53 protein-coding genes (2 of these 53 only partly in view) are annotated in these 56,669 nt (G+C 60.8%); 32 read left to right on the forward strand and 21 right to left on the reverse strand.

The window, feature by feature from the left end:
• On the reverse strand, positions 1 to 1,594 hold the 5' portion of the coding sequence (locus RG836_RS17670) for a RecQ family ATP-dependent DNA helicase (protein ID WP_310847930.1). Its footprint begins 341 nt before the window's first position; 1,594 of the gene's 1,935 nt are visible here — the first part of the coding sequence; the start codon lies at positions 1,592 to 1,594; its stop codon lies beyond the left edge, outside the window.
• A 283-nt stretch (positions 1,595 to 1,877) separates the two neighbouring features.
• On the opposite strand from RG836_RS17670, the gene RG836_RS17675 reads away from it, so the two are divergent.
• Positions 1,878 to 3,008: a hypothetical protein gene (locus RG836_RS17675; RefSeq protein WP_310847931.1), complete on the forward strand. Its 1,131-nt coding sequence runs from the start codon at positions 1,878 to 1,880 to the stop codon at positions 3,006 to 3,008.
• 666 nt (positions 3,009 to 3,674) lie between these two features.
• Positions 3,675 to 3,971, forward strand: coding sequence for a hypothetical protein (locus RG836_RS17680; protein ID WP_310847933.1), 297 nt, complete (start codon positions 3,675 to 3,677; stop codon positions 3,969 to 3,971).
• 52 nt (positions 3,972 to 4,023) lie between these two features.
• On the opposite strand, the gene RG836_RS17685 is transcribed toward RG836_RS17680, so the two are convergent.
• Entirely contained in the window at positions 4,024 to 4,275 is a 252-nt protein-coding gene (locus RG836_RS17685; RefSeq protein ID WP_310847935.1) for a hypothetical protein, read from the reverse strand.
• Between the two features lie 198 nt (positions 4,276 to 4,473).
• Between RG836_RS17685 and RG836_RS17690 the strand changes: the two genes are divergently transcribed.
• From RG836_RS17690 to RG836_RS17700, 3 genes are all read left to right on the forward strand, one after another.
• On the forward strand, positions 4,474 to 4,845 hold the full coding sequence (locus tag RG836_RS17690; protein WP_310847937.1) for a DUF1493 family protein: 372 nt from the start codon (positions 4,474 to 4,476) through the stop codon (positions 4,843 to 4,845).
• 159 nt (positions 4,846 to 5,004) lie between these two features.
• Positions 5,005 to 5,490, forward strand: coding sequence for a helix-turn-helix domain-containing protein (locus RG836_RS17695; RefSeq protein ID WP_310847939.1), 486 nt, complete (start codon positions 5,005 to 5,007; stop codon positions 5,488 to 5,490).
• A gap of 3 nt (positions 5,491 to 5,493) precedes the next feature.
• Positions 5,494 to 6,765 carry a type II toxin-antitoxin system HipA family toxin gene (locus RG836_RS17700; RefSeq protein ID WP_310847941.1) on the forward strand — a complete coding sequence of 424 codons (1,272 nt, stop codon included), beginning with the start codon at positions 5,494 to 5,496 and terminating at the stop codon, positions 6,763 to 6,765.
• A 63-nt stretch (positions 6,766 to 6,828) separates the two neighbouring features.
• On the opposite strand, the gene RG836_RS17705 is transcribed toward RG836_RS17700, so the two are convergent.
• A complete protein-coding gene (locus RG836_RS17705) occupies positions 6,829 to 8,370 on the reverse strand; it encodes a phosphoenolpyruvate carboxykinase (protein WP_310847942.1) in 1,542 nt (513 codons plus the stop codon).
• Between the two features lie 182 nt (positions 8,371 to 8,552).
• Positions 8,553 to 9,455 carry an Hsp33 family molecular chaperone HslO gene (hslO, locus tag RG836_RS17710; protein WP_310847943.1) on the reverse strand — a complete coding sequence of 301 codons (903 nt, stop codon included), beginning with the start codon at positions 9,453 to 9,455 and terminating at the stop codon, positions 8,553 to 8,555.
• 103 nt (positions 9,456 to 9,558) lie between these two features.
• Here hslO and RG836_RS17715 point away from each other — a divergent pair, with 103 nt between their 5' ends.
• The gene (locus tag RG836_RS17715; RefSeq protein WP_310847945.1) at positions 9,559 to 10,359 is read left to right on the forward strand and encodes a phosphatase PAP2 family protein; all 801 of its coding nucleotides are present in this window, start codon (positions 9,559 to 9,561) and stop codon (positions 10,357 to 10,359) included.
• A gap of 48 nt (positions 10,360 to 10,407) precedes the next feature.
• On the opposite strand, the gene RG836_RS17720 is transcribed toward RG836_RS17715, so the two are convergent.
• Positions 10,408 to 10,815: an RNA-binding S4 domain-containing protein gene (locus tag RG836_RS17720; protein WP_310847948.1), complete on the reverse strand. Its 408-nt coding sequence runs from the start codon at positions 10,813 to 10,815 to the stop codon at positions 10,408 to 10,410.
• 117 nt (positions 10,816 to 10,932) lie between these two features.
• Between RG836_RS17720 and rimA the strand changes: the two genes are divergently transcribed.
• From rimA to rimK, 3 genes are read left to right on the forward strand one after another with little or no spacing between them, the layout of a single operon-like run.
• Positions 10,933 to 11,712 (forward strand): S6 modification regulatory phosphodiesterase RimA, encoded by a 780-nt coding sequence (gene rimA / locus RG836_RS17725; RefSeq protein WP_310847950.1) that lies wholly within the window; start codon positions 10,933 to 10,935, stop codon positions 11,710 to 11,712.
• 17 nt (positions 11,713 to 11,729) lie between these two features.
• On the forward strand, positions 11,730 to 12,209 hold the full coding sequence (rimB, locus tag RG836_RS17730) for a retropepsin-like aspartic endopeptidase RimB (protein WP_463401496.1): 480 nt from the start codon (positions 11,730 to 11,732) through the stop codon (positions 12,207 to 12,209).
• A complete protein-coding gene (rimK, locus tag RG836_RS17735) occupies positions 12,206 to 13,111 on the forward strand; it encodes a 30S ribosomal protein S6--L-glutamate ligase (protein ID WP_090327866.1) in 906 nt (301 codons plus the stop codon). The genes rimB and rimK overlap by 4 nt, the downstream gene beginning before the upstream one ends.
• Before the next feature lie 125 nt (positions 13,112 to 13,236).
• Here rimK and RG836_RS17740 read toward each other — a convergent pair whose 3' ends face one another.
• A complete protein-coding gene (locus tag RG836_RS17740; RefSeq protein WP_310847956.1) occupies positions 13,237 to 14,550 on the reverse strand; it encodes an ATP-binding protein in 1,314 nt (437 codons plus the stop codon).
• A 116-nt stretch (positions 14,551 to 14,666) separates the two neighbouring features.
• On the reverse strand, positions 14,667 to 15,407 hold the full coding sequence (ompR, locus tag RG836_RS17745) for an osmolarity response regulator transcription factor OmpR (protein WP_310847958.1): 741 nt from the start codon (positions 15,405 to 15,407) through the stop codon (positions 14,667 to 14,669).
• Positions 15,408 to 15,768: 361 nt separating this feature from the next.
• Here ompR and RG836_RS17750 point away from each other — a divergent pair, with 361 nt between their 5' ends.
• The 7 genes from RG836_RS17750 (at position 15,769) to tauD (ending at position 24,109) form a co-directional block, all read left to right on the forward strand.
• Entirely contained in the window at positions 15,769 to 18,093 is a 2,325-nt protein-coding gene (locus RG836_RS17750) for a Tex family protein (protein WP_310847959.1), read from the forward strand.
• Positions 18,093 to 18,476 carry a PaaI family thioesterase gene (locus tag RG836_RS17755; RefSeq protein ID WP_310847960.1) on the forward strand — a complete coding sequence of 128 codons (384 nt, stop codon included), beginning with the start codon at positions 18,093 to 18,095 and terminating at the stop codon, positions 18,474 to 18,476. Before RG836_RS17750 ends, RG836_RS17755 begins: the two co-directional genes overlap by 1 nt.
• A 269-nt stretch (positions 18,477 to 18,745) precedes the next feature.
• Positions 18,746 to 20,329 carry a glutamate--cysteine ligase gene (gene gshA / locus RG836_RS17760; RefSeq protein WP_310847962.1) on the forward strand — a complete coding sequence of 528 codons (1,584 nt, stop codon included), beginning with the start codon at positions 18,746 to 18,748 and terminating at the stop codon, positions 20,327 to 20,329.
• 186 nt (positions 20,330 to 20,515) lie between these two features.
• Positions 20,516 to 21,493 (forward strand): taurine ABC transporter substrate-binding protein, encoded by a 978-nt coding sequence (gene tauA, locus RG836_RS17765; protein ID WP_310847963.1) that lies wholly within the window; start codon positions 20,516 to 20,518, stop codon positions 21,491 to 21,493.
• A 16-nt stretch (positions 21,494 to 21,509) separates the two neighbouring features.
• Complete coding sequence (gene tauB, locus RG836_RS17770; RefSeq protein ID WP_310847965.1) at positions 21,510 to 22,304, forward strand: taurine ABC transporter ATP-binding subunit; 795 nt, start codon at positions 21,510 to 21,512, stop codon at positions 22,302 to 22,304.
• Positions 22,301 to 23,134: a taurine ABC transporter permease TauC gene (tauC, locus tag RG836_RS17775; RefSeq protein WP_310847966.1), complete on the forward strand. Its 834-nt coding sequence runs from the start codon at positions 22,301 to 22,303 to the stop codon at positions 23,132 to 23,134. The genes tauB and tauC overlap by 4 nt, the downstream gene beginning before the upstream one ends.
• Before the next feature lie 132 nt (positions 23,135 to 23,266).
• Entirely contained in the window at positions 23,267 to 24,109 is an 843-nt protein-coding gene (gene tauD, locus RG836_RS17780; protein ID WP_310847968.1) for a taurine dioxygenase, read from the forward strand.
• A gap of 134 nt (positions 24,110 to 24,243) precedes the next feature.
• On the opposite strand, the gene mgrA is transcribed toward tauD, so the two are convergent.
• The 4 genes from mgrA to RG836_RS17800 all read right to left on the reverse strand — a co-directional run bounded on the left by mgrA (position 24,244) and on the right by RG836_RS17800 (position 27,134).
• Positions 24,244 to 25,281, reverse strand: coding sequence for an L-glyceraldehyde 3-phosphate reductase (gene mgrA, locus RG836_RS17785; protein WP_310847969.1), 1,038 nt, complete (start codon positions 25,279 to 25,281; stop codon positions 24,244 to 24,246).
• Between the two features lie 196 nt (positions 25,282 to 25,477).
• Positions 25,478 to 25,879 carry a type II toxin-antitoxin system HicB family antitoxin gene (locus RG836_RS17790; RefSeq protein ID WP_310847971.1) on the reverse strand — a complete coding sequence of 134 codons (402 nt, stop codon included), beginning with the start codon at positions 25,877 to 25,879 and terminating at the stop codon, positions 25,478 to 25,480.
• Between the two features lie 53 nt (positions 25,880 to 25,932).
• The gene (locus RG836_RS17795; protein WP_310847973.1) at positions 25,933 to 26,115 is read right to left on the reverse strand and encodes a type II toxin-antitoxin system HicA family toxin; all 183 of its coding nucleotides are present in this window, start codon (positions 26,113 to 26,115) and stop codon (positions 25,933 to 25,935) included.
• Positions 26,116 to 26,243: 128 nt separating this feature from the next.
• Positions 26,244 to 27,134: a LysR family transcriptional regulator gene (locus RG836_RS17800; protein ID WP_310847975.1), complete on the reverse strand. Its 891-nt coding sequence runs from the start codon at positions 27,132 to 27,134 to the stop codon at positions 26,244 to 26,246.
• Between the two features lie 126 nt (positions 27,135 to 27,260).
• Between RG836_RS17800 and RG836_RS17805 the strand changes: the two genes are divergently transcribed.
• The 3 genes from RG836_RS17805 to RG836_RS17815 are packed head-to-tail and all read left to right on the forward strand — an operon-like array spanning position 27,261 to position 28,791.
• On the forward strand, positions 27,261 to 28,001 hold the full coding sequence (locus tag RG836_RS17805; RefSeq protein ID WP_310847976.1) for an SDR family oxidoreductase: 741 nt from the start codon (positions 27,261 to 27,263) through the stop codon (positions 27,999 to 28,001).
• A gap of 34 nt (positions 28,002 to 28,035) precedes the next feature.
• Positions 28,036 to 28,509 (forward strand): DoxX family protein, encoded by a 474-nt coding sequence (locus RG836_RS17810; RefSeq protein ID WP_310847977.1) that lies wholly within the window; start codon positions 28,036 to 28,038, stop codon positions 28,507 to 28,509.
• Positions 28,510 to 28,530: 21 nt separating this feature from the next.
• Positions 28,531 to 28,791 carry a hypothetical protein gene (locus RG836_RS17815; RefSeq protein WP_310847979.1) on the forward strand — a complete coding sequence of 87 codons (261 nt, stop codon included), beginning with the start codon at positions 28,531 to 28,533 and terminating at the stop codon, positions 28,789 to 28,791.
• 3 nt (positions 28,792 to 28,794) lie between these two features.
• Here RG836_RS17815 and betT read toward each other — a convergent pair whose 3' ends face one another.
• Both betT and epsC read right to left on the reverse strand, forming a co-directional pair.
• Positions 28,795 to 30,750, reverse strand: coding sequence for a choline transporter BetT (gene betT / locus RG836_RS17820; RefSeq protein WP_310848062.1), 1,956 nt, complete (start codon positions 30,748 to 30,750; stop codon positions 28,795 to 28,797).
• 425 nt (positions 30,751 to 31,175) lie between these two features.
• Entirely contained in the window at positions 31,176 to 32,102 is a 927-nt protein-coding gene (gene epsC / locus RG836_RS17825) for a serine O-acetyltransferase EpsC (protein ID WP_310847981.1), read from the reverse strand.
• A 189-nt stretch (positions 32,103 to 32,291) separates the two neighbouring features.
• On the opposite strand from epsC, the gene RG836_RS17830 reads away from it, so the two are divergent.
• The 12 genes from RG836_RS17830 to RG836_RS17885 all read left to right on the forward strand — a co-directional run bounded on the left by RG836_RS17830 (position 32,292) and on the right by RG836_RS17885 (position 44,633).
• Positions 32,292 to 33,284, forward strand: a complete 993-nt coding sequence (locus tag RG836_RS17830) for a D-cysteine desulfhydrase (RefSeq protein WP_310847982.1) — start codon at positions 32,292 to 32,294, stop codon at positions 33,282 to 33,284.
• Positions 33,285 to 33,611: 327 nt separating this feature from the next.
• Entirely contained in the window at positions 33,612 to 34,409 is a 798-nt protein-coding gene (gene tcyJ, locus RG836_RS17835; RefSeq protein WP_310847983.1) for a cystine ABC transporter substrate-binding protein, read from the forward strand.
• Positions 34,409 to 35,074, forward strand: coding sequence for a cystine ABC transporter permease (tcyL, locus tag RG836_RS17840; RefSeq protein WP_310847984.1), 666 nt, complete (start codon positions 34,409 to 34,411; stop codon positions 35,072 to 35,074). Before tcyJ ends, tcyL begins: the two co-directional genes overlap by 1 nt.
• Before the next feature lie 4 nt (positions 35,075 to 35,078).
• The gene (tcyN, locus tag RG836_RS17845) at positions 35,079 to 35,840 is read left to right on the forward strand and encodes an L-cystine ABC transporter ATP-binding protein TcyN (RefSeq protein WP_310847986.1); all 762 of its coding nucleotides are present in this window, start codon (positions 35,079 to 35,081) and stop codon (positions 35,838 to 35,840) included.
• A 489-nt stretch (positions 35,841 to 36,329) separates the two neighbouring features.
• The gene (locus RG836_RS17850) at positions 36,330 to 37,094 is read left to right on the forward strand and encodes a hypothetical protein (protein ID WP_310847988.1); all 765 of its coding nucleotides are present in this window, start codon (positions 36,330 to 36,332) and stop codon (positions 37,092 to 37,094) included.
• 244 nt (positions 37,095 to 37,338) lie between these two features.
• Entirely contained in the window at positions 37,339 to 38,583 is a 1,245-nt protein-coding gene (locus RG836_RS17855) for an SfnB family sulfur acquisition oxidoreductase (RefSeq protein WP_310847990.1), read from the forward strand.
• Between the two features lie 37 nt (positions 38,584 to 38,620).
• Entirely contained in the window at positions 38,621 to 39,814 is a 1,194-nt protein-coding gene (locus RG836_RS17860; protein WP_310847992.1) for an SfnB family sulfur acquisition oxidoreductase, read from the forward strand.
• Entirely contained in the window at positions 39,814 to 41,181 is a 1,368-nt protein-coding gene (locus RG836_RS17865) for an LLM class flavin-dependent oxidoreductase (protein WP_310847994.1), read from the forward strand. Before RG836_RS17860 ends, RG836_RS17865 begins: the two co-directional genes overlap by 1 nt.
• A 126-nt stretch (positions 41,182 to 41,307) precedes the next feature.
• Positions 41,308 to 42,117, forward strand: coding sequence for a MetQ/NlpA family ABC transporter substrate-binding protein (locus tag RG836_RS17870; RefSeq protein ID WP_310847996.1), 810 nt, complete (start codon positions 41,308 to 41,310; stop codon positions 42,115 to 42,117).
• Positions 42,118 to 42,119: 2 nt separating this feature from the next.
• A complete protein-coding gene (locus tag RG836_RS17875; RefSeq protein ID WP_310847998.1) occupies positions 42,120 to 43,241 on the forward strand; it encodes a methionine ABC transporter ATP-binding protein in 1,122 nt (373 codons plus the stop codon).
• A complete protein-coding gene (locus RG836_RS17880) occupies positions 43,231 to 43,875 on the forward strand; it encodes a methionine ABC transporter permease (RefSeq protein WP_310848000.1) in 645 nt (214 codons plus the stop codon). Before RG836_RS17875 ends, RG836_RS17880 begins: the two co-directional genes overlap by 11 nt.
• 128 nt (positions 43,876 to 44,003) lie before the next feature.
• Positions 44,004 to 44,633 carry a class I SAM-dependent methyltransferase gene (locus RG836_RS17885; RefSeq protein WP_310848001.1) on the forward strand — a complete coding sequence of 210 codons (630 nt, stop codon included), beginning with the start codon at positions 44,004 to 44,006 and terminating at the stop codon, positions 44,631 to 44,633.
• A gap of 11 nt (positions 44,634 to 44,644) precedes the next feature.
• Here the strand turns inward: RG836_RS17885 and RG836_RS17890 are convergent, their stop codons facing one another.
• The 4 genes from RG836_RS17890 to RG836_RS17905 form a co-directional block, all read right to left on the reverse strand.
• Positions 44,645 to 46,891 (reverse strand): glycoside hydrolase, encoded by a 2,247-nt coding sequence (locus RG836_RS17890; RefSeq protein WP_310848003.1) that lies wholly within the window; start codon positions 46,889 to 46,891, stop codon positions 44,645 to 44,647.
• A 196-nt stretch (positions 46,892 to 47,087) separates the two neighbouring features.
• A complete protein-coding gene (locus tag RG836_RS17895) occupies positions 47,088 to 50,141 on the reverse strand; it encodes an efflux RND transporter permease subunit (RefSeq protein ID WP_310848005.1) in 3,054 nt (1,017 codons plus the stop codon).
• Complete coding sequence (locus RG836_RS17900; RefSeq protein WP_310848007.1) at positions 50,138 to 51,205, reverse strand: efflux RND transporter periplasmic adaptor subunit; 1,068 nt, start codon at positions 51,203 to 51,205, stop codon at positions 50,138 to 50,140. The genes RG836_RS17895 and RG836_RS17900 overlap by 4 nt, the downstream gene beginning before the upstream one ends.
• Positions 51,202 to 52,305, reverse strand: coding sequence for an efflux RND transporter periplasmic adaptor subunit (locus tag RG836_RS17905; protein ID WP_310848008.1), 1,104 nt, complete (start codon positions 52,303 to 52,305; stop codon positions 51,202 to 51,204). The genes RG836_RS17900 and RG836_RS17905 overlap by 4 nt, the downstream gene beginning before the upstream one ends.
• Positions 52,306 to 52,442: 137 nt before the next feature.
• Here RG836_RS17905 and RG836_RS17910 point away from each other — a divergent pair, with 137 nt between their 5' ends.
• A complete protein-coding gene (locus RG836_RS17910; RefSeq protein ID WP_310848010.1) occupies positions 52,443 to 53,603 on the forward strand; it encodes an AAA family ATPase in 1,161 nt (386 codons plus the stop codon).
• 129 nt (positions 53,604 to 53,732) lie between these two features.
• Here RG836_RS17910 and RG836_RS17915 read toward each other — a convergent pair whose 3' ends face one another.
• The 4 genes in view from RG836_RS17915 to RG836_RS17930 are tightly spaced (each overlapping or abutting the next) and all read right to left on the reverse strand, a layout consistent with a single transcriptional unit that may run on beyond the window.
• Positions 53,733 to 54,614 carry a transporter substrate-binding domain-containing protein gene (locus RG836_RS17915; protein WP_310848012.1) on the reverse strand — a complete coding sequence of 294 codons (882 nt, stop codon included), beginning with the start codon at positions 54,612 to 54,614 and terminating at the stop codon, positions 53,733 to 53,735.
• Positions 54,611 to 55,393, reverse strand: a complete 783-nt coding sequence (locus RG836_RS17920) for an amino acid ABC transporter ATP-binding protein (RefSeq protein ID WP_310848014.1) — start codon at positions 55,391 to 55,393, stop codon at positions 54,611 to 54,613. The genes RG836_RS17915 and RG836_RS17920 overlap by 4 nt, the downstream gene beginning before the upstream one ends.
• On the reverse strand, positions 55,390 to 56,049 hold the full coding sequence (locus RG836_RS17925) for an amino acid ABC transporter permease (RefSeq protein WP_310848016.1): 660 nt from the start codon (positions 56,047 to 56,049) through the stop codon (positions 55,390 to 55,392). Before RG836_RS17925 ends, RG836_RS17920 begins: the two co-directional genes overlap by 4 nt.
• Positions 56,030 to 56,669, reverse strand: partial view of an amino acid ABC transporter permease gene (locus RG836_RS17930; protein WP_310848017.1) — the 3' portion only. 26 nt of this gene lie beyond the right edge of the window; only the last 640 of its 666 coding nucleotides appear in the window; the start codon falls outside the window, past its right edge — the gene reads right to left on this strand; its stop codon occupies positions 56,030 to 56,032. Before RG836_RS17930 ends, RG836_RS17925 begins: the two co-directional genes overlap by 20 nt.

Raw genomic sequence — 56,669 nt, forward strand, 5'->3', positions numbered from 1 at the left:
GGCATCGGTCGGTGGCAAACAGGTCGAGCATCGCGTGGATGCGCGCCACTTCGCCGCGTTCATGCGCCGTGAAGCCAGCGTGCAACTCCGCAGCCAGAGCGCCGCTATCGAAGTTACCGTCCAGCACCGTGTAAACCTCGGTCATCTGTTTGCTCTCGAGTTCTATCCAGCCTTTTTCCTGAAAGTAATCCAGCGCCTTCACCACCCGACTGCGCTCGGCGTGATGCTGTTGATAAAGCGCGTCGAAATTCACCGTGGCCCAGGCACGGGCGCGAGTCGAGGTGCGGATGATCGCCGCGACAAAGTCCTGTCGCTCGCCCTCAAACTGCGCCAGCAGGGCATCCGGCTCCAGCAAGTACTTGAAGCGGTACTCGGCGTAATACGCGTAACGCGGGGCGATCAATCGCCGCAGTTCCAGTTGCACCAGCAACGTCTTGAGCGGCAACTGGCGGATATTGCTCTGGTCGGCCAAGGGCCCTAGCAGAAATTCCCACTGCCCTTGCGGCGCAGACGCTTGCAGTTCGTCGAGCACACAGCGGATGCCATCGAGTTCCGGGGTATCGCCGTAGACGAAGTTCTCGAGCACGTTGAGGCTGTCGCGGTTGGCCAGCACCAGGCAGTCGGACGGCTGCCCATCACGCCCGGCACGACCAATCTCCTGGCTGTAATTTTCGATGGATTTGGGCAGGTCGAAATGCACCACGTTGCGGATGTCGCTTTTGTCGATGCCCATGCCGAAGGCAATGGTTGCAACGATGCAATTGGCCTGGCCGGCCATGAACCGCTTCTGGATCGATTCGCGTTGCTCGTGAGGCAGCCCGGCGTGATAGGCCTCGGCCGGCAAGCCGTTCTGGCTCAAGTGCTGGGCGATCTGCTCGGCGGTTTTCTGCAAGGTCACGTAGACGATGCTGGGCTGCCCCGCGCGCGCGCCCATCCACTCCACCAAACGGCGGCGTTTATCGTGACCGCGCACGGGTTCGACCAGCAAGTTCAGGTTCGGCCGATAGAAACCGGTGGTCACCACGTCATCGGCGGCGATGGCGAATTTGGCCTGCATGTCGGCAATCACTTTCGGCGTCGCGGTGGCCGTCAGCAGCAACGCCTGGGGGATGTTGAACTGCCGTTGGTAGTCCGGCAGCTTGAGGTAATCCGGGCGGAAGTTATGGCCCCATTCAGATATACAGTGCGCCTCGTCCACCACCAGCAGCGAGATCGGTACTTGCTGGAGGAAGTGGCGGAAGCGTTCGTTCTTCAAGCGCTCAACCGAGATCATCAAGATCTTCAATTCACCACGGCGAGCCCGCGCCATGACTGCATTGGCGTCGTCACGGCTTTGCGCCGAATCGATGCTGCCGGCAGCGATGCCATGGCGCTCGAGGAAGGCCAATTGGTCTTGCATCAGCGCCAGCAGCGGCGAGACCACCAGCGTCAGGTGCGGCAACAACACCGCTGACAATTGGTAGCACAGCGACTTGCCGGAACCAGTGGGAAAAATCGCCGCCGCCGAACGCCCGGCGAGCACGGCGCTGACCGCTGCCTCCTGGCCGGGCCGAAACTGTGGATAACCAAAAACCTGTTCCAGGGTGTTGTGCATAAGCGGTCACTCCTTTGACGCATGCTGTGCCCCAAGCCTAGCGGGACAACGCGGCGCGTCGAGAAAAGGTCCTTAGGAAAACGATACCGGATGATACAGCTATTGACGCCGGCATATTGCGAAAGCCGGTTTTCGCGAATAATAAATTCAGTCTGCCACAAGTAAAAAACAGCGAACAAATTTACAATCACTCATTCAAAAAGCAAGTAACACTTGCCAACTTTTCCAGCCTGAGAAATAACACTACCGTACAAACTCTTTTCCATTATTAGAGTTTATTCACATGACGGTATTAACGGTATTTTTCTGCGGCACCGGTGCGACAAAGTTTGATAACAGCAATCCCAACTATTGGAATGGTGAACTGGTGTCTACGTTGGCGTCCCATCACGCCGGTCGTGAGTTTGCCGAGTGGATCGTGGTCGATGGCCCTGGCACCGGCAACCTGCAAGCCGACGAACTATTCACCAAATCCGAGGACTACGGCCTCAGCGGAACCTTGTTCGGCAAGGGTTGGCAGGAAAATGTCCGGCACGCGATCAATATCGCCAAGGGCCAGTGCGACTGGCAGCGCGAGAAACTGACCGAAGCGGAATACAACCGCCTGAAAGCGGCGGGCATTCCTATTGAGGACGTGATCGTTGAAGGCTCGTGGTTCTGGCGCAAGTACAACTACGGCGATCGCACGGTCACTCAACAAAAGTTACAAGAGCAAATTATCAAAACTTTCCGCAAGGACGGTGTTATTCCCACGCAGATCAATTTGGTGGGCTGGAGCCGAGGCGGAATCAGTTGCCATATGCTGGCCAATGAACTCAACAACGATATTCAACTTCGGCATATCCCCGTTAATATTTTCGCGATTGACCCGGTGCCGGGCATTTCTAACTTTCAAAACGATAAAGTCAAACTCAATAGAAACGTCAAAGAGTATGTGGCGTTTTATGCCAAAGACGAACGTTCGAAAGGTTTCTGCTGCGTGATCCCGGAAACAGCCGCCAACACCAAGACCCACGTCTACCCGATGCCCGGGCGCCACGGCACCCTGGTCGGCAACGCGTCGGCGAACGGTGTCAGCGGCCCGAAAGTCCTGGCCGAACCGGGTGTGATCGTTCGTCACTTTGCCGAAGTGTGCCTGCGGCGATGGGGCGTCCCGCTGAACAAAACCCTCAACTTGAGCAACGCTGACCTGCAGAACCTGCACGCCGCCATGGCCCGCGCCCAGGGAAGCTACGAGGCGATGCACCGGTGTTCCTACACTTACTTTACTGAGCTCGACCAAGGCGAGCGCTCGGTGTCGCTAGGCAACAAGGGCATGCCGTTCAGCGCCGTGAAAAACGCGCCGTTCGTGCCTGCGGCCGGGCTGGCGGCGAAAGTCGCGTTCGACAACGGGGCGTATCGCGAGATCCGATGACCAACGCCGCTCCCACGCTTATTGGGCGCGAAAGAATATCTCACCGCACACGGTGGGAGCGGCTTGACCGCGAATCCGATCGTCGGGTCGACATTCGACCTACAGAAATGCCCTACGCATTCCGGCGCAATCCTGCCCTAGGAGTCGACTCCATCCGCCGTCGAGCGCGTAGGAAATCAGCACTTGGAAACTTGCCGAAACGCATTTTCCAAACAGCGTAGGCCGTGTCCTCCAACGGGCAAAAATGCCCTACAAAACCCGTCCATTTGGGCTGTATTGCGGCGGCACAACCCGAAGGTCATAGTCCTCGAGAGCAAAAAACGTGGGATGCGGTCCAGTGCGCAACGGCCTATCAAACCTTCATCCCGTTCCTACAACCGCAGACGCTTTATCGGCTATCGCAACCTGACCGCTCACACCTATAGTCCTGACCATCGCTGCAAATTCAGCGATTCGGGCTTGGTCACCTGAAAATGAGAGAGAACTTATGCACACCCTTGTATGCTTTGCCGCCTTCTTATGTGCGGCATGCTCTATGGCGGCTGTGTTTGGGACGCCTCGGCGTGCCAGGGTGATCTCTTCCCAGGTTGACCAACCCAAATACAGTCCGCCTCCATCGCTTGGTCACGGTGGCAGTGGTCCTCAAATATAAGAGAGCAAACTTCAATGACTACTTTCAAACCGATCCACTCGCGCTACCGCCCACTGCAAACCGTACTCACCGAATCCCATCCGCTGCTCATCGACACCCAAGCCGACCCGCAAGACATCCTCGAAGCCGCGGTCCAACGCATCCGCGCCTCCAGCAACCTGCTGCAAACCCTGTATTGCCAATGCTTCAAACACGGCGACGTGCAAGACATCCCCCACATCACCCACGCTCTGTACCTGCTGACGCAAGACGGCTGCGACCTGATGCAGGTCGCGCAGCAGCAAATGCTGGATTGGAAAGCTCCGGCCTGACTCTCTTTCGTTAGTCCGATCGCTCCCATCCGTGGGAATGATCGGACACTCCTCACTCAGAGGACGTTAGATAAAAATCCAATCCTTGCGGAAAAAACATCACGGCCAAACGCCCAATTTCAGCTACCTGCTTCTCCGTCAGCCGAAAATCCGCACCGACATGCGCATGCTCGTCCGTCCATTGCATTACTGTACCCAACTCCCTTACGGACAGACTTATGTGCTTTTCGAATGCCAATTCATCCTTACCTGGATGAAAACCCATCACCGTAAAAATCATGGTTCCGCCCTTGCTCCTGCTCATGCGTCTCTCTCGGTCGCCAATCCAACGCTCGGCACAAGCCGAGAATGGACATTACCGAGGGTTCGCGGACTCGCTTGTAGGTTTAATCTGAAGCTGCCGTGTGATCCTTCTTCATTTCCGATGACAGCCGATTCGGCTTTAAACTTTCCGCAAAATCAGACTCTGCCGCCTGGGCATGACTCTTATGGAAGAAGCACCATGAACCTCGCCCCCAACTTCCCCGACGACCACGCCATGCACCTGCTCATGCAGTTGCTGCACGAAGAACTTGGTCTGCCTGAGCGCAAAACCATCAGCCTCGACACCTCGATCAATGTTGACCTGGGGTGCGACGGCTCGGACGCGCGGCACTTGATGGAGTCGCTGGAGGAACAATTCGGCATCGACTTCGTGGATTACGACGCCTATCGATATTTCCAGCCCGAAGGGTTTGATGTGTTTCAGAAACGTAGAGCCAAGGGACGTGGGGATAAAGTGCCGTTGACGATTGGCATGCTGTATCGAGCGGTGAAGGCACAGCGCTGGGATACGCGGGAGTTAGAGGGGTTGAGAGCAACGCTCTTTCCATAAGTAGCGTTATTCTGGCAGTTTGAGCAGTTTTCGACTGGAATAATGGGACTTATATTTTTACCGCCTGTTGAACGCCTCCATCCTTTTCGCATAAGCAGGCTTATGGATAAGTGCTATTATTCTGGCAGTAAAACGCCAGAAATGAAGGAATAATGGTACATGGCCAAGAAAACTGCGCCTCTTCTACCCACCACCTCCAGGTTGCTGTTTGATTTGGGGGAGCGCCTCAAACTGGCAAGATTGCGCCGCAAGCTCACGGCAAAGCAGGTGGCAGAGCGGGCCGGTATGTCGCTGACCACGTTACGATCTATAGAGTCAGGTGGATCAGGCGTCACCGTGGGTGCTTACGTATCTGTGATGCAGGTACTGGGGCTCGAGAAAGACTTGACCCAACTGGCGGCCGTCGATGAATTGGGACGGCAACTGCAAGATGCGCAGCTCACAGGGAAAAACGCGCCGCCAAAGCGCCAGCGCACACGCAACAGATCCTCGGCAAAAGTCACGCCCGCCACCGGAGCCCGGCAACCCAGCGTGCTGGAGCTATCTGATGCAAATCCGGCCCTGCCGTCGGATTACCCTATCAACACCGAGTCGCTTTCAAATCTGCTGATCAAAACCAAACGCATGAAATCTACGGACGGATGAACAATGACACTGATTGCCGTGTATGCCGACTGGGAGTCTCTAAAGGGTCCCAGACGTCTCGGTTTCCTGCATGTCAGAACGACAAGGGCTGCAAACGTTTTTGAGTTTGAGTACGACCCGGCGGCGCTGGCTGATCCGGAACTGAACTTCACTACACTCGACCCGCGCATCGGGCTTTTCGAAGGCCGGCAGTTCCCGGGTAACCATCAGAATCGGTTTGGCGTCTTTGCCGACTCCAGCCCTGATCGCTGGGGCCAATTGCTGATGAAGCGGCGACTCGAGCGAGACATCCGAGAGGGTTTCGCACCCGCTGGCGCCCGCTTGTACGAGTTCGACTTCCTCTTGGGCGTTCATGACGCTTACCGGGTCGGGGCCATCCGCTACAAGCTCAATGACGAAGGAAATTTCCTGGATGATCGCGACGGAATGGCAGCGCCACCCTTCGTTGAATTACGAGCGTTGGAAGCGGCCAGCCGAGCCCTGGAGCAAGATCCAGACAACACCGCTCCCGACGGGCGCGAGTGGCTGAGAATGCTGATCGCACCCGGCGGCTCACTGGGCGGTGCTCGTCCCAAGGCCAGTGTGGCGGACGAGCACGGGCATTTGTGGATCGCAAAGTTTCCCAGCACCCGCGATGAATACGACGTTGGCGGTTGGGAAATGCTGGTGAATGCGTTAGCAAAGAATTGCGAACTGCGGGTGGCTACTGGCCTCGCTCGTCGTTTTTCCAGTGATCATCACTGTTTCATGGTCAAGCGTTTCGACCGCACTTCCACCGGCGGCCGGCTGCATTTTGCTTCCGCCATGACCATGACGGACCGAGTGGACGGCGACGATGCGTCGGTCGGTGCCAGTTACCTTGAGCTTGCTCAAGTGCTGACCAGGCACGGATCTGAACCCAACGCAGACCTGCGCGAGCTATGGTCGCGAATCGTGTTCAACATTCTGATCTCGAACACGGATGACCACCTGCGCAACCACGGCTTTATCCTCGATCCCGGCCGCGGCTGGCGCTTGTCGGCTGCATACGATATGAATCCCGTGGCGCACGCCGATGGCTTGAAGCTGAACATCACCGATGCTGACAATGCGTTGGATCTTGAGCTTGCTCGTGAGGTCGCGGAATATTTTCGTGTCAGTCGTGAAGACACGGAGGAGATCATCGAACGCTTTCAAATCGCTGTCAGCCAATGGCCGACCCTGGCAGGAGCGCTGGGATTGTCGAGGCGAGAGCAGGAGAGGATGGCGCCTGCATTCCAACTGTCGAGTCGTTGATGGCCAGACACCCACAAAAAAGCCGCCCTACAAGGGCGGCTTTCTCATGACCTCAGACCACTGTTACAACTTCGGCCCTGCAGCCTTGATCGCGTCGCTCACGTCGAACTTTTTGAAGTTCTCAACGAACAACCCAGCCAGTGCTTTCGCCGCTTCGTCGTAGGCGGCTTTGTCGGCCCAGGTGTTACGTGGGTTCAACAGGCCGGTTTCAACGCCCGGTACGGCCAGTGGCACGTCGAGGTTGATGGTGTCGAGGTGTTCGGTTTCTGCACCGATCAACGCGCCGCTCTGGATCGCTGCGATCACGCCGCGAGTGGTCGGGATGTTGAAGCGTTTGCCGACGCCGTAGCTGCCGCCGGTCCAGCCGGTGTTGACCAGGTAAACCTTGGAGCCGAAGCCTCGGATGCGTTTGATCAGCAGTTCAGCGTATTCGCCGGCCGGACGCGGGAAGAACGGTGCGCCGAAGCAGGTGGAGAAGGTCGACTTGATGCCGCCGCCGGAGCCCATTTCGGTCGAGCCCACGAGTGCGGTGTAGCCGGACAGGAAGTGGTAGGCCGCTTGTTCTTCGCTGAGGATCGACACCGGTGGCAGCACCCCGGTCAGGTCGCAGGTCAGGAAGATCACCGCGTTGGGCTCGCCACCGAGGTTTTTCTCGGAGCGCTTGGCCACGTGTTCCAGCGGGTAGGCTGCGCGGCTGTTCTGGGTCAGGCTGACATCGGCGTAGTCGGCGTGCTTGGCGTCGTCGATGACCACGTTTTCCAGTACGGCGCCATGCTTGATGGCTTTCCAGATGACCGGCTCGTTCTTCTCGGACAAGTCGATGCATTTGGCGTAGCAACCGCCTTCGATGTTGAACACCACGCCCTCGCCCCAGCCGTGCTCGTCGTCACCGATCAGGTAACGGCTTTCATCAGCGGACAGGGTGGTTTTGCCGGTGCCGGACAGACCGAAGAACAGGGTCACGTCGCCCGCTTCGCCGATGTTGGCAGCGCAGTGCATTGGCAGTACGTCGGCGGCTGGCAGCAGGAAGTTCTGCACCGAGAACATCGCTTTCTTCATTTCACCGGCGTAACGCATGCCGGCGATCAGCACTTTCTTCTGGGCGAAGTTGAGGATCACGCAACCATCGGAGTTGGTGCCGTCACGCTCAGGTACACATTCGAAGTTGGCAACGTTGAGCACTTGCCATTCTTCACGGCCAGCCGGGTTGTACTGGGCCGGGTTGATGAACAGGCAACGACCGAACAGATTCTGCCAGGCAGTCTGGGTGGTCATTTTCACGGCGAGGTAGTGGTCAGCGGACGCACCTACATGGACGTGGGATACGAAATGCTCTTGGGCGTTGTTGAACGCTTCAACACGGTCCCACAGGGCGTCGAACTTGTCGGCTGGGAACTTGCGGTTGATCGGACCCCAGGCGATAGCGTCCTGGGTGGATGGTTCTTCAACGATGAAACGGTCAACGGGCGAGCGACCGGTACGGTGACCGGTACGGACCACCAGCGCGCCGGTATCGGCAAGCTCGCCTTCACCGCGATTCAGGGCTTCTTTGACCAGATCATCAACACTCAGATCGGTGTACACGGCGTTATTGGCTTGCGTCATGAGATTCCCCGTCGGCCAGTGGCCGAGTGTGCTCCAAACGTTTTGTAGTAGAAAGTCGTGCACTACTACCGCGACAAAAAGTGGGCCGGATTATGCCAGAAACGCCCAAAAAGAGTAGAGGCCTCCCGTCGAAACGGCGTTATTCCGGCACATACCAGTGAATTTACCTGCGCTGAACCGTTTTAGTGACGGGTATCTGACGGCGTCTCAACCCCTGCTCCGGAGAACAATTGGGTGATGTCGGCCGCATCGAACAGGTAGCGCTGGTTGCAGAACTGGCAGTCGATCTCGATGTTGCCACCGTGTTCGATGACCAGCGCCTGCGCATCTTCCAGGCCCAAACTGACCAGCGCATTGGCCGATCGTTCGCGCGAGCAACTGCAGCGGAAGCGCAACTTCTGTGCGTCGAACAGGCGCACTTGCTCTTCGTGGTAAAGGCGATGCAGCACGGTTTCGTTGTCCAGGCTCAGCAATTCATCGGCGGTCAGGGTGCTGGCCAGCGCGGTGATGTGCTGCCAACTGGCGGCGCGGTCTTCTTCGTCCTTGAGGCGATCAGCGGGCAACTGCTGCAACAGCAGGCCACGGGCGCGACGGCCATCGGCATACAGCCAGAAGCGTGTGCCGACTTGCTGCGACATGACGAAATAATTGGTGAAGCAATCCGACAGGGTTTCGCCGTCGAGGTCGACGATGCCCTGATAACGCTGGCCCTGGGTCGGATCGATGGTCAGCGCCAGAACGCCGTTGGGCATCAGGTCGGCGAGTGTTGCATCCGGAGCAATCCGGTCAGCCTCGTAGCGGGCCAGGCCACGGATCTCGCGCTCGCTGGAGCACTCGATCATCAGCAGCGGAATTGGACCGTCGGAGCGCGCCTGCAGAATCAGCAAACCGTCGAACTTCAGCGTGCCCACCAGCAACGAAGCGGCGGCCATTAACTCACCGAGCAGTTGCGCCACCGGCTCCGGGTACGGGTGCTTGGCGAGGACTTCGGCGTAGCTCCGCTCCAACGCAACCAGTTCGCCGCGGGTGTCGCTGTCATCGAAAATGAAGCGTTGGGTGTAGTCGGAATCCGGGAGATCAGTCATAGGTCTGGGTATCTGAAGTAATGACAAAATGGTTACAAAACATGAAAATCGCGCCTTCGCAGCACCGTTTTGGTGCGCACCCTCATGCCGTGGGAGGCAGTTTATGAACAATCCGGGGCTGTTCCAAGCAAGGTGGAACCTCGGCCGCCTGGTTATATGCAACATAGTGCCTGTGGCGTTGCTGGCGTTCTGGTTATGGCCCACGGGCCAGATGCTGTGCATGATTTTCGACGAGTGGCTGTTTCATCGGCTCAACGCGCCACTGGCCAATAACCCCATATGGCTACACATCTGGGCAATTGCAAGTCTGCGTCCGTTCGATGCGGTCGTCGGCGTGATTCTGCTGACATTACTTATCAAGGGGGACTGGGTGTTCCTCGCGAGCGACGTGCGCCGGGGGTTTTTCGGGTTTGTCGCGATCCTGTTGTTGATGTTGCTTATCCGCATGCTGTTCTCCAAGTTCGCCGACTACATGAACTGGCAACACAGCAGCCCATCGATGGTAATCGACGGCGCGGTGCATTTGAGCGACTACTTCCCAGGCTTGGAAAAGACTTGGGAGTTGAAGGACCGCTCCAGCCAAAGCTTCCCCGGCGACCATGCCTCGGTGCTGCTGATCTGGGCGCTGTTCATGGGCGTGTTTGCCCGCAGTGCCGCGCAGTTCGCAATTGTCTGGGGCTTGGCCCTGCTGTTTATGATGCCGCGCCTGGTGGCGGGCGCCCATTGGGGCCAGGACGATTACATCGGCGGCGTACTGCTCGCGGTGTGGGCGCTGGGTTGGGGTTTCTACACGCCTTACGCCCATCACGTGTCGGTATTTTTCCTGCGGGTGACCGCACCACTGTTTCGCTTGTTGGTGAAATGGCCGTTGGTCGGAGCAATGAGCGTGGTGCGCGAGTTTTGACGTGGAACCGTTCACTTGCCTGGGATAGGAACGGTCGGCAGCGATGGCTTATTCGCTGCTGCTGTTCCCACGAAATTTAAACAGATCCCGCCGCTGCTTTTTGCTGGGCTTGCCGTCGGTGCTCACACCCAAGGCGCCGGCCTTGCGTTGCGCAGCCGCGTTCTCGCGCCTGGCGACGCTGACCTCGGTTTCGGCATACAGCGTCTGCGCCTCGGGCGCGCCGCGACGCACGATTGACAGCGCCTGGACTACCACGGTCTTCTCCTCGAAGCCCATGCGAATCACAAACTCATCGCCAATGCGCGGCTCCTTGCCTGGCTTGCAGCGCTCGCCACGGCAATGCACTTTGCCGCTCTCGATGGCCGCTTTGGCCAAGGCACGCGTTTTATAAAACCGCGCCGCCCACAACCACTTATCGAGACGGACCTTGTCGTCCTCTTCGCTTTTTTGTGTCACTTGAATTCCTCGTTCCGCCAATAGTCGGAACTGTACTACCGTTTCTGTCGGGCGCAAGAACTCGGCCCTCCAGATAGAATGTTGGCATCGCCGGATGGAACGGCAAGGAGAGTTCGAGTGACTATATTTCCGTCATCTTTGACCGGGCGCCCGGATGGCTGCCAAGGCTGTAAGCAAAGCGAGCCGCTGGGTTTTGATTTCGCCTTCGCGTACCAACCGATCGTAGACCTGCGCGACCACACAATCTTCGCCCACGAAGCCTTGGTGCGTGGCATCGGCGGCGAGGGTGCGCTGTCGGTGCTGGATCAGGTCACCGAGGAGAATCGCTACCGCTTTGACCAGTTATGCCGAACGCGGGCCATCGAAGGCGCGGCGGCCCTGGGCATGCAGACGCACTTGTCCATCAACTTCATGCCCAACGCGGTTTACCGCCCGGAGCTGTGCATCCGCAGCACCCTCGAAGCCGCGAAAAAATTCAACTTCCCGATCAACCGGCTGATTTTCGAAACCCTTGAAAGCCAGCACGTAGATAACTATCGCCATTTGACCAATATTCTGCGTGAATACCGCGAATTCGGCTTCCTCACCGCCATCGACGATTTCGGTAGCGGCTATTCGGGGCTCAATCTGCTGGCCGATTTCCAACCGGACCTGATCAAACTCGACATGGCGCTGATCCGCGATATCGACCGCGATCGTGTTCGCCAGGTGATCGTGCGGGGGATTGTCACAATGTGTGTGGAGTTGAACGTTACAGTCATTGCCGAAGGCATCGAAAGCGCCGGAGAGCGGGATTTCCTGGCGGACTGTGGAGTCTTTCTGATGCAGGGTTACTGGTTCGCCAAACCTGCATTCAAAGCGTTGGCTCAGGTCTCGCCCGAGGCCTGGACGCGTTAATCGCCGGTTTATACCTATTGAAGACATTTGACCATTTGACCGTTGTCGGTCTGCGCGAGTGGGTGGCGCTCCCGGATTTGGGGGTGGCGGGCCTGCGGGCAAAAATCGACACCGGCGCCAGTACCTCAAGCCTGCACGCCACCGACATCGAACAATTCGAACGTGACGGCGAACCCTGGGTGCGTTTCACCGCGCACCTGGGCACCGTGGTGCAATTGCGCCATCGACGCTGCGAGGCACCGTTGGTGACCATGAAAACCATCAAGAGCTCCAACGGTCATGCGCAGGTGCGCTACGTGATCAGCACCACCCTGGCACTCGGTGATCGGGTGTGGCGGGTCGAATTCACCCTGGCCTGCCGCAAGTCCATGCGCTATCGCCTGCTGCTCGGTTCCAAAGCCCTGATCCAAGGCCAGCTGGTGGTCAATCCGGGCATCAAATACGTTCAAGACAAGCCGGTGTTCCCGGTATCTACCTCTTCCACAGGTGTTGCATGAAGATCGCTGTGCTGTCGCGGAACCCGCGCTTGTATTCCACTCGTCGTCTGGTTGAAGCGGGGACCGAACGAGGCCATGAGATGGTGGTAGTCGACACCCTGCGCGCCTACATGAACATCGCCAGCCACAAGCCGCAGATTCATTACCGGGGCAAGCCCCTGGAAGGCTTTGATGCGGTGATCCCGCGGATCGGTGCTTCGGTGACGTTCTACGGCTGCGCGGTGCTGCGCCAGTTCGAAATGATGGGCGTGTTCCCGCTCAATGAGTCGGTAGCGATTGCGCGTTCGCGGGACAAGTTACGCTCGTTGCAATTGCTGTCCCGACGCGGCATCGGCTTGCCGGTGACCGGGTTCGCTCACTCCCCGGATGATATTCCCGACCTGATCGCCATGGTCAACGGCGCGCCGCTGGTGATCAAGGTGCTGGAAGGCACCCAAGGCATCGGCGTGGTGCTGTGCGAAACCGCGACGGCGGCAGAGTCGGTAATCGAAGCGTTCATGGGCCTGAAGCAGAACATCATGGTCCAGGAGTACATCAAGGAGGCCGGCGGTGCCGACATTCGCTGCTTCGTAGTCGGTGACAAGGTCATCGCCGCGATGAAGCGCCAGGCCAGACCGGGGGAATTCCGCTCCAACCTGCACCGTGGCGGCAGCGCCAGCCTGATCAAGATCACCCCGGAAGAACGCATGACTGCATTGCGCGCGGCGAAGGTCATGGGCCTGGCGGTGGCGGGTGTGGATATCCTGCGCTCGAATCACGGACCACTGGTGATGGAAGTGAACTCGTCACCGGGCCTGGAAGGGATCGAGACCACCACCGGCAAGAACGTGGCGGGGATCATCATCGAGCATCTGGAAAAGAACGGCGGCCCGAATATGACGCGGACCAAAGGCAAGGGCTAAAACCTGTGGCGAGGGAGCTTGCTCCCGCTGGGCTGCGCAGCGGCCCCCAACACTTAAAACTGTTTGGGAGTGCTCCGCCCTCCAGCGGGAGCAAGCTCCCTCGCCACATTGGAAATAGGCGGGCGTTACACCGCATCTCTTGGCAGCATCAACCCCAACGGCAATCTGACCCGCGCTTCCAGCCCACCGCCGGAGCGGTTGCGCAGCTCCACGTTGCCGCCGTGCATCGAGGCGATTCGCTTGACGATCGCCAGACCCAACCCGGTGCCTTTTCCGCCCCGGGCGCGGTCGCCACGGGTGAAGGGATTGAAGATCGCTTCCAGTTCTGAGGGATCGATACCCGCCCCACGGTCCATGACGCTCAGCACCACGTAGGGCGCGTTGACGTCACCGGACACGTAAGCCGCGACTTCGACATCGCTGCCGGCGTGGTTCAAGGCGTTGCCAATCAGGTTGTTCAGCAGCCGCTTCATCGACACCCGGCGCAGCGGGAACGGCTGGATCGGTTCCAGGCGCAGGCGGACTTTTTCTTCGCTCTGGTTGTACGGCGCTGCGACCTCACGCACCAGATCGCTCAAGTCCACTTCTTCCACTGACTCGTCACGGCCATCGCGGATAAACGCCAGGAACTGATCGAGGATCGCGTCCATGTCTTCGATGTCGCGCACCATGTCGTCGGTCAGATCGTTGTGATCGCCCATCAGTTCGAGGGATAGCCGCAGCCGCGTCAGCGGCGTCCGCAGGTCGTGGGACACGCCTGCGAGCATCAACTCGCGTTCGCGCCCGGCCTGCTCGACGTCTTCGGCCATCTGGTTGAACGCGCGATACACCTCGGTCATTTCGCTCGGCGTGTCGCTGATCGGCAGGCGCACGCTGCGACCCTGGCCCAGTTGCCGCGCGGCATAGACCAGACGTTTCAAGGGTTGGTTGAGCTGACTGACGAAAATCCATGCCGACGCGGTGGAGAGCAAGCCGATGGCGAGGAACCAGCCGAGGACGTTCCAGATTTTCTGCCCACGCAGCGGATGCGGATACAGCGGCACTTTCAGCCAGCCATCCCCGAGGCTCGGCGCTCGAACCCACAGCGCCGGCGGAGAGTGCATGCGCAGCCGCACTTCGGTGTCGGCGCCCAGCTCCGCCTGCATCTGCCGTTGGTAGATTTCACTGTACGGCCAATGCTGTTCACCTTCCGGCACGCCAGCGCCCACCACCCGGATCAGGGTCGCGGCATCGGCGATTTTTTCGCGGTTCTCTTCATCAGCGGCCCAATAGGCGCGCAGCGTCAGGGCGACGCCGTGGCTGTACTGCCGATCCACCAACACGTCCTCGTTCATCAACAGATAAACCAGGGTCAGCGCCTTGGAAAACAGCACGACGATCAGCACCAGCCAGAGGGTGCGGGCGAAGAAACTCTGGGGGAACCACACGGGGGTTTTCATAGACGACAGCTACACACTTTGCAGGAGCGAGCGATGCTCGCACGATTGCGGATCGCGAGTCGCCCGATACAGGCTTGAAACCTGTGACCGGGCAACCCGCTCCTACAAATCAACGGTCACTTGGTCGCGGCGCCATCCGGCACGAACACATAACCCACGCCCCAGACGGTCTGGATGTAGCGCGGTTTGGACGGATCAGGTTCGATCATCCGGCGCAGACGGGAAATCTGCACGTCGATGGAGCGCTCCAGCGCGTCCCACTCGCGGCCACGGGCCAGGTTCATCAGCTTGTCGCGGGTCAACGGCTGGCGAGCATTCATCACCAAGGCCTTGAGCACTGCGAATTCGCCGGTGGTGAGCATGTGCACTTCGTCGCCGCGTTTAAGTTCGCGAGTGGCGAGGGACAGTTCATAGTCACCGAAGGTCACGCTTTCGTCTTCGCTGCCCGGCGCGCCCGGCACGGGTGCCGATTGGCGACGCAGTACGGCTTTGACGCGAGCCATCAACTCGTCAGGGTTGAAAGGCTTGGCCAGGTAATCATCGGCACCCAGTTCGAGGCCTTTGATGCGGCTCAGCTCATCACCCTTGGCGGTCAGCATGATGATCGGGATCTGGTTGTTCGCGCTGCGCAGCCGGCGGCAAGCGGTCAAGCCGTCTTCGCCGGGCAGCATCAGGTCGAGCACCACCAGGTTGAACACTTCGCGGCCCAGCAGGCGATCCATTTGCTCAGTGTTCGGAACGGTACGGGCACGGTAGCCCTTGCTGACGAAAAAACGCTCCAACAGGCTGCTCAGCCCGGGATCGTCGTCGACAATCAGAATTTTTTCGCCTTCAGCAGTTTGTGCGTTGCTGCTCATTAGATGCTCCTTTTAGCTCGGCGCGCATTATGGCGTAGCTGCCGTTATACGCACCGTGTGCATTGTTAGCAGATTTTTCCTTCAGCGCCACGAATCCGGCGATTGTGCCTACAGACTGCAATGCCCCCCGAAGCGCGGAACGCTGGTTATAATGCGCGGCGTTTTGTGTCAGGCAACGTCTGATCAGGGCTGCCGTTTTGTCTTTTTATTTTTTATGACAACCGCAGCCATTGTTCGATTTCACGGGTCAATGGATTGCCTTTGACCCAGGCAGCGGTGCTGGCCAGGCCGCTCAACCAGACTCGCCGAGCCTTTATCCGTGCGCCCGCGAGCCTGCTTTCACAATTTGTCAGGTGGTTTTATGGACAGCATCAACAGCCGCATCGCCGAGGAACTCGGCGTCCGCCCACAACAGGTCGAAGCGGCCGTCGCGCTACTCGATGAAGGCTCCACGGTACCCTTCATCGCCCGTTACCGGAAAGAAGTCACCGGCAGCCTCGATGACACCCAACTGCGGCACCTGGAAGAGCGTTTGCGCTACCTGCGAGAACTCGACGAACGGCGCATCAGCATCCTCGCCAGCATCGAGGAACAAGGCAAGCTGACCCCGCAACTGGAACGCGACATCAAGCTTGCCGACACCAAGACCCGCCTCGAAGACTTGTACCTGCCGTACAAACAGAAGCGCCGCACCAAGGGCCAGATTGCCCTCGAAGCCGGCCTCGGCGAGTTGGCCGACAGCCTGTTCAACGACCCGAACCTGAGCCCGGACAGCGAAGCCGCCCGTTTCATTGACGCCGAAAAAGGCGTGGCGGATGTGAAGGCAGCCCTGGAAGGCGCCAAGTACATCCTGATGGAGCGTTTCGCCGAAGACGCCGGCTTGCTCGACAAGCTGCGCAGCTACCTGAAGCAGGAAGCCACCCTCAGTGCCCGCGTGATTGCTGGCAAGGAAGAGGAAGGCGCCAAGTTCCGCGACTATTTCGAACACGATGAACCCCTGAAAAGCATGCCGTCGCACCGCGCGCTGGCGATTTTCCGTGGTCGCAACGAAGGCATTCTCAGCTCCGCGCTGAAGGTCGGCGAAGAACTGCCGGGCACCATGCATCCGTGCGAAGGCATGATCGGCCAGCAGTTTGGCATCCAGAACCAGAATCGTCCGGCCGACAAATGGCTGGGCGAAGTGGTGCGCTGGACCTGGAAGGTCAAGCTCTACACGCACCTGGAAACCGACCTGCTGGGCGAGCTTCGCGACGGCGCGGAAACCGAGGCGATCAACGTATTCGCCCACAACCTGCATGACTTGCTGCTGGCCGCCCCAGCCGGCCCGCGTGCGACCCTGGGCCTGGACCCTGGCCTGCGCACCGGCTGCAAGGTCGCGGTGGTCGATGCCACTGGCAAGATGCTCGATCACGCCACGGTCTACCCGCACGTGCCGCACAACAAGTGGGACCAGACCCTCGCCGTGCTTGCGGCCCTGTGCGCCAAACACTCGGTGGACCTGATCGCCATCGGCAACGGCACTGCCAGCCGCGAAACCGACAAGCTGGCCGCTGAGCTGATCAAGAAATACCCGGCCATGAAAATGACCAAGGTCATGGTCTCCGAAGCCGGCGCCTCGGTGTATTCAGCGTCGGAGCTGGCCTCCAAGGAATTCCCGGACCTCGACGTGTCGATCCGTGGCGCGGTGTCGATCGCCCGTCGCCTGCAAGACCCGCTGGCCGAACTGGTGAAGATCGACCCGAAATCCATCGGTGTCGGCCAGTACCAGCACGACGTGTCGCAGCTGAAACTGGCGCGCGGCCTGGACGCGGTGGTCGAGGATTGCGTGAACGCCGTCGGCGTCGATGTGAACACCGCCTCCGTGGCGCTGCTGGCGCGCATTTCCGGCCTCAACGCGACCCTGGCGCAAAATATCGTCAGCCACCGCGATGAGCACGGCGCCTTCAAAACCCGCGCGGCGTTGAAAAAAGTCGCGCGCCTCGGGGAAAAAACCTTCGAACAAGCCGCCGGCTTCCTGCGAGTGATGAACGGTGACAACCCGCTCGACGCGTCCGCGGTGCACCCGGAAGCCTACCCGCTGGTGCAGCGCATCGCCGCCGAGACCGACCGCGACATCCGCTCGCTGATCGGCGACGCCGCGTTTCTCAAGCGCCTCGACCCGAAGAAATACACCGACGAAACCTTCGGCCTGCCGACCGTCACTGACATTCTGCAAGAGCTGGAAAAGCCTGGCCGCGACCCGCGTCCGGAGTTCAAGACCGCCGAGTTCCAGGACGGCGTCGAAGACCTGAAGGACCTGCAACCAGGGATGATCCTCGAGGGCGTGGTGACTAACGTCACCAACTTCGGTGCATTCGTCGACATCGGCGTGCATCAGGACGGTTTGGTACACATCTCGGCGTTGTCAGAGAAGTTCATCAAGGATCCGCGTGAAGCGGTGAAGGCTGGCGACGTGGTCAAGGTCAAGGTCATGGAAGTCGACATCCCGCGCAAACGCGTGGGCCTATCGATGCGCATGAGCGACACGCCGGGCGAGAAAATCGATGGCGCCCGCGGCTCGCGTCCGGGGTCGGCGCCGCGCCAGTCGCAGAACACCGCGCCGCGCAAGGAGACCGCCACGGCCGCACCGAGCAACAACGCCATGGCCTCGCTGTTCGCCAACGCCAAGCAATTGAAGAAACGCTGATGGACATTCCTGCCGGGCTGACCGAAAGCGCTTTTTTCAAGCTACTGGGCTGCCGTTTGCAAAGCCTTGAGACCGGGGTGGCGCAAGTCGCCCTGACGCTCGAGCCCGAGCTGCGCAACCGCAGCGGCAACCTGCATGGCGGCGCGCTGTTCAGTCTGGTGGACATTGCCATGGGGCTGGCCTGTTCCAGCACCCACGGTTTTGACCAGCGCAGCGCCACCATTGAATGCAAGATCAACTACATCCGCGCCGTCGCCGACGGCGAGGTGCTGTGCACGGCAAGGGTGATTCACCCGGGCCGGCGCACGCTGGTGGTCGAGGCCGATGTCATGCAGGGCGACAAACTGGTCGCTAAAGCACAAGGCACGTTCGCTGTGCTGTAGCTGTTTAACCTCGATTTGCGGTAATTTCGGCGCTGTGACCGCTGCGCCGATTTTCTGTGGGAGCGAGCCTGCTCGCGAAGGCTCTGTATCAGCCGACTTCAACGTCGGCCGGTGCGGCCTCTTCGCGAGCAGGCTCGCTCCCACATGGATCGCGGCGATCATTGCTGTTCGGCACCAAAACCAGGCGATAACGCCAGTTTCAACTTCACCCTTGTAGACCGTCTTGCCCACCCCCATATTGGGGCGACTGACGCGTGAAGGAATCCAAATTGAGCGAACTTCTCAACCGCCGCCTGGCTCTGCTCGGCGAGCGCGCTAACCTCTCTCTGCTCGAACAGTGCCTCCACGGTATCGAACGTGAATGCCTGCGCGTGACCAGCGAAGGTCGCCTGGCGCAAACGCCGCACCCCGAAGCCTTGGGTTCCGCGCTGACCAATGAACAGATCACTACCGACTATTCCGAGTCGCTGCTGGAGTTCATCACCCCGGCCCTGCCGGATCCGGCCGACACCCTGGCCAGCCTCGACAAGATTCACCGCTTCGCCTACAGCAAGCTCGGCAACGAGTTCCTGTGGAGTCCATCGATGCCGTGCCCGTTGCCGGCCGAGGAAGACATCCCGATCGCCTATTACGGCACGTCGAACATCGGGCAGCTCAAGTACGTTTACCGCAAGGGCCTGGCCCTGCGGTACGGCAAGACCATGCAGTGCATTGCCGGGATTCACTACAACTTCTCGCTGCCGGAAGCAATCTGGCCGCTGCTCAAAGAAACCGAAGGCTTTGTCGGCACCGATCGCGACTATCAGTCGACCGCCTACATCGCGCTGATCCGCAACTTCCGCCGCTACAGCTGGCTGCTGATGTACCTGTTCGGTGCTTCGCCAGCGCTGGACGCGGGTTTCCTGCGCGGTCGCGCGCACCAGTTGGAACAACTGGACCCCGACACTCTGTATCTGCCGTACGCCACCAGCCTGCGCATGAGCGACCTCGGTTACCAGAGCAACGCCCAGGCCGGCCTGACGCCGTGCTACAACGACCTGACGAGCTACACCGACAGCCTGCGCGAAGCGGTGGCTACGCCCTATGCGCCGTATGTCGAAGTGGGGACGCACAAGGACGGTGAGTGGGTGCAGCTGAACACCAACATCCTGCAGATTGAAAACGAGTACTACTCGAACATCCGCCCGAAACGCGTGACCTACACCGGCGAGCGGCCGATCCAGGCGCTGGTGGCGCGCGGCATCCAGTACGTCGAAGTGCGATGCCTGGACATCAACCCGTTCCTGCCGATGGGCATCGACCTCACCGAGTCGCGCTTTATCGACGCTTTCCTGCTGTATTGCGCGCTCAATGACAGCCCGCTGCTAACCGATAGCAACTGCAACAACGCCGGGGCCAACTTCCTCAAGGTGGTCAAGGAAGGTCGTCGTCCGGGCCTGCAATTGCAACGCGATTGCCAACCGGTCGAGCTCAAGGAGTGGGCCACCGAATTGCTCGAGAAGATCGCGCCACTGGCCGCGTTGCTCGACCAAAGCCACGGCGGCGATGCGCACAGCAAAGCGCTGGATGCGCAACTGGCCAAGGTCCAGGACCCGTCGCTGACGCCGTCGGCCCAGGTGCTGGCGGCCATGGCCGAGCATAAGGAGAGCTTCGCGCAGTTCTCTCTGCGCCAGAGCCAGGTACACGCCGAGTTCTTCCGCAACGAACCGCTGGATGCGGCAGACCAAGCCATCTTCGAAGAACGCGCCCGCACATCGCTGGCCCAGCAAGCCGAGTTGGAGCAGAACGAAGTCGGCGACTTCGACGTGTTCGTCGGGTCGTATCAGGCGAGTATTCTGGCGATCAGTAACTGACCTGTCGGCGTGAGCCCCCTGTGGTGAGGGGGCTTGCCCCTCACCACAAAGCAGGCCCATTTGATCTCCCTGCAAACTTTCTTCCGCTCATAAGCTCATTCGAAAAAGTTATTTATTTTCGGATTCTTAGATCATTTAGTCTCCTTATCACGCCGACTCTCGGTTGCCTGACAAGGAACTGCTCCAATGAAACTCATCACCCCTTTTCGCCTGCTGGCGGCTGCTTCATTGGCAGCGGCCAGTTTCTTTGCTCAGGCCGCCGACGTCACCGTCGCTTACCAGACCACCGTTGACCCGGCCAAAGTCGCCCAGGCTGATGGCGCGTATGAAAAAGCCACCAACGCCAAGATCGACTGGCGCAAATTCGACAACGGCGCTGACATCATTGCCGCGATCGCCTCCGGCGACGTGCAGATCGGCTACCTCGGTTCCAGCCCGCTGACCGCCGCGATCACTCGCAAAGTGCCGGTGGAAACCTTCCTCATCGCCACCCAGATCGGCGCCGCTGAAGCCCTGGTCGCCCGCGACGGCTCCGGAATCAAGACCCCGCAAGACCTGATCGGCAAGAAAATCGCCGTGCCGTTTGTCTCCACCGGCCACTACAGCCTGCTGGCCGCGCTCAAGCACTGGAACATCGACCCGTCGAAAGTCACCATCCTCAACCTCGCGCCGCCAGCAATCATTGCCGCTTGGAAACGCGGTGACATCGACGCCACTTACGTCTGGGACCCAGCGCTGGGCGTGGCCAAGGAAAACGGCAAAGTGCTGATCACCTCCGGCGAACTGGCCAAGTTCGGCGCGCCAACCTTCGACGCCTGGATCGTGCGCAAAGACTTCGCCGAGAAGCACCCGGAGATCGTCACCGCGTTCGCCAAAGTGACCCTCGACGCCTACGCCGACTACCGCAAGGACCCGAAAGCCTGGCTCGCCAACCAGTCCAACGTCGACAAACTGGTAAAACTGTCCGGCGCCAAGGCCAGCGACATTCCATTGCTGTTGCAAGGTAACGTGTTCCCGCTGGCGGCTGACCAAGTGACCACCCTCGGTGCGCCGACCACCAAAGCCATCACCGACACGGCGGTGTTCCTCAAGGAACAAGGCAAGGTCGAGGCCGTGCTGCCGGACTACGCGCCGTACGTCAGCGCCAAGTTCATCACCAACTGATCGGGAGTTAACTGCGATGGCCTTGCTTCAGCTGGAGCGCATCAGCGCACAGTACCCCGGTAGCCCGGAACCGGTATTGGCGGATATTTCCTTGAGCCTGGGCCCCCAGCAGTTGCTGGTGGCGCTCGGCCCGTCCGGCAGTGGCAAGACCTCGCTGTTGAACCTGATCGCCGGTTTCGTCGAGCCCAGCGCCGGACGCATCACCTTGGACGGTGTGCCCGTCAAGGGCCCGAGCGCCGAACGCGGCGTGGTGTTCCAGGACGACGCCCTGCTGCCTTGGCAGGACGTACTGGCCAACGTCGGTTTCGGCCTGGAGCTGGCCGGTGTCGCGCGAGAAAAACGCGAAATCCGCGCCCGGGAAATGCTGGCGCTGGTGGACTTGTCCGGTTTCGAACATCGGCGCATCTGGCAGCTCTCCGGCGGCCAGAAGCAACGCGTTGGCCTGGCCCGTGCCTTGGCGGCCGACCCGCGCGTACTGCTGATGGATGAACCCTTCGGCGCCCTCGATGCCTTCACCCGCGAACAAATGCAGGAGCTGCTGCTGCAGGTCTGGCAGCGCACCGCCAAACCGGTATTCCTGATCACCCACGACATTGAGGAAGCGGTGTTCCTCGCCACGGATTTGATTCTGCTGGCGCCCAACCCCGGGCAAATCGTCGAGCGCCTGAGCCTGGATTTCGGCCAGCGCTACGCCGCCGGTGAGTCGGCACGCGCCATCAAGTCCGATCCGCGCTTTATCGAAACCCGCGAACACGTGCTCGCCAAGGTGTTCTCCCAACGCAGCGCCGCAACGCGGCAGGAGCGCGCATGAGCAGCTATGAAATTCCGGCCGTGACGGTGAAGCCCGGCGCCACGGCCATTGCGCTAAAGCGCAGCCTCAGTACCCGCTGGATCAGCGTGCTGACCCTGATCGCGCTGCTGGCGATCTGGTGGGCAGTCACCGCCACCGGAATGATCGAACCGCTGTTCCTGCCACCGCCGTCCGCCGTATTGCAGAAAGGCTGGCTGCTAGTGACGAGCGGCTACATGGATTCCACCCTGTGGCAGCACTTGGGCGCCAGCCTCAGCCGGATCGGCCTGGGCCTCGGTTTCGCGGTGCTGACCGCGGTGCCGGTGGGCATCGCCATCGGGCACAACCGGATCGCCCGGGGCATTCTCGATCCGCTGATCGAGTTTTACCGGCCGATTCCACCGCTGGCGTATCTGCCGCTGATCGTGATCTGGTGCGGCATCGGTGAGCTGTCGAAAGTCTTGCTGATCTACCTGGCGATTTTCGCCCCGATCGCGATTGCTACCGCCACCGGCGTGCGCACCGTCGACCCGACCAAGCTGCGCGCGGCACAGTCGCTGGGCGCCACGCGGGCACAGTTGATTCGCCATGTGATTTTGCCGAGTGCCTTGCCGGACATCCTCACCGGCGTGCGCATTGGCCTCGGCGTTGGCTGGTCGACCCTGGTGGCCGCCGAGCTGATCGCCGCCACCAGCGGCCTGGGCTTTATGGTGCAGTCGGCCGCGCAGTTCCTGGTCACCGATGTGGTGGTGCTGGGGATTCTGGTGATTGCACTCATTGCCTTCGCCATGGAAATGGGCCTGCGCGCGCTGCAACGCAAATGGGTGCCGTGGCACGGCCAGGCCCACTGAATATTGATGAGTGTGGGAGCGAGCGTGATCGCGAACAGCGGCGTTTCAGTTGAAGCAAAGTGACTGATCGATTGCATTCGCGAGCAGGCTCGCTCCCACCTGAAGCTCGCCCCCGCATTGAAGAGAATGACCATGAGCAGCCTGACCCTCACTCCCCTCAGCACCGCCCTCGGCGCGCAGATCAGTGGCCTCGACATTACCCAGCCGTTGACTGCCGAGCACCGGGATGCCATTGAGCAAGCACTGCTCAAGCATCAAGTGCTGTTCTTCCGCGACCAGCCGATCACGCCGCAGCAACAGGCGCGTTTCGCGGCGAATTTTGGCGACCTGCACATCCATCCGATCTACCCGAATGTACCGGAACAACCGGAAGTGCTGATCCTCGACACCGCCGTCACCGATGTGCGCGATAACGCGATCTGGCACACCGACGTGACCTTCCTGCCAACCCCAGCCCTGGGCGCGGTGCTCAGTGCCAAGTTGTTACCGGAATTTGGCGGCGACACCTTGTGGGCCAGCGGCATTGCCGCGTATGAAGCGCTGTCGGAACCGTTAAAAGCCATGCTGCAAGGGCTGACCGCCACCCACGATTTCACCCGCTCGTTCCCGCTGGAACGCTACGGCAATACGCCCGAGGCGCTGGCGCAATGGGAAGAAGCGCGGCGCAAGAATCCGCCGCTGTCGCACCCGGTGATCCGCACCCACCCGGTCAGCGGGCGGCGCTCGCTGTTCGTCAACGAAGGCTTCACCTCGAAGATCAACGAACTGTCGGACACCGAAAGCGACGCGATCCTCAAATTCCTGTTCGCCCACAGCACTCGCCCGGAATTCACCGTGCGCTGGCGCTGGCAGAAAGACGACGTGGCGTTCTGGGACAACCGCGTGACCCAGCACTACGCGATAGACGATTACCGCCCGGCGCGACGGGTGATGCAGCGGGCAACGGTGTTGGGGGATGTGCCGTTTTTTCGCTAACCTGACGTCGTCAGCGACTGAACAGACGCTTTCGCGAGCAGGCTCGCTCCCACAGTGAAATGCGCGTCCCGTAGGAGCGAGCCTGCTCGCGAATGGGTCGAAACAGGCGCCAGTTTTAAACCGGCGCCAGACACTTACTCAGCCGTCGACGGCTTCTCCCACAAATTGATCCCACCCTCTTGGGCAAACCGATCAATCTCCGCCAGTTCTTCAGCGCTGAAGCTCAGGTTCTGCAACGCCCCGACGTTCTCGATGATCTGTTCCGGCCGGCTGGCGCCGATCAGGGCTGAAGTCACGCGGGGGTCGCGCAAGGTCCAGGCCAGGGCCAACTGCGCCAGGCTTTGGCCGCGACGCTGGGCGATCTCATTCAATGCACGCACGTGGGCAATGTTAGCCTCCGACAGATGCGACGCCTGCAACGAACCACCACCCGGGCGGTTGACCCGCGCATCTTTGGGTACGCCGTTGAGGTACTTGTCCGTCAGCAAACCCTGCGCCAGCGGAGTGAACGCGATCACGCCAGTGCCGAGTTCGTCGGTGGTGTCCAGCAGGTCCTTTTCCACCCAGCGATTGAGCAGGTTGTAGGCCGGCTGGTGAATCAGCAACGGCACTTTCCACTCGTTGAGCAGCGCGGCCATTTCGCGGGTCTTCACCCCGGAATACGACGAGATGCCGATGTACAGTGCCTTGCCTTGCTGCACGGCAGTGGCCAGGGCACTGGCGGTTTCTTCCAGCGGGGTGTCCGAGTCGTAGCGGTGCGAGTAGAAGATGTCCACATAATCCAGGCCCAGGCGCTGCAGGCTCTGGTCGAGGCTGGCCAGCACGTACTTGCGCGACCCGCCGCCCTGGCCATACGGGCCGGGCCACATGTCCCAACCGGCCTTGCTCGAGATGATCAACTCGTCACGGTACTGCTTGAAATCCTCGCGCAGCAACCGGCCGAAATTGATCTCGGCGCTGCCATACGGCGGGCCGTAGTTGTTGGCCAGGTCAAAGTGGTTGATGCCCAGGTCAAACGCGGTACGCAGCAACGCGCGCTGGGTGTCGATCGGCGTGCTGTCGCCGAAGTTGTGCCACAAGCCCAGGGACAACGCTGGCAACACCAGCCCGCTGCGGCCTACGCGGCGGTAAGGAATGGAGTCATAGCGGTTTTCGGCAGCGGTATAAGTCATCGAATCCTCTCTTGTATGTTTTTGGGCATCATCCAGGTCGAGCCGACCTTCTTGCGAGCAGACGCTCAGTTGACGATGCCCAGCATACCCCTTGAGAACACCTCTCCAAGCGTCGGTTCGACTATTTGCTGAAACGTTTCACAATTCCCCGAATTCTCGCCACGGTAATGGTTGTAGTGCATCGCTCGAAAGCAGGTCAGGCTGAAAGCTCTCTCAGCGCGGCAGCCGCAAGGAATCCGGATCGGGAGCTATAGCGCTTGTCCCGGCTGACGGTTTGGTCGATGCGCTCCAGTAGTTGTTCCGGCAAAGTGGCATTGAATCGGACTGACTTGCCGAAGTAAGACGTGATGTCGAATTCCACAACACCCCAGACACCACCGGCAAAATCAGGATTGTCGAGATGGTCATCAATCTCGCGCACCTGCGGGAATGGCTCACCGTCGGCGACCAGCCCTTCATAGTGCAGAGCCAGCGCCTCCTTCACATTCTCGAATGCCTGCGACACCGTGGCGCCCGCAGAGAAGCAGCCCGGTACATCGGGAATGATCACGCCGTAGTCTGAGTCGGCGTCCTTGTGCAGTACGACCGGGAATTTCATGACAATAGGTTCTCCCTCAAATGCCCCCGTCGCGGGGAGCCCAGTATCGAGCCTCATTTCAAGCCCGCCTGTTTCAATATGCTGTGAATAGTTCCTCTCGGAAGATCCGAGTCAGGGTGCTTTATCGTCACCCGGCCTGGTTTGTAGAGATGCTTGTACTGGTGGTGGCTACCTCTGACAGCCACCAGATACCAGCCGTCCTCCTCAATCGTCCTGATCATTTCTCGACTTCGCATCACTCGCCCTTGTGGGGCAGCAGTTCCGCTGCACACACTACGCGAAGGAGCGACGCTCTATACACACCATACACACTAAGACAAACATTAGCTTAACCCGCCCGCCCAGACAACTTGCGAGGTTCACGCTACAGCGCCCCCGCAAACACTTCTCCCAACCAATCCACAAACACCCGCACCCGTGGTGACATCTGGCGGTTGTGCGGGTAGAGGACGGACACCGGCATCGGCGGAGGCGGGGTGTCGAGGAGGATGGGTTTGATCAGGCCTTGGGCGATTTGGGTTTCCATGCGGTATTCCGGGCACTGGATCAGGCCGAGGCCGGCGATGGCGGAGGCCGCGTAGATTTCAGCGCCGAAGACTGACACCGCGCCTTCGATGGCGACTTCCTTGAGTTGGCCATCGACCATGAATTCGAACGGGAAGAGCTTGGCGGTGGTGCGCGAGACGTAGTTCACCGCGCGGTGGTGCTTGAGGTCGTCGAGGTTTTGGGGTTCGCCGTATTTGCGCAGGTAAGCCGGGCTGGCGCAGGTGATCTGGCGCAGGTTGGCGACACGTTTGCCGATTAGCGTCGAGTCGCTGAGGGTGCCGGCCCGCAGTACGCAATCGACACCCTCGCCGATCAGGTCGATCAGGCGATCGGCCTCGCTGAGCGACAGTTCGATGTCCGGGTAACGCGCCATGAACTGCGGCAACGCCGGAATCACAAAGGCCCGCGCCAGTGTGCCGTGCAGATCCACGCGCAAGCGACCTTTGGGTGCCAAACCACGAAAGGCGAGTTCGGCCTCTTCCAGTTCTGCCAGCAATTGTACGCAGCGTGAGTAATAGGCTTCGCCGTCCAGCGTAGGACGGACCTTGCGCGTACTGCGCTCCAATAAACGCGTCCCGAGCCAGGTTTCGAATTGATTGAGCGTGTGGGTCAGGGTCGCTCGAGGCAGGTTCAGGTCGTCGGCGGCCTGGGTGAAGCTGCTGCGCTCGTAAATACGCACGAACACCTTCATCGCTTTGACTTGATCCACGGCTGCCTCCCGGCGTTCGATTGTTGGCGTTTATTGAACAGTCAAGGCAACTCTCCGGCATTTATCGGTCTGGGTAAACATGTGAATCTGGCTTCACCCCAATTCACCGCCTACAGGATCACCGCCATGAACACTTCCGTTTCTAAAGTTGCCCTGGTCACCGGCGCCTCTCGCGGCATCGGTGCAATCATCGCCAAACAGCTGGCCAGCGAAGGTTTCGCGGTTGCCATCAACTACGCCAACAGCGCCGGCGAAGCGTCGCGGCTGGTGGTGGAATTGCGCCAGGCCGGTCATCACGCCATGGCGGTCAAGGCTGACGTGGCCAAGGCCGAGGACGTGCGCCGGATGTTCGACGAGGTGGAAGCGCAACTGGGCAAGATCGACGTCTTGATCAACAACGCCGGCATCCTCAAAGTGCTGCCGCTGGCGCAACACAGCGATGAACTGTTCGACCAGAACTTCAACATCCACGCCCGCGGCACCTTCAACACCCTGCGCGAAGCCGCGACTCGCCTGAACAGCGGCGGGCGGATCGTCAATTTCTCGAGCAGCACCGTCGGCCTCAACCTGCCGGGTTACGCGGTGTACATCGCCAGCAAAGCGGCGGTGGAATCGCTGACCCAGGTATTTGCCAAGGAAATGCGCGGCCGCGACATCACGGTCAACGCCGTGGCGCCAGGCCCGGTGGCCACCGACCTGTTCCTGCACGGCAAAAGCGAAGAACAGATCCAGACCTTCGCCAAAATGCCTCCGCTGGAGCGCCTCGGCCAGCCAGAGGACATCGCCCGCGTGGTGTCCTTCCTGGTCAGCCCGGCGGCGGAGTGGGTTAACGGGCAAATCCTGCGGGCTAACGGCGGGTTGGTCTGAAGCGCTCACGCAACAGCCGACCAAGGAGTTCACCATGCATCAGCCACCGAGTAACAGGCTATTGATCCCAGCATTGGCGCCGCTGTATCGCGCGGGTGAACCGCTGGCCTATACGCTGCTGCGCGCCGGTTACGGCGTGATCATGCTGACCCACGGCCTGCCGAAGCTGCTGGGCCGGGCGCACGGTTCGATGGCTGACCCGATGGCGGCGTCGGTCAACTTGATCGAGAACGTCCTGCACCTGCCGCAGCCACACCTGATCGGCCTGCTGATCGCGTTACTGGAAGCCGTCGGCGGCGGGTTACTGGTGCTGGGACTGGGCACGCGCCTGCTGGCGGCGATGATGGGCGTGCAGATGCTGACCATCGCCTGGATCCTCGGCCCGACCTGGCCGTGGATCGATCGCGGGATCGAATACCCGGTGCTGATGGCGTTGCTGTCGTTCTACATCATGTTTCGCGGAGCGGGATGCTATTCCCTCGACCACACTCTACGCAGAGAGCTTTAACGCCCAGCCGAGGAATCCATCATGCACACCGCGATCATCATCACGTTCGGCCTGGCGCTGTTGGCGCTGATGCTGTTCATCGGCGAGCGCATCGGCTTCAGTCGCCAGACCCTGACCTACACTTTTGTCCTGTTGTGGCTGGCGCTGACCGTGATCAACGGCGCCAATGGCATGCTCCGCGCCGGCCAGTCGCTGGGCAGCGAACTGGCGATCGGCGTGCTGGTGTTCGCGGTGCCGGTGGCGGCGCTGCTGTTGTTTATGCGGCTGAGCACCGAGGGTTGAGGCTCAGCGCACCAGATGCAGGAACTGCATGTGCCGCTCGTACTGGTCGAGGATGTCGTTGATCACCTGCTCCTTGGTGTAGCCCACCAGATCGTAGTCCTGGCTGCCCTCGCTCAGATGCACTTCGGCGCGGTAATAACGCCGGTTGTTCAGCTCCTTGGAGCCCATGCCGCCACGGGCAAATGACGGCGTGAAGTAGCCGCGCATTTGCACCTGGTAGATGAACGGGTGCTGCTCGCCGTGACCGATTTCCAGGCTGACGTTGTCGTTGGCCGGGTCCGGTTGTGTGACCACGTTCAAACCCTTCTCGACGAACACCGCGGTCACCTCTTCAATCGCCGGGCGCACGGTGCTGTCGAGGAAGCGATAAACCTCGTCGCGCGACGGGAAATGCACCGCCTGACTCAAGCGCTGACGCCAACCGCCACGCCGCGAACCCGAGACTGGAGCCAGGGAATGCAACTGCGCGATCTGCTTCTGCGACTCCAGAAAAAACGCCTTGTGCAGCCCCCACATCATCAGCAGCAAAATCAGCGAGAACGGCAGCGAGGTCAGCACCACCGCCGATTTCAGCGCATCGATGCTGCCGGAGAACAACAGCGCACTGGTGACCAGCGCCGTCATCGCGCCCCAGAACACCCGCAGCCACTTCGGCCCGTCTTCATCGGGGTTGCCGCCCTTGGCCGACAAGGTCGAGAGCACCACGGTGCCGGAATCCGCCGAGGTGACGAAGAACACGAAGCTGATAAACACCGTCACCGCGATCACGGTTTTGCTCCACGGGTAGGTTTCCAGCAGCAGGTAGAGGCTCATCGACGGGTTATCGAGGGCCGACATACCGAGCGCGCTCATGCCGTGATTGAGCACTTGATCGATGGCGCTGTTGCCGAAAATCGACATCCACGCCAGGGTAAACCCGAGCGGGATCAGCAGCACGCCGAAGACGAATTCGCGAATGGTGCGACCACGGGAAATTCGCGCGATGAACAACCCTACAAACGGCGACCAGGCAATCCACCACGCCCAATAGAACACGGTCCAGCCGCCCAGCCAGTCGCTGGGCTTGTTGTAGGCGTACAGGTCGAAGCTCTTCATCGGCAGCGCGCCGAGGTAGTCGCCGATGTTCTGGATCAGGGTGTTGAGCAAGTGCTGGGTCGGCCCGGCGAACAACACGAACAGCAGCAGCGCACAGGCCAGCAGCATGTTGATGTCGGACATCACTCGCACACCCTTGTCGACGCCGGAGACCGCGACGATGATCGCCGCGCCCATCATCAGGGTGATCAAACCGACCTGGACCCATTGGGTGTGAGCGACGCCAAACAGGTAATCGAGCCCCGAATTGAGGTGCAAGACGCCGAAGCCCATGTCGGCGCCGAGGCCGAACACCGTGGCGATGATGCCAAAGCCGTCCACCGCATAGCCAATCGGGCCGTTGATGCGCTTGCCGATCAGCGGGTACAGCGCCGAACGCAAAGCCAGCGGCAGGTTGTGACGGTAGGCGAAGTACGCCAGGGCCATGCCGACAAACGCAAACACGCCCCAGCCGTGCAGTCCCCAGTGCAGGAACAACACCTGCATCGCCTGACGCGCCGCCTCGGCGGTGCCACCCTCGCCCTGGGGCGGTTGCACCAGGTGCGTCAGCGGCTCGGACACGCAGAAGAAAAACAGGGTGATGCTGATCCCGGCGGCGAACAGCATGCCGGCCCAGGACAGGTAACTGAATTCGGGCTCGTCGTGGTCGGCACCCAGTTTGATCTTGCCGTAGCCCGATAACGCGGTGACCACCACGAAGACCAGATACAGGGTCATCGCCAGCATGTAGTACCAGCCAACCGTGTTGGCCGCCCAGTTTTGCGCCGCGAGCAACCAAGCGCCGGCCTGCTCCGGCATGGCGATGACCACGATACCGAACAGCAAAATGAAGGTCGCCGCGAAGTAAAAAACCGGCGGATTCATGCGGACCTGGCCACTGGCGGGCGTCGAGGATGCACTCATGAAGCGTGCGCCTCGGAGGGAAAAAATGTGGCTGTAAAAATCGGACTCAGCAAAGGCAAGCCTCCTGTTGTGAGCGGGCAGCGAACCGCCGGTTTAACTTGAATGAGCGTTCAAGTTAAACATGGATAGGGTGCTAAGGACTAATCCCCAGGCTGGGTGGTACTGGGAGTACGCTAGCTCAAGGATGGGTATGACGGAGGGATTGGCGGATTCGTTCAGTGGGAAATCAGCTAAGTGCCGATATTGCGGTTTGCATTGAAATCCATCGCGAGCAAGCTCGCTCCCACAGGTTTTGCGTCGAACGGTCATTTTGCGAACAACACAAAAACTGTGGGAGCGTGGCTTGCCCGCGATGGCGTCAGCAGGACCACAAGGGATTTCGGACCCTACTTCTGCGTCCCATCATCGTGCTGCAGATTCGCCTGGGTCAGGTTGCAGCCCGCCGGCACGCTGCGGGTCAGCCAGACGTTGCCGCCGATGGTCGAGCCCTTACCGATGGTGATGCGCCCCAAAATGGTCGCCCCGGCATAGATCACCACGTCGTCTTCGACGATTGGGTGGCGCGGATGGCCCTTCTGCAACTGGCCGTCTTCGTCCGCCGGGAAACGCTTGGCGCCAAGGGTCACGGCCTGATAGATGCGCACTCGCTCGCCGATGATCGCGGTTTCACCAATGACCACACCTGTGCCGTGGTCGATGAAGAAGCTGCGGCCGATCTGCGCGCCGGGGTGGATGTCGATGCCGGTGGCGGAGTGGGCGATTTCCGCGCTGATCCGCGCCAGCAATGGCAGGCCGGCGCGATACAGATGGTGCGCCAGCCGATGGTGGATCACCGCCAGAATCCCCGGATAGCACAGCAACACCTCATCGACGCTGCGGGCGGCCGGGTCGCCGTGGTAGGCGGCCAGCACATCGGTATCGAGCAAGGTGCGCAGACCCGGCAGCGCGAGGGCGAATTCCTGAATGATCTGGATCGTCCGCGCCTCGACTTCGCTCTCCGCCTGGGCGCTATGGCGCGCGGCGTAACGCAATTCGAGCCGCGCTTGCGCGAGCAAGGCATTCAGCGCGGCGTCCAGAGTATGGCCGACATAGAAATCCTCACTTTCCTCACGCAAGTCCTCTGGGCCCAGGCGCATGGGGAACAGTGCGCCGCACAACGCTTCGAGGATCTCGGCCATCGCCGCGCGCGATGGCAATTCACGCCCGCCCTGCTCGCCGCTGACTCGACCATTCTGCGTGCGCCACTGATCACGGGCTGTACGCAGTTGGCTGACGATGGTCTGCAATTGCCAATGGCTGGAACGCTCGCTCACGGTAGAAACTCCTCACGGGCAGCCGGACGATCTGGCCGCACTAACGCCGCTACTTTACGGTAAGGGCACGAAGCCGAATTAAGAACCGATTGTGCTGGCGACAAAACTTCTGGTTATAAGTGATTGGCGGTTGCCGCCGTAATATCGCCTGCCTATAGTCCAGTCACCCTTGTAGTCAGTACGGCCCCCATGATCAAACCACAGTTGGACCGTTTTACTCGCCTCAACCTGTTGAGCCACCCCACCGCCCTGGAAAAACTCGAGCGCCTGTCGACCTGGCTGGGCCGCGACGTGTATGTCAAACGCGATGATTTGACCCCCTTGGCGATGGGCGGCAACAAACTGCGCAAGCTCGAATACCTGGCCGCCGATGCGTTGGCTCAGGGCGCCGACACCTTGATCACCGCCGGCGCCCTGCAATCAAACCACGTGCGCCAGACTGCCGCGCTGGCGGCCAGACTCGGCTTGAGCTGCGTGGCGTTGCTGGAAAACCCGATCGGCACCGACGACAGCAATTACCTGAGCAACGGTAACCGGCTGCTGTTGGACCTGTTCGACACTAAAGTCGAATTGGTGGAAAACCTCGACAACGCTGACGAGCAGTTGCAGGCCTTGGCTGATCGGTTGCGCAACAGCGGCAGGAAACCCTACGTGGTGCCGATTGGCGGTTCCAACGCGCTGGGCGCCTTGGGCTACGTGCGCGCCGGGCTGGAACTGGCGGAACAGATCAAGGACACCGGCCTGCAATTCGCCGCCGTGGTCCTGGCCTCGGGCAGCGCCGGCACCCACAGCGGTCTGGCACTGGCATTGAGCGAAGCATTGCCGGAACTGCCAGTGATTGGCGTCACGGTCTCGCGCAGCGATGACGACCAGCGGCCCAAGGTTCAGGGTTTGGCGCAACGCACCGCTGAGCTGTTGGGCGTGAGCCTGCCGGCCAGTTTCAAGATTGAGCTGTGGGACGAATACTTCGCGCCGCGCTACGGCGAGCCGAATGCCGGCACCCTGGCTGCGGTGAAATTGCTGGCGAGCCAAGAGGGTTTGCTGCTGGATCCGGTCTACACCGGCAAGGCCATGGCCGGGTTGCTCGACGGCATCGGGCGCGGGCGTTTTGATGAAGGGCCGATCATTTTCCTGCACACCGGTGGCGCGCCGGCCTTGTTCGCTTACCACTCGGCGTTCTGACTATTGCAAAACGGTCTGGCGAGGGAGCTTGCTCCCGCTGGTCGCGCAGCAGCCCCCCATTTATTTGGCCATTGCAGGAAGTCCTTCGGCCTTCTACGGGAGCAAGCTCCCTCGCCACAGGTACAGCGTTACCCTTATATTCATTTAAAGAATAACAAACACAATATTTATTATTTTCCTATCTAAAAACGTCATCATATAGTCTCGCCGACGGCGAATTGCCGGGAGACGCATAGGCCGCTTTAAGGCAGGATATCGCAGTCACGAAATTCCCGGATTTGCCAACTTTCCTAACGCGTTTTTTCATAAGAAAACACAGGGGCTGTCATGAATTTTTCCGCACTACGTCGCAATCTGCTGGTGGGTTCGCTGGGCCTGGCGCTGAGCGCCGGTCTGCTGGGGCAAGCGGTTGCCGGTGAGCAACTGCAAAAAATCAAAGACGCGGGCGTGATCAACGTCGGCCTTGAAGGCACCTACCCACCGTTCAGCTTCGTCGATGAAAACGGCAAGCTTGCAGGCTTCGAGGTCGAGTTCTCCGAAGCACTGGCCAAGGAATTGGGCGTCAAGGTCAAACTGCAACCGACCAAATGGGACGGCATCCTCGCGGCGCTGGAATCCAAACGTCTGGACGCGGTGATCAACCAGGTGACCATTTCCGAAGAGCGCAAAAAGAAGTACGACTTCTCCGTGCCGTACACCGTCTCCGGGATTCAGGCCCTGACCAAGAAGGCCGATGCAGACACCATCAAGACCGCTGACGACCTGGCAGGCAAGAAAGTCGGGGTGGGCCTGGGTACCAACTACGAACAATGGCTCAAAGAGAACCAGCCTAAAGCCATCATCAAGACCTACGACGATGATCCAACCAAGTACCAGGATCTGCGCGTAGGCCGTATCGACGCCATTCTGGTGGACCGTCTGGCCGCACTGGAACTGGTCACCAAAACCAAGGACACCTTGGCCGTGGCCGGTGCCCCGTTCTCGCGTCAGGACGCCGGCATTGCCCTGCGCAAAGGCGAGCCTGAACTGCTGGCCGCCATCGACAAAGCCATCGAGAAACTGCGCGCCGACGGCACGCTGAAAAAGCTCTCGGAAAAATACTTCAACGCTGACGTCACTCAATAATGGAAGAAGCTTTTCAACTCGCGCTGGATTCCGCGCCCTTTTTGCTCAAGGGCGCGTACTACACGGTCATCCTCAGCCTGGGCGGGATGTTTTTCGGCCTGCTGCTGGGGTTTGGCCTGGCGCTGATGCGGTTGTCGCGCTTCAAGACCGTGAGTTGGCTGGCTCGCATCTATGTGTCGTTCTTTCGCGGCACGCCGTTGTTGGTGCAACTGTTCGTGATCTATTACGGCTTGCCGCAAATGGGCATCGAGCTGGATCCGCTGCCGGCGGCCCTGATCGGCTTCTCGCTGAACATGGCCGCGTACGCCTGTGAAATCCTGCGGGCCGCGATCAGTTCGATCGAACGCGGCCAGTGGGAAGCGGCGGCGAGTATTGGCATGACCCGCGCGCAGACCCTGCGCCGGGCCATCCTGCCGCAAGCCATGCGCACGGCGTTGCCGCCGCTGGGCAACAGCTTTATTTCGCTGGTCAAGGACACCGCACTGGCGGCGACCATCCAGGTGCCGGAGCTGTTCCGCCAGGCGCAGTTAATCACCGCTCGCACGTTCGAAGTCTTCACCATGTACCTGGCGGCGGCGCTGATCTACTGGATCCTCGCCAGTGTGCTCGCGCACTTGCAGAACCGCCTCGAAGACCGCGTCAACCGACACGACCAGGAGTCCTGACCCCATGATTGTCGTGGAAAAACTGACTAAGCAGTTCAAAGGTCAAGTGGTGCTGAACGGCATCGATCTGGAGGTCAAGGAAGGCGAGGTAGTGGCAATTATCGGGCCGAGCGGCTCGGGCAAAACCACCTTCCTGCGTTGCCTGAACTTCCTTGAGGAACCCACCAGCGGCCGGATCAAGGTCGGTGATATCGAGATCGATGGCAGCCGCCCGTTGAACCAACAGCAAGGCCAGGTGCGCAACTTGCGCCAGCACGTGGGTTTTGTGTTCCAGAACTTCAACCTGTTCCCGCACCGTACCGCCCTGGAAAACGTCATCGAAGGCCCGATCGTGGTCAAGAAGACCCCGCGCGCCGAAGCTGAGGCCTTGGGCCGCAAGCTGTTGGCCAGAGTGGGGCTGGCGGGTAAGGAAGATGCGTATCCGCGACGCCTCTCCGGCGGCCAGCAACAGCGCGTGGCGATCGCCCGGGCGCTGGCGATGGAGCCCGAAGTGATCCTGTTCGATGAGCCGACCTCGGCGCTCGACCCGGAGCTGGTGGGTGAAGTGCTGTCGACCATTCGCAGCCTCGCCGAAGAAAACCGCACCATGGTGATTGTCACCCACGAAATGGGCTTCGCCCGGGACGTGGCCAACCGTGTGGTGTTTTTCGACAAGGGCGTGATTGTCGAACAGGGCGAAGCCAAGGCACTGTTCGCCAATCCCAAGGAAGAACGAACCAGGCAATTTCTCAGCAAGTTCCTCACTGCCGGGCACGGTTCGAACTAAACATGAATACCGACTTCCATGGATGGAAGTTCATTCACACCCTTTGATTCTCCTATCTAACAACGCCACCTGTTTTCGCGCCAATTCCCGCCGCGTTGAATCTTATTCATTATTTTTTATTGCGCGTGCGGTACATATATATGTCTCGCAACACTTGATCTCCCTTTAAAATTCTTCGCAAGACAGCACCACGAGGCGGTCGCCGATAGGCACTCGCACCTTGAAAACCGCTGCTATTTGTCTTAAAACTCAACAAACACGCGACGCTTATTAACTTTCATGCGTAGGAAATTTCTGAATAGAATTTAATCAACCGCAACACTAAGTTGTTCTATTGACACTGATAACCGCGCCCTCTTATCTATCTCCAACAGGCGCCACTCAACACGACCCTTTATATAAAAGCCTTGATTGGTTTTGTTGCTCGGTAATTCGCGCCTTTGATCTTTCAGAAACGGACTTCGCTGCGAAAATTTTAAGGAGAACACCATGACAAGTACGTCGAACAAACCCGGACTCGCGGCACCCACATTGACGCAATCGTCCAGGGCTGGCATCAACATCACCTCTGCCGCCCATTTGCTGATCGACATCGCGCCCTACGCCAGCATGGATGAAGGCGATCTGATCGAGCTGTTCTGGGACAACTGCTACGTCGCGTCCAAAGTGCTCGGGCCGGCGGATATCGATCAAGTCGTCAGCCTGCGAGTGCCGGAAAGCTTCATTGCCAATGGCGCCTCGCGCATCCACTACCGCTTGATGCAGGTCGGGCAGGGCCCGGCGTTGTCGCCGGCGACGCGGGTGCAGGTCAAGCTTGATTGCCCGGGTGGCCAGCCCTCCCCGCTGTGTGGTGATGAAAACCAGAGCCTGGCACCGGTCGGCATCCCGGACACCATCCGCCGCCAGGGCGTGAACCCGAACCAGATCAAACGCGGCGTCCCCCTGACCATCGAGCCCTACGTCAACATGGCCGCCGACGACGCCATCACCCTGCGCTGGGGCGATGCGCGGATGGACCTGCCGCTGCTCAAGGCCAGCGACGTCGGCCAGCCGATCAATGTCTGGGTGCCGCCAGCGATTATTCTCGAGGCCGGCGAAGACCTGCGGCTGGAAGTCACCTACTGCATCCTCGACCGGGTGGGCAATAACTCGCGCTGGGCACCGGCGCGGACGCTGAAAATAGGCTGCGCCAATCCGTACTTGAAAGCCTCTTCCAGACCCTTGTTGATGGCCGCTGAAGATCGTGCCGAGTAAGTTCAGCCGTACCTGCCGGGGTCGCGTTGGCTCGTCGATGCGACCCTTCTATGTATATTCCTAAAAGTTAGTTTATTAATTATTTATACACGCTTAGGGTATATAGACCGGACCACCGGACATTCTTGGTTTTTTCGATATCGCTGCACGACGCGGCGCTTTCCCTGAGATGTGAGGTAGGTATGGTCAGAATCACCCCGGTGCGAATCGCCAGGGCATTGTGTGCAGCCACGGAGCGGCACTGATGTCTAACTTGGCAGATACACCCGTCCAGCACAGCGACCTGGACATCGCCCCGCTGTTGTTGCCGGCGCTCGTCCTGCGCAATGACGCACAAGCACTCAAAGCCGCCCACGATCTCGCCGCCGTCGCCCGGCTGCAGGCCGCCAAGCGTGATCGGCAACGCAAACTTCCCTGGTCGGAAATCGAGCAATTCACCCGCAGCGGCTTGGGCAGCATTGCCATCCCTCGGCAGTACGGCGGGCCACAAGTCTCGTTCGTCACCATTGCCGAGGTGTTCGCGATCATTTCCGCAGCGGATCCAGCATTGGGGCAAATCCCGCAGAATCAGTTCGGCATCCTCAACCTGCTGCAACACAGCGCCAGTGAACGGCAGAAAAAACTGTTGTTCCAGAGCGTGCTCGACGGCTGGCGCATCGGCAATGCTGGCCCGGAACGCGGCACCAAAAACACCCTGGAATTGAAAACGCGCATCACCGCCGACGGTGACGGTTATGTCATCAGCGGCCAGAAGTTCTACTCCACCGGCGCGCTGTTCGCCCATTGGGTCGCTGTCAAAGCCATCAATGACGAAGGCAAGCAAGTCATGGCTTTCGTCCGCCGTGGCAGCGAGGGCCTGCGGATCGTCGACGACTGGTCCGGGTTCGGCCAGCGCACCACCGCCAGTGGCACCGTGTTGCTCAATCAAGTGCCGGTCGATGCCGAACTGGTGGTCGACAACTGGCGAGTCAATGACAGCCCGAACATCCAGGGCGCCGCTTCACAATTGATCCAGGCGGCCATCGACGCCGGCATTGCCCGTGGTGCCATCGACGACGCCATCGAGTTCGTCAAAACCCGCGCACGTCCGTGGATCGACGCCAATGTCGAACGCGCTGGTGACGACCTGTACGTGATCGCTGATATCGGCAAGCTGAAGATCGAACTGCACGCCGCCGAAGCGCTGTTGCGCAAGGCCGGCAAAGTGCTGGATGAGGTCAGCGCCGCGCCCGTTACGGCCGAATCCGCCGCCCGTGCCTCGATCGCGGTGGCCGAGGCCAAGGTGCTGACCACCGAAATCTCATTGTTGGCCAGCGAAAAGCTGTTCGAACTTGCCGGCAGCCGCGCCACCCTCGCCGAATTCAACCTTGACCGCCACTGGCGCAACGCCCGGGTGCACACCCTGCACGACCCGGTACGCTGGAAATACCACGCCATTGGCAGTTTTCGCCTGAACGGCACCTTGCCGGCTCGCCACTCCTGGATTTGACCACCAGACACTTTTCACCAGAGCTCTGGAGAAACACATGACTTATTCCCATCACGTCGCGGTGATTACCAGCGATGAGCAAGCCCTGATTGTCGCCAGTGATCTGGCCGAGGATTTTCGCCGCGACAGCGCCCTGCGCGACCGCGAGCGCCGTCTGCCGCACGCCGAACTGGAAGTGTTTTCCCGCTCGGGCCTGTGGGGTATCAGCGTGCCCAAGACCTTCGGGGGCGCAGGCGTGTCCAACGTCACCCTGGCCAAGGTGATCGCGCTGATTTCCCAGGCTGACGCGTCCCTGGGGCAGATTCCGCAAAACCATTTTTATGCCCTCGAAGTGCTGCGGGTCAACGGCAGCGCCGAGCAGCAACAGCGCCTGTACGCCGAAGCGTTGGCCGGGCAACGCTTCGGCAATGCACTGGCGGAACTGGGCACCAAGACCGCCCATGACCGCATCACGCAATTGACCCGCGACGGCCACGGCTATCGCATTAACGGCCGCAAGTTCTACGCCACCGGGGCGATTTACGCCCAGCGCATCCCGACCTCGGTGGTGGATGAGCGCGGTGTGCAGCAACTGGCATTCGTACCGCGCGACAGCCAGGGCCTGACGGTGATCGATGACTGGAGCGGTTTCGGCCAGCGCACCACCGGCAGCGGCTCGGTGGTGTTCGAGGATGTGTTCGTCGCCGCCGAAGACGTGATCCCCTTTCAAAGCGCCTTTGAGCGTCCGACACCGGTCGGCCCGTTGGCGCAGATTCTTCACGCCGCCATCGACACCGGCATCGCCCGCGCGGCCTATGAAGATGCGCTGCACTTCGTGCGCACCAAGACCCGGCCGTGGATCGATGCCGGTAACGACAAGGCCACCGAAGACCCGCTGACGCTGAAAAGTTTCGGCCACTTGAGCGTGCGCCTGCACGCCGCCGAAGCCTTGCTCGAACGCGCCGGCGAGTTCTTGGACAACGCCCAGGCCGAGACCAATGCCGAGACGGTCGCCGCCGCGTCGATTGCCGTGGCCGAAGCGCGGGCGATCAGCACCGAGATATCCCTCGCCGCCGGCAGCACCCTGTTCGAACTCGCCGGCAGCCAGGCCACCCTCGCTGAGCACGGCCTCGACCGCCACTGGCGCAACGCCCGGGTCCACACCCTGCACGACCCGGTGCGCTGGAAGTACCACGCGGTGGGCAATTACTACCTCAATGACGCAAACCCGCCACTGCGGGGGACCATCTGATGGGCGCGCCCGCCGGCAGCAAGAAAAAAATCCTGCTCAACGCGTTCAACATGAACTGCATCGGGCACATCAACCATGGTCTGTGGACCCACCCACGGGACAACTCAACCCAATACAAAACCCTGGCTTATTGGACCGAACTCGCTCAGTTGCTGGAGCGCGGGCTGTTCGATGGGTTGTTCATCGCCGACATCGTCGGTGTGTATGACGTCTACCAACAGTCGGTGGACGTGCCGCTCAAAGAGTCGATCCAGTTGCCGGTCAACGACCCGCTGTTGCTGGTTTCGGCCATGGCGGCGGTGACCAGGAACCTCGGCTTCGGCCTGACCGCCAACCTCACCTACGAGCCGCCGTACTTGTTCGCCCGGCGCCTGTCGACCCTCGATCACCTGAGCAACGGCCGCGTCGGCTGGAACATCGTCACCGGTTACCTTGACAGCGCCGCCAAGGCCATGGGCCTGACCGAACAGGTTGAGCATGACCGCCGCTACGACCAGGCCGACGAATACCTGGAGGTGCTTTACAAACTCTGGGAAGGCAGTTGGGAAAACGACGCGGTGATCAACGATCGTCAGCAACGGGTCTACGCCCAGCCGGAGAAAGTGCACAAGGTCGAACACCGGGGCGAGTTCTATCAGGTCGAGGGCTATCACCTCTGCGAGCCGTCGCCGCAACGCACGCCGGTGTTGTTCCAGGCCGGCAGTTCCGAGCGGGGCTTGCTGTTCGCCGGCCGGCATGCCGAGTGCGTGTTTATCAGCGGGCAGAACAAGCCGTCGACCAAAGCGCAGGTGGACAAGGTCCGCGCCAGCGCCGCAGCCGCCGGGCGCGATCCCGAGGACGTAAAGGTGTTCATGGGCCTGAACGTGATCGTCGGCGAGAGCGAAGCAGCAGCCTGGGCCAAACATGCCGAGTACCGGAGCTACGCCAGCGCCGAGGCGGGCGTGGCGCACTTTTCCGCGTCCACCGGCATCGATTTTTCCGAGTACGAACTCGACGAACCGATCCAGTACGTCAAGAGCAACGCCATCCAGTCGGCCACCAAGCACCTGCAAAACAACGACTGGACCCGGCGCAAATTGCTTGAACAACACGCCCTCGGCGGCCGCTACATCACCGTGGTCGGCTCGCCGCAGCAAGTGGCGGATGAGCTGGAATCGTGGATCGCCGAAACCGGCCTCGATGGCTTCAACCTGACGCGGATCGTGACCCCGGAAAGCTACGTGGATTTCATCGACCTGGTGATCCCCGAACTGCAACGCCGTGGCTCGTACAAGACCGCTTACGACCCCGGCACCTTGCGCGAAAAATTGTTTCACGGCGAAGCGCAGTTGCCTGGGCAGCACACTGGATCGTCGTTCAGGCGCTAAACGCATCGCTGGCAAACCAGCCTCCACAGGGACATGTGCCACTCACGACACCTGTGGGGAGTTGGCTTGCCAATGATGAACTCCGAGCACACACCACACATTTAATGCACTGACTGGAACCTCACCATGACCAAAAAACTCCTCAGCCACCCAGTCAAAGCACTGGCACTGGCCCTCGGCCTGTTCAGCTCGGTCGCATTCGCGGCCGATGCGCCGCTGAAAATCGGCACCACCGCCGCGTTCGCCATTCCTCTGGAAGCGGCGGTTGAAGAAGCCAGCAAGCAAGGCTTGAAAGTCGAGCTGGTGGAATTCACCGACTGGATCGCGCCGAACGTCAGCCTCGCCGCTGGCGATATCGACGTGAATTACTTCCAGCACATCCCGTTCCTGGAAAACGCCAACGCCGCCGCCGGCACTGAGCTGGTGCCGTTCGCGCCGGGGATCATCAACAACGTCGGTCTCTATTCGAAGAAATACAAAAGCTTCGACGAGTTGCCGCAAGGCGCCAGCGTGGCCATCGCCAACGACCCGATCAACAGCGGTCGTGGCCTGCAACTGCTGGCCAAGGCAGGCTTGATCACGCTTAAACCGGGGGTCGGCTACAAGGCCACCGAAGAAGACATCATCGCCAATCCGAAGAAAATCAAAATCCTCCAGGTCGAAGCCGTGCAACTGGTGCGCGCCTACGACGACGCCGATCTGGTGCAGGGTTACCCGGCCTACATCCGCTTGTCCAAGACCTTCGATGCCGGTTCGGCGCTGCTGTTCGACGGCCTCGATCACAAGGAATACGTGATCCAGTTCGTGATCCAGCCCAAGAGCAAAACCGATCCACGGCTGATCAAATTCGTCGACATCTACCAGCATTCTCCGGCGGTGCGCGCCGCCCTGGATAAAGCCCACGGCAAGCTCTATCAAGCGGGTTGGGAAAGCTGACCATGACTGCCGCCACCCAACTGAAGCTGGAGATTCCGGCCCCCCACAGCGCTGAACACACGCAGTTGCACCCGCAACTCAACCGCGCCCACGTGCGGTTTATCGGCCTGGGCAAAACCTATGACGGTGCGCAAGGCCCCGTCGCGGCGCTGCACAGCATCGACCTCGCGGTGCAGCGCGGTGAGGTGTTCGGCATCATCGGCCGCAGCGGCGCCGGCAAATCGTCGCTGATCCGCACCATCAACCGGCTCGAACAGCCGACCAGTGGCCGGGTGCTGATCGATCAAGTGGACATCGGCGACTTCGACGAAGATCGCCTGGTGGCGCTGCGTCGGCAGATCGGCATGATCTTTCAGCACTTCAACCTGATGTCGGCCAAGACCGTGTGGCAGAACGTCGAGTTGCCGCTGAAAGTCGCTGGCGTGCCCCGGGAGCAACGGGACAAAAAGGTCCGCGAACTGCTGGAACTGGTGGGTTTGCAAGACAAGCACAAGGCCTACCCGGCGCAGCTGTCCGGCGGCCAGAAACAGCGTGTCGGTATCGCCCGGGCGCTGGTGCATGACCCGCAAATCCTGCTGTGCGACGAGGCCACCTCGGCGCTGGACCCGGAGACCACCCAATCAATCCTCGGCCTGCTACGCGAGATCAATCAGCGCCTGGGCCTGACCATCATTCTGATCACCCATGAAATGGCGGTGATTCGCGACCTGTGCGATCGGGTGGTAGTGCTCGAACATGGGCGGATCGTCGAGCAAGGCCCGGTGTGGGAAGTGTTTGGCAACCCGCAGCATGAGGTCAGCAAGACCCTGCTCGCGCCGCTGCAACACGCGTTGCCGGACGAGCTGCAAAACCGTTTGCAGGCGCAACCACAATCGGCCGACGCCGCGGTGGTGCTGCGGTTGCAGTTCACCGGCAGCGCCACGGACGAACCAGACCTGGCCGCGCTGTTCGCCGCCCTCGGTGGTCGGGTGCGCTTGCTGCAAGGTGGAGTGGAGCGGATTCAGGGCCACGCACTCGGGCAATTGCTGCTGGCGGTGGCCGGCTCGTCCTTGGGTGCGGATGCGTTGAAACAGCGTGCCAGCCAATGGGCGCAACAGGTAGAGGTGTTGGGTTATGTGGGTTGATCGCTTGTGGCAAGGTTTTATCGACACCTTTCTGATGGTGGGCGTGTCGTCGCTGATTGCGTTGCTGGTGGGGATTCCGATGGCAGTGATCCTGGTCACCAGCACCAAGGGCGGCATCTACGAAGCACCCACTCTGAACCGAATCCTGGGCGGGTTCGTGAACCTGTTCCGCTCGATCCCGTTCCTGATTCTGATGGTCGCGCTGATCCCCTTCACCCGGCTGATCGTCGGCACCACGTATGGCGTGTGGGCCGCCGTGGTGCCGCTGACCATCGCCGCCACGCCGTTCTTCGCGCGCATCGCCGAAGTCAGCTTGCGCGAGGTCGACCATGGCCTGATCGAGGCCGCGCAAGCCATGGGCTGCCGGCGCTGGCACATCGTGCGCCATGTGCTGTTGCCCGAGGCACTGCCGGGGATCGTCGGCGGTTTTACCATCACCCTGGTGACCATGATCAACTCCTCGGCCATGGCCGGGGCGATTGGTGCTGGCGGCCTGGGCGACATTGCCTATCGCTACGGTTATCAACGCTTCGACAGCCAGATCATGCTGATCGTGATTGTGCTCTTGGTGGTGTTGGTGGCGGCGATTCAACTGGGCGGTGACCGATTGGCGCGGGGCTTGAACAAGCGCTGATCCACAGAGGATTTGGCCACATTGTGATTTTTTGTGAGTACTGCGGCCTCCAGCGGGGGCAAGCGCCCTCGTCACGGGTCGGTGGGGTATATTCGCCACTTTCCCATTGCCCGCGCAGCCGATCACTCATGAAACAGACCATCGACGACCTCAACCAGATCACCAGCCGAACCCTGGATCATTACAACTCGGTGGCCGAGAGTTTCCGCGAGGGCACCCGCGATCATGATGTGAGTCAGAACATCGAGGCGTTGTTGCGGCACATCCAGGGTGCGGCGCCCTTGAGCATCCTGGATTTCGGCTGCGGCCCGGGTCGCGATCTGCAAACCTTCACCCGTTTGGGACACCGCGCAATCGGCCTCGACGGCTCGGAAAAACTGGCGCAGATGGCCCGTGACGACAGTGGTTGCGAGGTTTGGCAGCAGGACTTTCTAAAGCTGGATTTGCCGGCGGAACGTTTCGACGGCATTTTCGCCAACGCCGTGCTGTTCCACATCCCGCGCCAGGAGCTGCCACGAGTGCTGCAAGAGTTGCACGGCGCGCTGAAGCCCGGCGGCGTGCTGTTCAGCTCCAACCCTCGGGGCGAGAATCAGGAAGGCTGGAACGGTCCGCGCTATGGCTCGTATCACGACCTGGCGGCGTGGCAAGCGTTGCTCACGCAGGCGGGATTCGTCGAGCTCGAACACTACTATCGCCCGGCGGGACTACCGCGAGATCAGCAGCCGTGGCTGGCCAGCGTGTGGCGCAAATCGGCGTAAGTCATGCTCACTCAGGACGGCGACAAAACCCGATAATCGATCACGGCCCCGTCCGTGATTAACGCCGTGATGCTGTGCCCCGCCAGTTCCTGGCCTTCCACACGGCGTACGCGCGAATCAAAATTCGCCAGCAATCGAGTGCCATCCGCGAACGTCGTCTGCTGCACCAGACGATCCGCCGTCAGCCAACGAAAATCCGTCAGCGTCTGCGTCGCCAGGCGCTGGTGCAAGGGTCGAAAAAACCGGTCCTGACGCGCCATCACGGGCAGTCGTAGGGCCAACGTATCGGCGCTCAGGTGATACAGCGGCGCCACGTTGTAGAGCAACTGCGCCAGTTCGTTTTCGGCTCGCACGTTGCTGAATTTCAGGCTGTCGAACAACCAGTGATGGGAGGTGATCACCGAACCGTGAAACACCGTCTGATACAGGGGTAATCGGGTCTGTGCCGCAAAGTGCACCGTGCGATAGGGTTGCTTGAGCGGCACTGTTTTGAAAAAGACCTCGGGCTCTTCGTTCGGAAACCAGCGGCCCAGGTAGTACGGCGACTGGTGGTCTTTGCTCATGTCCGTATCACCCCAACCGATCACCGGGGTCTGCATGCCATGGGCAAATAAGATGCCCCGCGCCGTGGTGGCATTGCCGTCCTCCGAGCCGGACGGCAGCTGCAGTTGTTCGTTGACCCAGCGCGAGGCATCGATATTGCCCAGGGCGTTCTCGGCCTGGGTCAGGCTGGCCGTGGGGCGATAGCTGTCGAACACCATGCCCGTGGCGTAGGCATCGAGAAACCAGCTATTGAACCCGGCCTGGCTCTGCACGGCGCGAATCCGCGCCTCGAGCAACGGCCTGACACACCGTGGATCAGTGTAATGCCCGGATTGCTGGAAACCGCGTTTCAACGTGCCGCCGCGCAACACAATGGCGCACTCGAGATTAGCCCGGGAACCGAGGTGAGCGGTGGTCCAGTCCGGATTTTCAGTGGCGGCCAATGCCGTTTCGTAAGAGTCGTAAGGCGCCACCAGATAACCGGTCGCCACTCCCTGACGCACCGTTTCCGGATGCCAGAGCCCGCCCTCCCAACCTTCGCCGAGGCCGACCCATAAGCGTGATAACCCGGCGGCTTTGAACTGTTCGAAGGTTCGCGGCGATAACCCGCGGCCCCAGCGCTCCGGCGTTGTTGTCAGTGCTTCAGCCAATACCTCCTGCACTTGCGCGCGCAATTGACCATACCCTTCGGCCAACTGCCGCATGTCCGGCTCAACGACGCCCTGCCAGCCACTCCGTGCCTTGCGGTTGAGCGCGCCATTGAGACCGCGCAGTAACGTGGTTCGCTGGTAGCGGTTGAGGGGTGGCTGCGCGCGGCTGAGGAGTTGTCGGGTTTCAACGTCGAAGCCGGCGCGCCATTCACTCACCAGCGCGCCCTCGCCCCGCAACAGTTTGAGCAGTGCCGGCCAGTTGCGCACATCGTCAGGCCCGAGCAGGTCATTGCCCCACAGGTAAACGTGACTGGCGCCCAACAGCTTTTCCGCCTCAGGGGTCTTCCGCAGTTTGTCGCTGAGGAATTCGTATTGCCCGTTGTCGATCAGCCACTGTCGATATCGCTTGGCCCCCGCCAGCGGGTCGGCATCCCCCAGCGACAACATGAATGTCAGCGGCGTGCCGGGTTCCAGTGTGGTGAACTCATGACGGGCGGCCAGCGCCAGCGTCTTGCCCTCGGCGCTGAACGCCAAAAGATTGTTGTACGGACGGGTCATCAGCCAGTTCAGGGTGAAGCTGCCGTGATCGACACCCCACAGCGGCAGGCTCAAGTCCTGGGAGGTATTGACCTCGCCCTGAGTCAGCAGGAAGTCTTGCCACACTGGATCGCCGGCAGGCACGTAATGCCCCTCGGCCAGCGGCCAGAGCAGGCCTTTGCCCATGGCGCTGCCTGCTTGCCTGAGGAAGTTCAGCGACCCCGGATCGCGGGCGGTGATGGACAGCGCAAGATCGCGCTGATCGAGCCTGGCGCTGAGGGTCCAGGCACCGTCGTCCCATTGCCAATCGATACGGTCAGGGGACTGGGCGAGGTGGCTGACTTGGTGCGCGGCGATGCCGGCGGAGGCTTCAACCGTTTCAGCCTGCGCGGGCGTGACACGAATCGCCAACGTCGCGGGCTCCAGATCAACTCGCCACAGCGGGTTTTCCAAAACGATCCCGGCCCAGGCCCCCGGCGAGCACAGCAGCGTGCAGATCAGCAACAGAGCGCGGAAATGGGGCGGCATGGGAAGATCCCTTCTGCGTCAAAGAGCAGGGAGGGTAAGGCAAGGCGCGCGGGCTTGTCGGTCGGAAAAATGTTGCAAAATTGTAGATCAGTGTCGCGGCCAACCTGCTCCCACAGCGGAGTATCCGCCGTGGCAACAGGCATGTTGGCGAAGGGAGAGTGTCAGTTGGACGAAGACACCGATGCCCTCAGCCGCCTCACGATGTCTCTTTCTGCGGCTCGCGAATCTTGTACCAGGCCACGTACAACGCCGGCAAAAACAGCAGGGTCAGCAGCGTGGCAATGATGATCCCACCGATCATCGCGTAAGCCATCGGGCCCCAGAACACTTCCCGGGCGATCGGGATCATGCCCAGGCTTGCGGCAGCGGCCGTCAGCAGGATCGGCCGACGTCGATGCTCGGTGGCTTCGACGACCGCATCCCACGGCGTGTAGCCGTCCTTCTCGTAGGCATCGATCTGCGTCACCAGAATCACCGAGTTGCGGATGATGATGCCGATCAGCGCAAGAATCCCGAGGATCGCCACGAAGCCCATCGGCGTGCCCGTCGGCACCAGCGCCAGCACCACACCAATCAGCCCGAGCGGGGCGACGCTGGCCACCAGGAACAGCTTCTGCACGCTGTGCAACTGAATCATCAGAAAGGTCGCCATCAGAAACAGCATCAGCGGTACAACCTTGGCGATCGGCCCTTGGGCCTTGCCGCTTTCCTCCACCGTACCGCCGGTAGCAACCTTGTAACCCACCGGCAGATTGGCGGCGAACTGGTCGATGGTCGGCTTCAGTTCTTTCACCAGATCGGTCGGCTGGATCTCGTCGCGCACCGCAGCCTTGATGGTGATGGTCGGTTTACGGTCGCGCCGCCACACCAGCGGTTGCTCCAGTTCATAGCGCACGCTGGCGAAGGCAAGCAACGGTATGGAAGTGCCGCTCGGCGTAACGATCTGCAGGTTTTGCAGGGTCTCCGGCGTACCGCGTTCGGCGTCCACCGCGCGGCCCACCACGTTGATCAAGTAAATGTCATCGTCAACCTGAGTCACCGGCGAACCGACGACAATGCTGTTCATCAGGTTGGCCACGTCCTCGGACGACAGCCCCAACTGCCGCGCCTTGTCCTGGGCAATGTCGATGCGCAGGACTTTGCCCGGTTCGTTCCAGTCGTAAATGATCTCGCCGATGTGCGAGTTTTCATCGAGTTTGGTCGCCAGTTCGATCGCATGTTTACGCACCTGGTCGATGTCCTTGCCGCTGACCCGGTACTGAATCGGCCGGCCCACCGGCGGGCCCATTTCCAGGGCTTGCACGTAACTGCCGATGCCGACGAAATCCTTGCGCAGCCTTTCCGTCAGGCGATGGCTGAGGGCGGTGCGCGATTCCAGGCCTTTGCTGACGATCACCAACTGCGCGTAGTACGGGTTCTGCAATTGCTGGTCGAGGGGCAGGTAGAAACGAATCGCACCTTCGCCGATGTACGTGCTCCAGCGCACGATGTCCGGGTCGTCCTTGAGGATGGCTTCGAGCTTGTCCACCGCTTTGCGGGTTTCGTTGATCGAGGCGTTTTGCGGCAGGTTGAGGTCGACCAGAATTTCCGGGCGATCCGACGACGGGAAGAACTGGTTCTGCACAAATCGCATGCAGAACACCGCCAGCACGAACAGCAAAATCGTGATGCCGATCGCCCACCAACGGTTGCGCATGGCCCACAGCATGCCGCTGTTGAAACCTCGGCCGATGCGTCCCGGCTCCCCGGAATGCGGTTTCACGTTGGCACTCAGGATGTGCACACCAATCACCGGGGCGAACAGCACCGCGACCACCCACGACACCAGCATCGCCACCGCGATCACCGCAAACAGAGTGAAGGTGTACTCCCCCGCCGAACTGGCGTTGAGGCCGATCGGCACAAAACCGGCGACAGTCACCAGGGTGCCGGTGAGCATCGGGAACGCGGTCGAGGTGTAGGCGAAGGTTGCCGCTTGCTCCTTGGTCTCGCCCATCTCCAGGCGTGTGACCATCATCTCCACGGTGATCATCGCGTCGTCCACCAACAACCCGAGGGCGATGATCAGCGCGCCGAGGGAAATCCGCTGCATCGTGATGCCGCTGTATTCCATGAACACAAAGACCATCGCCAGCACCAGCGGAATCGAGCAGGCCACCACCAGCCCGGCGCGCACGCCAAGGCTGATGAAGCTGACGATCAGCACAATCACCACCGCTTCGAACAAAGCGCTGGTGAAACCGCCCACCGCCTCCTCCACCACTTCGGCCTGGTCGGACACGTTGTGCACGCCCACACCCACCGGCAGGTCGGCGGTCAGGTCGGTCATGCGCTGGTGCAGCGCCTTGCCGAACTCCTGGATGTTGCCGCCCTTCTTCATCGCAATCGCCAGGCCGATGGCCGAGTGACCGTTGTAGCGGAATTCCGGGGTTGACGGGTCAACGTAGCCGCGGCTGATTTCGGCGATGTCGGCCAGGCGATAGAAGCGATCGTTGAGCTTGAGGTTGACGTCGGCCAGGTCTTTTTCCGAGGCGAATTGCCCGGACGTGCGCACCGAAATCCGTTCCGGCCCGGCCTCGATCACCCCGGCCGGCGTCACCGCGTTCTGCGATTGCAGGCTCTGCACCACTTGCCCCTGATCGATGCCGAGGGCGGCGAGTTTGCGCGTGGAGAAATTCAGGTACAGCACTTCGTTCTGCTCGCCGATCATCTCGACCTTGCCCAGGCCCGGCACTTCGCGGATCTCGGCGCGCACTTGCTCGACATAGTCGCGCAACTGGCGCATCGACAAACCGTCAGCGGTAAAGGCGTAAACCGAACCGTACACATCACCGAATTCGTCGTTGAACCCCGGGCCTTGCAAGCCTTGGGGGAAGTCACCGCGAATGTCGTTGATCTTCTTGCGCACCTGGTACCAGATTTCCGGGATGTCCTTGGCGCTGGTGGTGTCGCGCAGGAACACGAACACCGTCGACTCACCGGGCCGGGTGTAGCTCTTCACGTAGTCGAGGGAATCGAGTTCCTCGAGTTTTTTCTCGATGCGGTCGGTGACCTGTTTAAGGGTTTCTTCCTGGGTCGCGCCAGGCCAGCGGGTCTGGATGACCATGGTCTTGATGGTGAAGGACGGGTCTTCCTCACGGCCCAGGTTCATGTACGAAAACACGCCCATCAGCAGCGCGACGAACATCAAATACCAGACAAACGACTGATGCTTGAGGGCCCATTCGGACAGGTTGAAACTCCCTTTCATCGCGGGGCATCCTCATCGACTTTGACTTTCTGCCCCGGTTTGAGGCTGTTGACACCGGCACTCACCACGCGCTCGCCGGCCTTCACGCCGTCGGCCAGGATCATCGTGCCATTGGTGCGGCTGATCAGGTTGACGTCGCGCGGGGCAACGGTCTGGTTCTGTGCATCAATGACCCAGATGCGGGTTTTGCCGTCGACCTCCTGCAGCGCGGTGATCGGCAGTTCGATCCGTGGCTTGATGGTCGAGCTGACGGTGACCGCAATCGCCGTGCCCAAGCGAAACCCCGGCGGCGCTTCGGCCAGGGTCAGGCGCGCGCGACGGGTGCGGGTGGCGCTCTGCGCCTGGGGCTCGATTTCGCGGATGATTGCCGTGCTGCGGATGCTCGGATCAAGCTGCGCGGCGACGTCGAACACCGCGTCTGGCGGCAACTGGTCGACCAGCACATCGGGCAGGTCGATCACCGCTTCCTTGATGTCCGGTTGCGCCAGCGTCACCACTTGCTGGCCGGCCGTCACCACTTGCCCGGCTTCGGCATTCCATGCGGTAACAATCGCCCGGTGGTCAGTACGCAATTGCACATATTCCAGTTGATCCTTGGCCTGGTTCACCGAGGCCTTGGCCTGATCGAGGGAGGCCTGGGTGGTTTTCAGATCGGTCTGGGCGATGTCCAGTTGCGCCTGGGCGCCAACGCCACGGTCGAACAGCGCTTGCTGGCGGCGGGCGTTGGCCTGGGCGTTGATGTACTGCGCTTCGATACGCGCCAGATCGCCCTGGGCCGAGCGCAACTGGTTCTGCTGATCGGTCGGGTCGAGGGTCGCAAGCAAGGCGCCCTTGTCGACTTCGGCGCCAACATCGACGTTACGGCTGGCGATGCGCCCCGGCACACGAAAGCCGACATTGCTCTCGTAGCGCGCCTGGATGCTGCCGGCGAAACGCCCGAGGTTTTCCTGATCCAGCGCTTGCACCTCGACCGACAACACCGGGCGCACCGGCTCCGGTGGTGCTTCTTCTTTCGAGCAGGCCGCGAGCAACAGCGCGGCGGGTATCAGCAACAGGCGCTTCATGGCTGGGCTCCCGGTTGCAGATCCTTGTAGGTGTTTTCGGCGATCTCGACTTTCATGCCGGGATGCAGTAACTGGCCGCCGGCGACCACGACTTTTTCGCCGCCGTTCAAACCGCCGCTGACAATCACTTTGCCGGTCAGGTAGCGGCCCACCGTCACCGTGTGCAGTTGCGCCTGGCCCTCGCCGTCCACCAGCCATACGGCGGGGTCGCTGAGGTTTTTAGTCAGCGCCGACCAGGGCAGTTCGACAGCGGATTTGCCGGCGGTCTTCGCCGTGGCGCTGACCACCGAGCCCAACTGCATGCCGTCGGGCAAGCCATTGAGGGTGACTTTGACTTGCACCGTGCCGGTTTGCGCTGACACCGCCGGGGTGATTTCGCGCACAGTGCCGGTGGTTTTGATGTTTGGATTGTCGAGCAGGCTGACTTCCACCGCCTTATCGCTGGGCGGCTCGGCCAACAGGGATTCGTAGACGTTGAACACCGCATCGCGTTCGCCGTCTCGGGCCAGGCTGTAGATCGGCACGGTGGCTTGCACCACTTGACCGACCTCGGCCTGCCGCGCAGTGATAATGCCCGGCGCTTCGGCGATCAGTGAGGTGTAGCTCAGTTGTTCGCGGGCATTGGCCAACTGCGCCTGGGCGGCGGCCAACGCACTCTGGCTGCTGCGCAGCGCGGCTTGCGCGGCGTCGTATTCGCTCTGGCTGGTGTAGCCCTTGGGCAAGAGTTTCTGCTGACGGACGAAGGCCGCGGCGGTCTGCTTGACCCGCGCCTGCTCGGCCACGACCTGGGCCTGGGCGGAATCGACGTTGGTCTGCAAATCCTTGGGATCGAGCTTGGCCAGCACTTGTTTCGCCGACACCCGATCACCGACATCCACCATACGCTGGATGATCTTGCCGCCGACGCGGAACGACAACTCGGTCTGCACCCGCGCCTGCACGTCGCCGGTGAGGGTCACGGACGCGGCGTACTCGGCCGGTTTGACCTCTTGCACAAACACTCGCGGGCGCTCTTTCTCCACTGGCGCCTTATCGCCGCACGCGGCCAGCAGCGCCAGCAGACTCAGACCCATTACCACTTTGATGCCAGGACCAGCCATGCAGACTCCTTTGCGTTGTACGGGCGTGCCAGTGACGATACGACTGTGAGCTTAGAACAGGGTTCCACCCTTGCACGGTGATAAAACGGTCGCAGCGCATTCAGGCAAACTACCGCCCCCGGCGAAAGGAAAAGCCCATGCTCAAAACCCTCGCGGTTGCCAATTACCGCTCGATCAATAAATTGGTGATTCCCCTCGGCCGCTTGAACCTGATCACCGGCCCCAACGGCAGCGGCAAGTCTAACCTCTACCGTGCGTTGCGGCTGTTGGCGGAAACCGCCCAGGGCGGCGTGGTGAATGCCGTGGCCCGCGAGGGCGGGCTCGACTCGACCTTCTGGGCGGGCCCGGAAAACCTCAGCCGACGGATGCGCAACGGCGAAGTGCCGATCGAACCCACCGTGCGCCACAGCGTCCGGCGCCTGCGCCTGGGCTTTGCCGGCGAAGACTTCGGCTACTCGATCGCCCTCGGCCTGCCGGAGAAAACGCTTTCGGCATTTTCCCTCGACCCGGAAATAAAAAAGGAATGTCTCTGGGCCGGGCCTTTCTATCGTCCCGCGAGCTTGCTGGTGGATCGCGACGGCCCGATGATCCGCACCCGCGACGGTCGCAGTTGGCAAGTCCAGGCGCAACACACGCCGAATTTCGACAGCCTGTTCGACCAGATCGGCAGCCTGCGGGACTCTCCGGAAGTGCTGCAGATGCGCGAGTTCATTCGCCGATGGCGCTTCTACGACCACTTCCGTAGCGACGCCGACGCCCCGGTCCGCCAAGCGCAATTAGGCACGCGCACGCCGGTGTTGCACCACGACGGCCGGGACTTGGCGGCGGCGTTGCAGACGATCCGCGAAATCGGCGATCCCGAGGCGCTGGATTCGGCCATCAGCGATGCTTTTCCCGGCGCGAAACTCAGCATCGCGCCGCTGCAAGGCGGACGCTTTGCCATTGAGTTTCATCAGGAGGGCTTGCTGCGGCCGTTGTCGGCAGCGGAATTATCGGACGGCACCTTGCGCTACCTGCTGTTGGTCGCCGCGCTGCTGACGCCGCGCCCGCCGTCGCTGATGGTGCTGAACGAGCCGGAAACCAGCCTGCACCCGGACCTGTTGCCAGCGCTGGCGCGCCTGATCATCCGCGCGTCCGCGCAGTGCCAGGTGTGGGTGGTGTCCCACGCCCGGCGCCTGATCTCAGCGTTGCAGCAAGACCCGGAGTGCCATTGCATCGTGCTGGAGAAAACCCTCGGCCAGACCGGGATTGTCGGCCAGAGGGTGCTGGATGAGCCGGCGTGGTATTGGCCGGATTGATAGGCGTCTGAAAGCATTCGCGAGCAGGCTCGCTCCCACAATTGACCCTGTTGTTCCGACATCCGCGATCAGTGTAGGAGCGAGCCTGCTCGCGAAAGGGACCGTAACGTCACCACTAAAGCGGGTGACTTACCCCTGCCACTTCCCGCCTTCGACAATCACGCTCTCAGGTTGGGTGTCGTCGCTCAGCTCTTTGCGCACGTATTGGTCGTAGAGCTTGAGCAGGTATTTCTCCTCGCCCAATTTGGCCAGTTCGGCGTTCACCCAGTCGCGCAGTTCGATATTGCCTTTCTTCACTGCCGGGGCAATCGGGGCTTCGGCGCCGAGTTTCTGGTCGAGTACGCGGTAGCCCGGGTTCTGCTTGGCCCAGCTGAACAGCACCAGGTTGTCCTGGGCGTAAGCGTCGCCGCGACCATTGGCCAGGGCTTGCAACGACTCGGAGTTTTTCTCGAACTTCAGCAGTTTCCAGTCCGGATGATTCTTGGTCAGCCAGATGTCGGCGGTGGTGCCGGTGGTGACGATGGTGGTGCGGGTTGCCAGGTCATCGAGGCTTTTCACCTCGCTGCTCTGCGGCACCAGGGCCTGCACCGCGACTTTGAGGTTCGGGTTGGTGAAGTCCACCGCTTCCTTGCGCTCCGGAGTGACGGTCATGTTGGCCAGGATCAGGTCAACCTTGTCGCTTTGCAGGAATGGAATCCGGCTCGCCGGTTCCACCGCAACGAATTCGACCTTGTTCTCGTCGCCGAGCAAGTCCTTGGCGAAACGGCGAGCGATATCGGTATCGAAGCCGACATAGCGCCCCGCTTCGTTGACGAAACCGAACGGCGGCTTATCGGTGAACACGCCGACAATTAGCTTGTCGCGGGCCTTGATCTTGTCCAGGTAACCGGCCGGCGCGGTGCTTTCGGCGGCGACTTTGGGTTTGGGCGGTTCTTCGGTTTTATTGCAGCCGGCGAGCAGGGCAAGGCCCAGCAGCGGCAAAAACAGCAGGGCGGATTTGGCAGTTTTCATAAAGGTTGCAGTTCCTGTGTAGGTGCTTTTTTTGGCAGTGCTTCAACGAAGGAGAATTTCTCCAGGAACTGCTGCGCTCGTGCGGTTTGCGGGTTCGTAAAGAAGCTCTCGGGGGTGTTCTGTTCAACGATGCGCCCGGCGTCCATAAACACCACGCGATCGGCCACGGCGCGGGCGAAGGCCATTTCGTGGGTGACGATCAACAGGGTCATGCCGTCGCGGGCCAGGCCCTGGATCACTTGCAGCACTTCCTTGACCATCTCCGGGTCAAGGGCGGCGGTGACTTCATCGAACAGCATGACCTGCGGGTTCATGCACAGCGAACGGAGGATCGCGATGCGTTGCTGCTGGCCGCCGGAGAGCTGACGGGGAAAGGCGTCGCGCTTGTCCGCCAGGCCGACGCGCTCCAGCAGCGCTTCGGCCTGGGCGGTGGCTTCGCGACGCTCGCGCTTCTGCACTTTCAATGGGCCGAGCAGCAGGTTGTCGATGACCTTCATGTGCGGGAACAGGTGGTAGCTCTGGAACACCATGCCGATCTGTTGGCGCACCTCGCGCCAGTCGGTGCCTTTGTCCAGCAACTCTCGGCCGGCAAAACGCAGGTGGCCGCTGTGGGCGCTTTCGAGGCCGTTGAGACAACGCAGCAAGGTGCTTTTGCCGCAGCCGCTGGGGCCGAGGATGACGATCACTTCGCCCGGCTCGACCGTCAGGTTGACCGCCTTCAACACCTGGTGCTCGCCGAAGAATTTGTTGAAACCCTGGAACTCGATCAGTGCGCTCATGCTTGCGTCCAGCGCCGCTCCAGCACGCGAGACGCGGCCGACAGCGGGTAACAGATGAAAAAGAAAAACAGGAACAGCACGCCGTAAATCAGGACCGACTCATAGGTGCGCTCGATGATTTGCTGGCCGACCTTGATCACGTCCACCACGCCGATCAGCACCGCCAGCGAGCTGGTTTTGATGATCCGCGTGTAGACGTTGATGGTCGGCGGCGTCATGCGTTTCAGCGCCTGGGGCAACAACACGTAGCCGTAGAGCTGCGGGCCGTCGAGACCGATCGACAGCCCCGCTTCGCGCTGCCCGCGCGGCAACGAGTGCAAGGCCCCGCGCACCCCTTCGCCGACCTCGCTGGCGCCCCACAGCGAGAGCACCAGCACCGCGCACCAGAAACTCGGAACGCTCAAGCCAAAGAAAATCGGCAAGCCGAAGAACATCAGGTATAGCCAGACCAGCACCGGGATCGCCCGGAACAACTCCAGATACACCCGCAACAGCGCGTTCAGCCATCCCACGCCCAAGGTGCGCAACACACCGTAAAGCACGCCGCCGACGGTGCTGAAGACGATGCTCAGGAAGGAAATCGACAAGGTTTGCGCGGCGCCCTTGCCCAGTTGCGGCAGCGACACCCACAACAACTCAAGACCCGAACTGGCCATGCTGGAGCCTCCGTTCCAGACGTCCGAGCAGCAGCGACAGTGGCAGAAACAGCAGCACGCAAATCAGCGTCAGCACGGTGAGCATTTCGTAGGTTTTGTAGTAGAGCGCGATGTAGCTCTTGGTGGTGTAGAGAATTTCCGGCACCGCCACCGCCGAGACCACGGTGGTTTCCTTGAGCAGGAAAATGAAATTGGCGAACAGCGACGGCAGGCTGAGAATGCCGGCCTGCGGCAGGATCACGTAGCGCAGCAACTGGCCGTTGGACAGTCCGATAGAGCGCCCGGATTCCAGTTGCGCCAGTGGCACGGCTTCGACACCGGCGCGCAGCACTTCGGTGAGGTAAGCGCCGCCCAGGAACGTCATGGTGATGATCGCAGCGGCAAAGCCCGACACCTTGATCCCCAGGGCCGGCAAGGCGAAGTAGACAAAGAACAGTTGGATGAGCAGCGGCGTGTTGCGCGCAAGTTCCACGTATAACCCGACCAGGCGCTGCAAGTAGGGCGTACGGAACACCAGGATCGTGGCGTTGATAAGCGCCACTAGCAGCGAGGTGCCGATGGCAATCAAACCGACTTGCAGGGTCACGCCCACGGCGCGCAGAAACGCCGGCAAGGTGCTG

Source organism: Pseudomonas rhizozeae (assembly GCF_031583775.1).
GTDB lineage: Bacteria > Pseudomonadota > Gammaproteobacteria > Pseudomonadales > Pseudomonadaceae > Aquipseudomonas.

Excerpts from the sequence above, each read along its gene's own strand:
- RG836_RS17750 (WP_310847959.1), top strand. The coding sequence starts at position 15,769 with ATGGACAGCATCAACAGCCGCATCGCCGAGGAACTCGGCGTCCGCCCA.
- RG836_RS17895 (WP_310848005.1), bottom strand. The coding sequence starts at position 50,141 with ATGAAAGGGAGTTTCAACCTGTCCGAATGGGCCCTCAAGCATCAGTCG.
- tcyL (WP_310847984.1), top strand. The coding sequence starts at position 34,409 with ATGGAAGAAGCTTTTCAACTCGCGCTGGATTCCGCGCCCTTTTTGCTC.
- ompR (WP_310847958.1), bottom strand. The coding sequence starts at position 15,407 with ATGAGCAGCAACGCACAAACTGCTGAAGGCGAAAAAATTCTGATTGTC.
- mgrA (WP_310847969.1), bottom strand. The coding sequence starts at position 25,281 with ATGACTTATACCGCTGCCGAAAACCGCTATGACTCCATTCCTTACCGC.
- RG836_RS17830 (WP_310847982.1), top strand. The coding sequence starts at position 32,292 with ATGATCAAACCACAGTTGGACCGTTTTACTCGCCTCAACCTGTTGAGC.
- RG836_RS17795 (WP_310847973.1), bottom strand. The coding sequence starts at position 26,115 with ATGCGAAGTCGAGAAATGATCAGGACGATTGAGGAGGACGGCTGGTAT.
- tauC (WP_310847966.1), top strand. The coding sequence starts at position 22,301 with ATGAGCAGCTATGAAATTCCGGCCGTGACGGTGAAGCCCGGCGCCACG.
- RG836_RS17855 (WP_310847990.1), top strand. The coding sequence starts at position 37,339 with ATGTCTAACTTGGCAGATACACCCGTCCAGCACAGCGACCTGGACATC.
- RG836_RS17880 (WP_310848000.1), top strand. The coding sequence starts at position 43,231 with ATGTGGGTTGATCGCTTGTGGCAAGGTTTTATCGACACCTTTCTGATG.
- RG836_RS17790 (WP_310847971.1), bottom strand. The coding sequence starts at position 25,879 with ATGAAATTCCCGGTCGTACTGCACAAGGACGCCGACTCAGACTACGGC.
- betT (WP_310848062.1), bottom strand. The coding sequence starts at position 30,750 with ATGAATCCGCCGGTTTTTTACTTCGCGGCGACCTTCATTTTGCTGTTC.
- RG836_RS17900 (WP_310848007.1), bottom strand. The coding sequence starts at position 51,205 with ATGAAGCGCCTGTTGCTGATACCCGCCGCGCTGTTGCTCGCGGCCTGC.
- RG836_RS17860 (WP_310847992.1), top strand. The coding sequence starts at position 38,621 with ATGACTTATTCCCATCACGTCGCGGTGATTACCAGCGATGAGCAAGCC.
- RG836_RS17675 (WP_310847931.1), top strand. The coding sequence starts at position 1,878 with ATGACGGTATTAACGGTATTTTTCTGCGGCACCGGTGCGACAAAGTTT.
- tcyN (WP_310847986.1), top strand. The coding sequence starts at position 35,079 with ATGATTGTCGTGGAAAAACTGACTAAGCAGTTCAAAGGTCAAGTGGTG.
- RG836_RS17690 (WP_310847937.1), top strand. The coding sequence starts at position 4,474 with ATGAACCTCGCCCCCAACTTCCCCGACGACCACGCCATGCACCTGCTC.
- RG836_RS17915 (WP_310848012.1), bottom strand. The coding sequence starts at position 54,614 with ATGAAAACTGCCAAATCCGCCCTGCTGTTTTTGCCGCTGCTGGGCCTT.
- RG836_RS17755 (WP_310847960.1), top strand. The coding sequence starts at position 18,093 with ATGGACATTCCTGCCGGGCTGACCGAAAGCGCTTTTTTCAAGCTACTG.
- tauB (WP_310847965.1), top strand. The coding sequence starts at position 21,510 with ATGGCCTTGCTTCAGCTGGAGCGCATCAGCGCACAGTACCCCGGTAGC.
- RG836_RS17850 (WP_310847988.1), top strand. The coding sequence starts at position 36,330 with ATGACAAGTACGTCGAACAAACCCGGACTCGCGGCACCCACATTGACG.
- RG836_RS17875 (WP_310847998.1), top strand. The coding sequence starts at position 42,120 with ATGACTGCCGCCACCCAACTGAAGCTGGAGATTCCGGCCCCCCACAGC.
- RG836_RS17870 (WP_310847996.1), top strand. The coding sequence starts at position 41,308 with ATGACCAAAAAACTCCTCAGCCACCCAGTCAAAGCACTGGCACTGGCC.
- RG836_RS17805 (WP_310847976.1), top strand. The coding sequence starts at position 27,261 with ATGAACACTTCCGTTTCTAAAGTTGCCCTGGTCACCGGCGCCTCTCGC.
- RG836_RS17680 (WP_310847933.1), top strand. The coding sequence starts at position 3,675 with ATGACTACTTTCAAACCGATCCACTCGCGCTACCGCCCACTGCAAACC.
- hslO (WP_310847943.1), bottom strand. The coding sequence starts at position 9,455 with ATGACTGATCTCCCGGATTCCGACTACACCCAACGCTTCATTTTCGAT.
- tauA (WP_310847963.1), top strand. The coding sequence starts at position 20,516 with ATGAAACTCATCACCCCTTTTCGCCTGCTGGCGGCTGCTTCATTGGCA.
- rimK (WP_090327866.1), top strand. The coding sequence starts at position 12,206 with ATGAAGATCGCTGTGCTGTCGCGGAACCCGCGCTTGTATTCCACTCGT.
- RG836_RS17705 (WP_310847942.1), bottom strand. The coding sequence starts at position 8,370 with ATGACGCAAGCCAATAACGCCGTGTACACCGATCTGAGTGTTGATGAT.
- RG836_RS17890 (WP_310848003.1), bottom strand. The coding sequence starts at position 46,891 with ATGCCGCCCCATTTCCGCGCTCTGTTGCTGATCTGCACGCTGCTGTGC.
- RG836_RS17885 (WP_310848001.1), top strand. The coding sequence starts at position 44,004 with ATGAAACAGACCATCGACGACCTCAACCAGATCACCAGCCGAACCCTG.
- RG836_RS17815 (WP_310847979.1), top strand. The coding sequence starts at position 28,531 with ATGCACACCGCGATCATCATCACGTTCGGCCTGGCGCTGTTGGCGCTG.
- RG836_RS17700 (WP_310847941.1), top strand. The coding sequence starts at position 5,494 with ATGACACTGATTGCCGTGTATGCCGACTGGGAGTCTCTAAAGGGTCCC.
- RG836_RS17905 (WP_310848008.1), bottom strand. The coding sequence starts at position 52,305 with ATGGCTGGTCCTGGCATCAAAGTGGTAATGGGTCTGAGTCTGCTGGCG.
- RG836_RS17925 (WP_310848016.1), bottom strand. The coding sequence starts at position 56,049 with ATGGCCAGTTCGGGTCTTGAGTTGTTGTGGGTGTCGCTGCCGCAACTG.
- RG836_RS17740 (WP_310847956.1), bottom strand. The coding sequence starts at position 14,550 with ATGAAAACCCCCGTGTGGTTCCCCCAGAGTTTCTTCGCCCGCACCCTC.
- RG836_RS17865 (WP_310847994.1), top strand. The coding sequence starts at position 39,814 with ATGGGCGCGCCCGCCGGCAGCAAGAAAAAAATCCTGCTCAACGCGTTC.
- tcyJ (WP_310847983.1), top strand. The coding sequence starts at position 33,612 with ATGAATTTTTCCGCACTACGTCGCAATCTGCTGGTGGGTTCGCTGGGC.
- RG836_RS17810 (WP_310847977.1), top strand. The coding sequence starts at position 28,036 with ATGCATCAGCCACCGAGTAACAGGCTATTGATCCCAGCATTGGCGCCG.
- RG836_RS17910 (WP_310848010.1), top strand. The coding sequence starts at position 52,443 with ATGCTCAAAACCCTCGCGGTTGCCAATTACCGCTCGATCAATAAATTG.
- RG836_RS17715 (WP_310847945.1), top strand. The coding sequence starts at position 9,559 with ATGAACAATCCGGGGCTGTTCCAAGCAAGGTGGAACCTCGGCCGCCTG.
- RG836_RS17695 (WP_310847939.1), top strand. The coding sequence starts at position 5,005 with ATGGCCAAGAAAACTGCGCCTCTTCTACCCACCACCTCCAGGTTGCTG.
- RG836_RS17685 (WP_310847935.1), bottom strand. The coding sequence starts at position 4,275 with ATGAGCAGGAGCAAGGGCGGAACCATGATTTTTACGGTGATGGGTTTT.
- tauD (WP_310847968.1), top strand. The coding sequence starts at position 23,267 with ATGAGCAGCCTGACCCTCACTCCCCTCAGCACCGCCCTCGGCGCGCAG.
- RG836_RS17920 (WP_310848014.1), bottom strand. The coding sequence starts at position 55,393 with ATGAGCGCACTGATCGAGTTCCAGGGTTTCAACAAATTCTTCGGCGAG.